The sequence below is a fragment of the Novosphingobium sp. BL-A-41-Hi4B-X5A genome, from assembly GCF_055521705.1.
Map to the genome: position 1 here is coordinate 3145701 of NZ_CM145500.1, position 54256 is coordinate 3199956.

Consider the following 54256-nt stretch of genomic DNA (forward strand, 5'->3'; position numbering starts at 1 on the left):
ACGCCGCCGCCACCATGGGCCTGGATCGCATCGTCAATGATCCGCAATGCCATGTTCGGTGCCTGGACCTTGATCATCGCAATTTCCAGCGCCGCCGACTTGTTGCCGACCTTGTCCATCATGTCCGCCGCCTTGAGGCAGAGCAGGCGGGTCATCTCGATGTCAATGCGAGCCTGCGCGATGCGCCATTCCCAGATCGATTGATCAGCCACGCGCTTGCCGAACGCCACGCGCGATTGCAGGCGCTTGGCCATCTTGGCAATCGCCTCCTCGGCCACGCCGATGGTGCGCATGCAGTGATGGATGCGGCCCGGCCCGAGGCGCCCTTGCGCAATTTCGAAGCCTCGTCCTTCGCCAAGGAGAATGTTGGACGCCGGCACACGCACGTCCTTCATCACCACCTCCATGTGGCCATGCGGCGCGTCGTCATAGCCGAAGACGGGCAGGTGACGAACGATCTCAACGCCGGGCGCATCGAGCGGCATCAAAATCATTGACTGCTGCTGGTGACGCTTGGCCTCGAAGTCGGTCTTCCCCATGACGATCGCGATCTTGCACCGCGGATCGCCTACGCCCGACGACCACCACTTGCGGCCATTGATCACATATTCGTCGCCCTCGCGGCGGATCGAGGTTTCGATATTGGTCGCATCCGACGAGGCCACTGCCGGCTCGGTCATCAGGAAGGCGGAGCGAATCTCGCCGTTCATCAGTGGGCGCAGCCACCGCTCCTTCTGCTCCAGCGTGCCGTAGCGATGGAACACTTCCATATTCCCGGTATCGGGTGCCGAGCAGTTGAACACTTCGCTGGCCCAGCCGATGCGGCCCATTTCTTCGGCGCAGAGCGCATATTCAAGGTTGGTCAAGCCCGGGCCTTCGAACTCGAAGCTTTCCTCGACGTGATGGTGACCGCCATTGCGCGGCGGCATGAACAGATTCCAGATTCCGGCAGCCCTGGCCTTGGCCTTCTCCTGCTCGACCGTCTGCAGCACCTTCCAGCGGTCACCCGTCGCCTGTTCGGCCTTGTAATCCTTGTAGCGCGGGCGGACGTTGTCCTCGATGAACTGGCGGACGCGGTCACGCCAGTACTTCTGGCGGTCGGTCGGTTCGAAATCCATGAGCCTCTCCTTGGTTGCCCGGCACTGTCCATCGGGCCATGTGCGAATTCAAGCGAAAATTAAGTGACCGATTAAGTCATGTCGTTGATCAAGGTCATTTCATCGTCAGGGGTGAAGGCCCGCCGCATCGGGGTCGGCCTTTGCCACCTGATCGAGCCGCGCCAGACGCGCCTCATGCGCTGCGCGGTCGATCGGGAAGTGCCGCACGACGAAAGCTGTGAGCCCGGCGAGAGCCGCAATGCTCGCGACATAGGCGAGGCTCAGGCGGTGGGTGACTTCCGGCAGGACGGCATCCGGCGCTGTGTTCGCCTCAAGCCCGGCATAGCTGAGCAATAGGCCGGTGATGAACACGCCCAGTCCGCCCGCACACTTCGAGGCAAGGAACGCGCCCGCCGAAAGCGTCCCTTCGGATCGTCGCCCGGTCTGCTCCTCGGATGCCTCCACCACGTCGGCGACCATCGACCACAAGGTCATCGTGCCGGTCACGGTGAAGGTGTTGGACAGCAAGGTACAGGCGAACATCATGCCAAGCGATGCGGTCGTTCCATCAGGTGCCCAAAGGCCGAGCCAGCGCAACATCAGTGGTCCGGCCCAGAACACCATGCCGATCGGGGCCATCCGCATCACCGTTCCGGCCTTGCCCCAGCGCTTCTGTGCCCGCCCGACCAGCATCGAGGCACCCACGACGCTGGCGAAAAGCAGAAATGGAAATGCCTGCAATGCAGTGGGGGTAAATTTCCAGACGTATAGGTAGAGGTAGTTTGATAGCGCAAAGGTGATGCCTTGCGCTGTAAGTGCAGCGGCAATCCCGGCCATCACGATGAGGCATGCAGGGTGGGAAAAGCTTTCCCGGATCTCCCCCAACGAGGCGAATGCGCTCTTGCCGTTGGCATCACGCTCAGGCGGCCACGCTGCTACCGCGCGATGCTGCCCGATTGCCGAGACGAGGACGCAGGTGACCATAAGTCCTGCGCCGAACAGCCCGTAATTGCGGTAGCCCTCCCGAGCCAGCATCGCATCTGGCAGGAATACCCCGTAGGCAAGCAGCAGCATCAGCAGCCCGCCGCCCCACGAGAACAGGAAGCGGAAGCGCGTTAGGCGCGTGCGCTCGTCGTAGTCCCGGCTGATCTCCGCCACCAGCGCTGCCGAAGGCACTTCGCACATGGCAACCAGCGCCCGGACCATGATTGCCGAGAGCAGCAGCATCAGGAAGCTCGGCTCGCCAATGGGTGACCACAGGAAGATCCATGCGAACCCGAGAGGGATCGGGGCGATGTAGAGAAACGGAAGGCGACGCCCCCAGGCCGTGCGCGTACGGTCGCTGAAATGCCCGACGATCGGGTCGATCAGTCCGTCGAAGACCAGCGCTATCAGCAGGGCAAGGCTGACCAGCCGCGCATCCATGCCGAGCACTTGGTTATAGAAGAGCAAGAGGAACGTGGCGAAGCCGTTGTCCTTCACGCCATAGGCGACACTGCCCAACCCGTTCGCCAAGGCGAGCCGGGTCGGCACGCGACCTTCGATCGGGATCATGCAGCCTTTCCGCTGTCGACCATCTGCTGAAGCGCGTCGAACAGGCCCGGCATATTCGGGTCCCAGCTATGACGCGGCCCGATGGTGATCCCGCCGTCGACAATCAGCGATGTGCCTGTAACAAATCCCGCCGCCTCACTGGCAAGGAACAGCACGGCCTGCGCAATGTCGTCAGGCTGCCCGCCCCGCGCCACGGGCTGCGCCTGCTGCGACATTGCGGCAATCGCGCCCTTGGCCTGCGCCTCCATTTCGGCCGGCATCTCCAGCGAAGCGGTGAAGATATTGGTGTTGATGAAGCCCGGCTGGACTGCGTTCACCCGGATCTGGTGTTTGGCGAGGTCTGCCGCGGCGACCTTGGTCAGGTGCAGGACGCCAGCCTTGGCGACTGCATAGGCGGTGGGCGAATAGCCCGGGCCGACTGCGGCCACGCTGGACGTGTTGACGAACGACGCGCCCTTGCGTCCGATCATGTGTGGTACGGCGTAGCGGATGCCGAACGCGACGGAGCGAAGCAGCAGGTCCATCGTCCGGTCCCAGCCTTCGGGCTCGATCTCGTCGATCGGTGCGCGGTCTCCGCCAGCACCGGCATTGTTGAAGACCGAGTCGATGCCGCCAGTTTCTGCGGCAGCACGGTCCATCAGGGCCTTGATGTCCTCGCAACGCGTGACGTCGCAGCGGGCGGTAACGACTTTGCCGTTGGATGCGCTCGCCGTCGCCAGGAGGCCGGCCTCGTCGATGTCCGCCGCGTAGACCGTCGCCCCCTCGGCCGCGAAGGCGATGGTGGTCGCCCGTCCGATTCCCGAAGCTGCGCCGGTCACGACGACCGTCTTGCCGTTGAATCGCATCCCTCTCTCCAGCGTTTTTATGTCGTTTTACGTTTACGTCAGCTTAGGCGCGAAAGACCGTCCGTCAATGGCGATGGGGTTTACGCTACGGCATGCACGATTTGCCCCAAAGCGCAGGAAAGGTGCCGCAAATCCGCGCTTGCCAGACCATCGCGACTCGCCTTAACCTTCCGATTAAGAGAGGAGCATAACCATGTCAGACCTTGATGCTTTCCGCGCGGAAATCCGCGCATGGCTTGAAGAGAACTGCCCTGCCGAAATGCGTGAACCCGCCCGTGACGAGGGCGACGTATGCTGGGGCGGACGCAACTTCAAGTTCAAGAACGAAGCGCAGAAGACCTGGATGGAGCGCTGCGCCGCCAAGGGCTATACCGTGCCCGACTGGCCCAAGCCCTATGGCGGCGCCGGCATGTCTCCGGCCGAAGCGAAGATCTGGCGCGAGGAATGCGCCCGCATCGGCGCGCGTCCGCCGCTGTCCAGCTTCGGCATCTGGATGCTCGGCCCCGCGCTGCTGAAGTTCGGCACGGAAGAGCAGAAGGTTCACTACCTCAACCAGATCGCCCGCGGTGAAATCCGCTGGTGCCAGGGCTACTCCGAACCCGGCTCGGGCTCGGACCTCGTCAGCTTGCAGACTTTCGGCGAGGACAAGGGCGATCACTGGGTCGTCAACGGCCAGAAGATCTGGACCTCCTACGCCGACAAGGCCGACTGGATCTTCTGCCTGGTCCGTACGGACAAGACCAACAAGTACCAGGGCATCAGCTTCCTGCTGTTCGACATGACCACCCCGGGCGTGACGACCAAGCCGATCAAGCTGATCAGCGGCAATTCGCCGTTCTGCGAAACCTTCTTCGACAATGTCGTCGTGCCCAAGAACCAGATTGTCGGCGAACTCAATCGCGGTTGGGATGTCGCAAAGTACCTGCTCGGTCACGAGCGCGAGATGATCTCGGGCGCCGGCGGCGGTGACCGTCTCAACGCCATTGGCGCAGTCGTTGCCCGCAATGGTCTCGAAGACCCGATCCTGCGCGCAGACCTCGCCATGTTCGACGTCGATGCGCTGGCCTATGCCTGCATGGGCGAGAAATTCCTCGATGAAGCCAAGGTCGGCCGTGCCCATCCCGCACAGCCCAACATGATGAAGTACGCCGGCACGGAACTGAACAAGCGTCGCCACGAACTGCTGATGTCGGCAGGCGGGGCAACCGCGCTTGAATGGGAGAGCGAGCGTACCAATGGCGGTTCGCCGTCGCGCTCGTGGCTGCGCACCAAGGCCAACTCGATCGAGGGCGGCACCAGCGAAGTCATGCTCAACGTTGTCGCCAAACGCATCCTCGAACTGCCGGGAGCCTGATCTATGCCCCTTTACCACACCGAAGATCAGGCCATGCTGGCCGAGAGCGTCACCGGCTTCATGGCCGATGAAGGCGGCATCAAGAAGCAGCTGCGCCACTATCGCGACATGAACTGCCAGGATGGCTTCGGCCACGCCCTCTGGAAGCAGTTTGCCGAAATGGGCCTTACCGGCATGCTTGCCACCGAGGCGGATGGCGGCCTTGCCATGGGCCATGTCGAGGCGGGCATCGTCCTGCGCGAAATCGGTCGCAACCTTACGCCGTCGCCGTTCCTGACCACCTCGGTCATGGGCGTGACCGCGCTTTCGGGAGGCTCGGACGAACTGCGCGGCCGCTGGCTCCCCGGCGTGATCGCAGGTGACAGCGTGCTGGCGGTGGCGGTCGATGAGGGCCCCAAGCACCGTCCCGAGCGCATTGCCTGCAAGGCCGAGAAGGCCGGCAACGGTTTCCGCCTGCAGGGGCGCAAGGCGTTCGTGGTGCAGGGCGCATCGGCTGACGCAATCATCGTCGCTGCGCGCACCTCGGGCAGCGATACCGACAACGACGGCATCACGCTGTTCGCGGTGCCGAAGGATGCCGCAGGCGTGACTCACGAGAACCTGCGTCTGGTCGACAGCGCGATGGCCAGCAACGTCACCTTCGACAATGTCGAGCTCGACGGCGATTGCGTGATCGGCGAAGTCGATGGTGGGCGCGAATTGCTGAACAAGGTCATCCGCGCCGGCCGAATCGGCGCCGCCGCTGAACTGACCGGCGTAGGGCAGGGCGCATTCGACATCACCACCGCCTACCTCAAGACGCGCAAGCAGTTCGGCCAGCTGATCGGTGAGTTCCAGGCGCTGCAGCACCGCGCCGCGCACCTCTATTCCGAACTGGAGATCGCCGAAGCCGCGGTCATCAAGGCGCAGCAGCTGCTCGATGGCAATTCGGAGAAAGCAGACCTCATGGTTTCCGTCGCCAAGGCGAAGGCTGCCAAGGCCTGCAACCTCTCGGTGCGCGAAGGCGTGCAGATGCACGGCGGCGTCGGCATGACCGACGAATACGACATCGGCCTATACATGAAGCGCGACCGTTCGCTCGCCGAGTTCATGGGCGACCAGTACTACCACGCCGAACGCGTGGCCCAGCTCAGCGGCTATTGATCTGATGTAGTGCGTGATGCTTCGACAAGCTCAGCATGAGCGGAATCGGGTAGAATTCCAGATCCGCTCGTCCTGAGCCTGTCGAAGGACACAGGCAGAACGGCCCCCGAACAGGCCGGAAGGGAACAATACATGGATTTCAGCAAGCTCTTCAGCCTTGAGGGCCGCGTCGCGGTCGTCACCGGTGGTTCGCGCGGGATCGGCGAGATGATTGCCGAAGGCTTCATCGCTGCCGGGTGCGAGCGCGTCTACATCACCGCCCGCAAGGCCGCCGTGGTCGAGAAAACCGCCGCCCGCCTCGGCGAGAAGTGCATCGCGCTTCCCGGTGACATCTCGAATGTCGCCGGCATCGAGCAGCTCGCGGCCGACCTCGCCGCCCGCGAAAGCAAGCTCGACATCCTCGTAAACAACGCCGGTGCTGCGTGGGGCGCGGACTTCGAGGACTTTCCGGAAGTGGGCTGGGACAAGGTCATGGACCTCAACGTCAAGACCCCGTTCTTCCTGACGCAGAAGCTGCACGGTCTGCTCAAGGCTGCCGCCAGCAAGGAGCAGCCAGCGAAAGTCATCAATATCGCCTCAGTCGATGGCCTGCGTGTCAATCCGTGGGAGACCTACAGCTATCAGGCTTCGAAGTCGGCGCTGATCCATCTGACCCGCCGCATGGCCGCCCGCCTGATCAAGGACCAGATCGTCGCGAGCTGCATTTGCCCCGGCGCATTCCCGTCGGAAATGAACAAGGCCGCGGCCAAGAACCCCGAAGCCTCCGCCAAGGGCATTCCCTCCAAACGGATCGGCACGATCGAAGACATGGCCGGCGGCGCAATCTTCCTCGCCAGCCGCGCGGGCGACTATGTCGTTGGAACGCCGCTGCCGATCGATGGCGGCATCGTCAACGGCTGGATCCCGGACAATGCAATCGATCCGTCAGGTCACTGATCGGGCAAATTTCTTGGGTGCCCTCATACATGCGGGGGCACCATTGCCAGTTCAGCCGCGCATCAGCCCGCGCACAAAGTCGATCAGTCCGGTCTGGCGCGTCCGCTTCATGCGCTCGGCGGCCAGGATCTCGCGGACCTTGTCAAAGCAGCCTTCGACATCGTCGTTGATCACCACGTAGTCGTAACCGTCCCAGTGGCTGATCTCGGCCTGGGCCCGGTCCATCCGCGCCGCGATCACTTCGGCCGTGTCGGTACCGCGCCCGGTCAGGCGGCGGCGCAGCTCTTCAAGGCTCGGCGGCAGGATGAACACGCGCACCACATCTGCTTGCGCCTTCTGGTAAAGCTGCTGGGTGCCTTGCCAGTCGATATCGAACAGCACGTCTCCACCGGCTTTTAGCCGGTCACGAATATGTGCCTTGGGCGTGCCGTAGCAGTTGCCGAAGACCACCGCCCATTCGTAGAACTCGTTGGCCTCGACCATGCGGTCGAACTCGACCTTGTCGACGAAGTAGTAGTCCTTGCCCTCGACTTCCCCGGGACGCATCGGGCGCGTAGTGACCGAGACCGACGCAGCGATCTCGTTGTCCTCGGCCAGAAGCTTGCGCGCGATCGTCGTCTTGCCAGCGCCGGAGGGCGAGGACAGGATGAGCATGAGGCCCCGGCGGTGCAGGGCGTCGTCGTCTTGGGACTCGTGAACCATGTGCGCTAGTGGCGCATCGCTTCCCGCATGGTCAAGTGGGGATGGTTCCGCTCAGCTCTTCTTGCCGCGCTCGGCCTGTTCCTCGATTGCAGCTTCGCCCTCTGCCTCGGCGGTTCTGCTGCGACGGCGGTCATAGAGGGTCTTGGCCAGCAGGCCGCCACCGACAACGATCGCGCCGGGCACAGAGCGTGTGGCGACGCGGGCAATGGCAGTGCCAACCAGGGTTTGCATCATCGTGCGTCCCTGGATAACGCGGCCCGCTTTTTTCGAACCCATCTTCGTCCCGATCAGGCCTTTCTCGACGCCACGGCGCAGCAGCGAACCACCGGCACGCAGGGCGATATCCGCCAGAATCAGGTTGGTCATCGGGTTGGGGCTGGGAGCAGGCACCTTGTCAGCGGCGTCCTTTGCCGCATCGGCCAGTTTCTTGCCCTTCTTCGCCATGCCCTTGCCCTCTGTCAGCGGGGCAGAGCCCCTTACTTCTTCTTGCCGAAATCCACCGTGACGACGTTCGACCCGTCCTCGGTCCGCTCAACGGCAGGCGTGTCGGCTTGTTCCGGCGAATCATTCTCGGCCGGCTCAACCGGTTCGGCCTCGTCATCGACAACAGCCTGGAATTGCAGGCCGAAATCGACTGCCGGATCAACGAATGCGGTGATGGCCGAGAACGGAATCACCAGGGTCGAAGGAATCTGGTTGAACGAAAGGCCAACGCTGAACTGATCTGCCTCGACCTTGAGGTCCCAGAACTTGTTCTGCAGCACGATCGTCATCTCGTCGGGGAAACGCTCGCGCAGACGCTGCGGAATGTCCACGCCGGGAGCGCCGGTCTTGAAGGTGATATAAAAGTGGTGGGTGCCCGGCAGCATCCCGCCGCCGGCAGCAACTTCGCCCAGCACCCTGCCGACCACGGCGCGCAGCGCCTCCTGCACGATTTCGTCGTAGGGGATCAGGCTGTCAGGTGCATCGCTCATGCCGCCACAACTGACCTCCCCGGCCGTTCGGGTCAAGTGGGGACGGACATTGATTCTAAACCGGAGCGGCGTATAGGCGCTTTCCCATGCGCACTGGATCGATCACGCGAAAGACCGAGGAAACCGACATTGCCGTGTCGGTGAACCTCGATGGCACCGGCACCTACAAGGTGGAAACGGGCATCGGCTTCCTCGATCACATGATCGAGCAGTTCAGCCGCCACTCGCTGATCGACATCGAATGCCGGGTGAAGGGCGATCTCCACGTCGACCAGCACCACACCACCGAGGACAGCGCCATTGCGCTGGGCCAGGCCATCTCCCAGGCACTGGGCGACAAGAAGGGCATCACCCGCTACGGCCACACCTATTCGCCGATGGACGAGGCACTGAGCCGCGTCGCGCTCGACATTTCGGGCCGTCCGGTGCTGATCTGGAAGGCTGCCTTCACGCAGCCTCGCTTGGGCGAGATGGACACCGAGCTGTTCGAGCACTGGTTCCAGTCGATCAGCCAGGCGGCCGGCATCACGCTGCACATCGAAAGCCTCTACGGCTCGAACAACCACCACATCATCGAAGGCATCTACAAGGGCTTTGCCCGCGCCATGCGTCAGGCGATCACCATCGATCCGCGCAAGGCCGATGCCGTGCCTTCGACCAAGGGCATCCTCGGTGGCTGATACCCTCGCGCTGGTCGATTACGGCGCGGGCAATCTCCGCTCGGTTGCCAATGCGCTGAAGGCTGCGGGTGCCGAAGGCGTTGTCGTCACGGCTGACCCCAACGTCGTCCGCGCCGCAGATCGCATCGTCCTCCCCGGCGTCGGGGCTTTCCGCGCCTGCATCGAAGCGTTATCCGCCGTGCCCGGCCTCGTCGAGGCGATGGAAGAACGCGTCCTCGTCGGCGGCGCCCCCTTCCTCGGCATCTGCGTCGGCATGCAGCTTCTCGCCGATCGCGGCATCGAGTTCGGCACGACCGACGGCCTTGGCTGGATCGGCGGGGAGGTTCGCGTGATCGAACCGGCCGATCCGTCGATCAAGGTGCCGCACATGGGCTGGAACGATGTAGCCCCGATGCCGCACAACAGCGGTGCGGAACTGATCGAACCGGGCGAGGCCTATTTCCTCCACTCCTACCACTTCGTTCCCGAAGAGGGCGCGCACATCGCCGCGATGAGCGATCACGGCGGCGGCATCGTCGCGGCGGTCGGGCGTGACAACATTCTCGGCGTGCAGTTCCACCCGGAAAAGAGCCAGTCCTACGGCCTCTCGCTGCTCGCCCGCTTCCTTGAATGGAAGCCTTGACTGGTTAGCCTGAGGGAACTGTAACGCGCACCCGGGCCTTTTCTTCCTTTGAAGGAGGCTCTTGCCGCATGACCACGTTTCCGTTCGACCGTCTGGTGTTCACGCCCTTCATGGTGGACCTCGCGCAATCCCCCTTGCGCGGTCACTTCGATGCCGAGACATACGTGCTAGGGGCCTTCAACCCCGGGATGACGGTGCTGCCGAACGGCAACCTGCTGTTCATGGTCCGCGTTGCCGAAGCGCTGCGCCAGCCAATCCGTGACGGCAAGGTCCACGCGATCCGCTGGCACGAAGGCGGCTATGTCCTCGATGGCTGGCCGCTGGAGCTCGCCGACACTTCGGACCCGCGCAAGTTCCTGCTCCACGGCGGCGGCTGGAAGATCATGGCGCTGACCTCACTGTCGTGGCTTCTCCCGGTCGAAATGTCGCCCGACGGTCTGAACGTGGTCGCAATACACTACGACAAGGCGATTGCGCCCCAAGGCTCGTTCCAGTGCTACGGCACCGAGGACGCCCGCATCTCACGCATGGGGGAGGGGGCCTACCTGATGACCACCTGTTCGGTCAGCCCGGAGCGCCATTCGACCACGCTCTATTCGTCCGAGAACGGCCTCGATTGGCACTTCGAAGGTATCGTGCTCGATCACCAGAATAAGGACATGCTGATCTTCGAGGGGCTAGTCCATGGCGAGTACTGGGCGCAGACCCGGCCATTGGGCGATCTGTATTTCGCCTATCCACCGGGCAGCGAGTGGCGCTCCGGTCCCTCGATCAACCTCGCCACATCTCCTGACGCTCTGCACTGGAGGCCACGGGTCGAGCCGGGCATTCGCCCTCACGCCGGCACCGCGGCCACCGCTCGCATGGGTGGCGGCACGCCTCCCATCCTGACCGAGGTCGACGGCAAGCGTGGCTGGCTTACCCTCTGGCATGGCGTCGAACCGAAGGAGATCGTCGGCATCTACCGCACCTATTGGACCCTGCTCGATGCGGACGAGCCGTGGCAGACGATCGGCGGGAGTCATACCCCACTTCTCGAACCCAATGCCGAATTGACTCACCCCATGGAAGACCTGCTTTATCTGCGCGACGTCGTGTTCACCACAGGCATCGCCGAGCTTGAGGATCGCTACATTGTCGCCTCGGGCGAGGCCGATCTTGCCTGCCGCATCACGCATGTGCCGAAGGAAGCCTTCCGTTCCGCGTGATCGCCTGCTAGGCGCGCGCTCCATGATCGTCTTTCCCGCCATTGACCTGAAAGCTGGCCAGGTCGTTCGCCTCGCCGAAGGAGACATGGACCGCGCCACGGTCTACGGCGATAACCCCGCCCATCAGGCGAGCCTCTTCGCCGAGGCCGGATCACAGTACCTCCACGTGGTCGACCTCGACGGCTCGTTCGCCGGCCGTGCAGAGAACCGGGAGGCCGTGGAAGGCATCCTCAAGTCGTTCCCCGGCCACGTCCAATTGGGCGGCGGCATCCGCACGCGTGAGGCGGTCTCGGGCTGGTTCGACTTGGGCGTCAGCCGCGTCGTCATGGGCACCGCTGCGCTCAAGGACCCGCAGTTCGTCAAGGACATGGCAAAAGAGTTCCCCGGCGGCATCGTCGTCGCGGTTGACGCGCGCGACGGTATGGTTGCCACCGAGGGCTGGGCCGACGTGTCGGACGTCTCGGTCGTCGATCTCGCCCGCCGCTTCGAGGACGCAGGCGTCGCCAGCCTGCTCTTCACCGACATTGGCCGCGATGGCCTGCTAAAGGGCGTGAACCTCGACGCTACCGTCGAACTCGCCCGCCGCGTCGACATCCCGGTTATCGCCAGCGGCGGCGTCAAGGGCATCGACGACATCCGCATGCTCAAGATTCACGAGGTCGACGGCATCGAAGGCGTCATCACCGGCCGCGCGCTGTTTGAAGGCAAGCTTGATCTTGCCGCTGCGATCGCGATGGCCGAGGCTTAAGGTCTTGCTCTCTCCCCTTCAGGGGAGAGATACGAAGGCTTGTCAGCTTGCTGACTAGCCGAAGTTGAGAGGGGCATGTTGCGCCAGCCCCTCTCCCAACCCTCTCCCCTGAAGGTGAGAGGGCTTACGAAGGATTGAGCCATGACCGTCCGCGTCCGCGTCATCCCCTGCCTCGATGTCCGCGATGGCCGCGTGGTCAAGGGCGTCAACTTCGTCGACTTGCGCGATGCCGGCGATCCGGTCGAGCAGGCCCGTGCGTACGACAAGGCTGGCGCGGACGAGCTGTGTTTTCTCGATATCTCTGCCAGCCACGAAGGCCGCGGCACGCTGCTGGATGTCGTCGCGCGCACGGCCGAAGTCTGCTTCATGCCGCTCACCGTCGGTGGCGGGGTCAGGGCAGTCGAGGACGCGCGCGCGCTTCTGCTCGCCGGGGCGGACAAGGTCGCGGTCAATTCCGCCGCAGTCGCCCGGCCCGAATTGGTGCGCGACATTGCCGAGAAGTTCGGCGCGCAATGCGTGGTCGGCTCGGTTGATGCGCGGCGGGTGTCTCCCGGCAAGTGGGAGATCTTCACACACGGCGGGCGCAAGGCCACCGGCATCGACGCGCTGGCCCACGCGGTCAACCTCGCCACGCTTGGCGCGGGCGAATTGCTCGTCACCTCGATGGACGGTGACGGCACGCAAAAGGGCTACGACCTCGAACTTACCCGCGCCATCGCCGATGCCGTACCGGTCCCGGTCATCGCCAGCGGCGGCGTCGGCAGCCTCGATCACCTTGTCGAAGGCGTGACCAAGGGCCATGCCAGTGCCGTGCTGGCAGCCTCGATCTTCCACTTCGGCACGCACTCGATTGCCGAGGCGCATGCCGCGCTTCGGGCCGCAGGACTGCCTGCAAGGTCCTGAGTCCCAAGATGGGGCATTAACCATCTGAACTAAGGGATTTTACGCAAACCTCCGATCTGGCAAGAGCTTGGCGTTAACAATCAAGGTCGCTTGCTCGTGCTTCGTATCGGAACGTCCCTCCTTGCAGTCCTGCTGTCGGTCGCGCCAGCCATGGCGCAGTCGAGTGGCATCTCGATCCCCGAACCCACTGATGGCGCCCTGTTTGGCATGGGCCTCGTCGGCCTGATCGTCGGCCGCCACATCGCCAAGCGCCGGGGTTGACCGGCACGCCTGTTCCGCGCCATTGCGGGGCTCATGGAACACGGTGAAATCCTTGGGCGGCTCGAAGCCACGATAGCCCAGCGTCGCGCGGGCGACCCTTCCGCCAGCTATGTTGCCAAACTCAACGCCAAAGGTCTGGCCAAGATCGCCCAGAAGGTGGGTGAGGAAGGCACCGAGACCGTAATCGCCGCGCTCGCCGGAGACCGCAAGGAACTCATCGGCGAAGCGGCGGACCTGATCTTCCACCTGATGGTGCTGCTCTCTGCCAAGGACGTGCCGATCGCTGAAGTTCTGGCCGAGCTCGAGCGGCGCGAAGGCACCTCGGGGATCGCCGAAAAAGCCAGCCGGAGCAACTGAGATGGCCGTTGACGCAACGCTCCCCTACGATGACCAGAACATCTTCGCCAAGATTCTGCGCGGGGAAATCCCCAATCGCACGGTCTACGAAGATGACTATGCGCTGGCGTTTCACGACATCAATCCGCAGGCACCGACCCACGTCCTCGTGATCCCCAAGGGGGCCTACGTGTGCTGGGACGATTTCTCCGAAAAGGCGTCCGAAGCGGAAATTGCTGGCTTTGTCCGCGCCGTGGGCAAGGTCGCGCGTGATCTCGGCTTGGTGGCTCCGGGCTATCGGCTGCTGGCCAACACCGGCACCAACAGCCATCAGGAAGTGCCGCATCTTCACGTTCACCTCTTCGCCGGGCAGCCGCTTGGCCCGATGCTGGTGCGCTGAACGGGGTGAACACGGGGGTAAGGCGTTAACCACCCCTTGCCCTTCGACTCGTCGCAAGGGTAGGGTTGCCAACGAATGTCCCTGCCGCTTGCCCCCTCTGGCCAGTTCGATGGCTCCCAGCACCTTTACCCGGTCCGCGTCTACTTCGAGGACACGGACCTTTCGGCTGTCGTCTATCACGCCAACTACCTGCGCTGGTTCGAACGCGCCCGGTCAGACATGCTGCGTTTGCTCGGCATAGACCAGCGTGCCGCCCACGAAGCGGGCGAGGGCGCCTACGCCGTCAGCGAAATGAACCTGCGCTACCTGCGGCCTGCCAAGCTCGATGACGAAGTGCTCATCCGCAGCCACGTGGACGAACTTTCTCCTGCCACCTGCTGGATCGTGCAGCGTGCGTTCAGGAACGAGACGCTTCTGTGCGAAGCGAGGGTGCGCGTCGCCTTCGTCGCGCCGAATGGCCGCCCCCGTCGCCAACCGCGCGAATGGATGGCCGCTTTCCAGACAATTGCAACTGCCCCCGAAGGACAGGAAACCGCATGATTCTCCCGATGCTCGCCAATGGCGTTGCCTTCGCGCCGACTTCGCTCAACCCCGTGCAGCTATTCCTCGATGCGGACTATGTCGTCCAGGGTGTCATGGTCGGGCTCGTGCTCGCCAGCATCTGGACGTGGACCATCATTATCGGGTTCTCGCTGAAGATGGGCAGTGTCCAGCGTGGTTGCGACAAGTACGAGAAAGAGTTCTGGGAAGCGCGCGATATCGATCAGTTTCAGAAGGACAACAAAGGCCGCGATCTGCCGTCTGCCCGCGTCGTCAATGCCGCGCTTGTCGAATGGCGCCGCTCCACCTCTGGCAAGGCCATCGATCGCGAAGGCACGCGCCAGCGCCTGAACACGGCACTTGATGGCGCAGTCGTTACAGAGACGGACGCGCTCGCCAGCCGCCTCAACTTCCTGGCGACCGTCGGCTCGGTGGCGCCATTCGTTGGCCTGTTCGGCACGGTGTGGGGCATCATGGACAGCTTCTTCAACATCGGCGCACAGCAGAACTCCTCGCTGGCCGTGGTCGCACCTGGCATTTCCGAAGCGCTGTTCGCCACCGCCATTGGTCTGTTCGCGGCCATTCCGGCGGTCATCGCCTACAACCGCTTTTCACACCGCGTGAACCGCTTCGAAACCCGGCTCTATCGCTTCGCCGACCGCTTCCACGCCTCGCTCAGCCGCGAACTGGAGGCCTGAGGCATGGCGATGTCCATGGGTTCGGGCGGCGGAGGCGGTCGCGGTCGCAGAGGCCGTGGCGGGCGCGCCGCGATGAGCGAGATTAACGTCACCCCGCTTGTCGACGTCATGCTCGTGCTGCTGATCATCTTCATGGTCACCGCACCAATGCTGGCGGCGGGCGTGCCGGTCGACCTGCCCGACAGCAAGGCCGATCCGCTCGACCAGCAGCAGGACCAGATCACCGTCACCATTGACGCGCAGGGCGCAGTTTTCCTTGACGACCAGCAGCTTGCTCCCGGCGAACTGACTGACCGCCTTGCCGGCCTGCAGAAAGGCCCGAAGCCCCCGCTCGTCACCTTGCGCGCCGATCGCGTGCTCGATTGGGGCCGCGTCGCCGCCGTGATGGGCGAGTTGAACGCCGCGGGCTTCAAATCGATCTCGCTGGTCACCAACAGTTCATCCGCACCGCAATAGGCCTGAAGCGATGCGCGATCCCACCGCAGGAGGACTTTCGAAGCAGGAAGGGGCAGGGCTGGCCATTGCCGCTTTGGCTCACGCCGGCCTGCTCGGCTTCCTGATGCTCTCCCCGCCGGGCAAGACGGTGAAGCCACCGCCGCAGCGGATGGAAGTGACCTTCTCCGAGGAGATTGCCGATCAGTCGACCTCGCCCGATCCCATGGCCGAGGCCGCGCCCGACGTTGCGCCCGAATTGGGTGAGCCTGCACCCGAACCCGCCGCGCAACCGCAACCCTTGCCCGAGCCGCCCAAGCCGGCGCCTGCGCCCCCGCAGCCCAAGCCGGTGCCTGTACCGCCCAAGCCCGCGCCCAGGCCGCAGCCGCAACCGAAGCCGGCCCCGCCTAAACCGGCCCCTCCCAAACCTGTGCCGCCAAGGCCCGTTCCTCCGAAGCCTGCTCCTGCAAGGGCGACACCGGCCAAGCCCGCGCCTGCGAAACCTGCGGCGAAGCCCGCACCAGCGGCAACCACGCCAAAGTCCGGTTCGGGCGATACCAGCCCGCGCCGCAGGCCTGACGCTCCCACGGGCGGGTCACGCATTGGCTCCGACTTCCTGAAGGGCATTCCTGGCTCGACCAAGCCGGGAACGGCAAAGGCGGCCCCCGCAGCAACGATAGGACCTGAGGTCCGGTCGTCTCTCGCGGGCGCGATTTCGCGCCAGATCAAGCCGCATTGGGCCGCACCGCAAGGTGTCGACGCCGACAAGCTGGTGACGATCCTGGCCTGGGATCTCAACCCGGACGGTAGCCTCGCCGGTCGCCCTCGCGTCGTCGATCAACAGGGCATCACCCCTGCCAACGAAGCGCAGGCCAAACGACATGCCGAGCAGGCGATTCGCGCTGTGCAATTGGCCGCACCGTTTGATCTGCCCGATACCTACTATTCCGGTTGGAAGCGCGTCACCGCCTTCCGCTTTGACAGGAAGTTGTCCCAATGAAGATGCGTTTCCTCGTTCTTGCCGCAGGGCTTGTCTCGATGCCTGCGCTTGTCGCCGCCCAGCAGGCCACGCTCCCTTCATCGACCGCGGCGCAGACCCCAGCAGATGAAGGGCTGACCGGTTCCGTGTCCGACGAGAACGAGTGGCAGGACCTCGGCATCGCCATCCCGTCCTTCCCCACCAACGCCTCGGTTGCGACCGCAGCCGAGGGCGGCAATACCGAAGCGCTCGGCCGCAATGTTGCGCGCGTCGTTTACAACGACCTGCGCAACAACGGTCTGTTCAAGCCGGTCGGCCCCGACCAGCTCCCCGAAGTCGCCTTCCCGCAAGTCGCAGCCCCCACCTTCGATACCTGGCGCGGACGTTCTGCTGAAATGCTGGTGCAGGGCTTCGTCAAGGCCAACGACGATGGCCGCCTGACTGTCGGCTGCTATCTCTATGACGTCGCGCTGGGCAGCGAGCTTGCGCGTCAGGGGTACGTCGTGAAGCCCGAGGAATGGCGCCGCGCCGCGCACAAGTGCGCCGACATGGTCTATTCGCGCCTCTCCGGCGAAAGCCCGTTCTTCGACAGCAAGATCGCCTACATTGCCGAGACCGGCCCCAAGGATCGCCGCCGCAAGCAGCTGGCGATCATGGATTCCGATGGCGCCAATCACCGCTTCATCACCAATGGCCAGGCCACCGCGCTGACCCCACGCTATTCGCCGGACTACAGCCGGATCGTCTACCTGAGCTACCTCAACGGTGCGCCGCGCATCTACGTCTACAATGTCGGCACCGGCCAGCAGACGCTGGTAACGTCCAGCACCAATCCCACCTTCGCCCCGCGCTGGTCGCCCGATGGCAAGTGGATCCTCTATTCGATGGCCATTGCCGGCAACACCGACATCTATCGCGTCCCCGCCACCGGCGGGCAGTCCACCCGCCTGACCGACAGCCCCGGCATCGACGTCGGCGGCTCCTACTCGCCCGATGGCAGCAAGATCGTCTTCGAAAGCGACCGTTCCGGCAGCCAGCAGCTCTACGTGATGGACGCCGACGGTTCGAACCAGAAGCGCATCAGCTTTTTCGGCGGTCGCGCCGCCACGCCCGAATGGTCACCGCGCGGAGACCAGATCGCCTTCACCCACATCGGAGGCAACTTCCGCATTGCCGTGACCGATCCTTACGGCAAGGGCATGCGCTTCCTCACCGATTCCTGGCAGGACGAAGCTCCGACCTGGTCGCCCAACGGCCGTATCGTGCAGTTCTTCCGCACCGAACGCGGCAGCGGAAAGACCGGAATCTGGCAGGTTGACCTGACCGGGCGCAACGAGCGGAAACTCAATACGCCGGTCGATGGTTCAGACCCTGCATGGGGCCCTGTCCTGCCCTGAACAAGGAAGGATCAGCGCCCTTGTCAATGCATCGCCGAAATTGCACCTTGCGTCGCCATCTCTCCCCTCTCTCCAAAGGAGAATGCCCATGAACCGCTCGATCCTGATTGCCGGCGTTGCCGCTGTCACCCTTGGCCTCGGTGCCTGTGCGTCGAAGCCCAAGCAGCTTCCGCCTGAGCCGGGTACCACCACTACCACGCAGAACACCCCTCAGACGACCCAGCCGACCGGACCCGTGCCCGGCAGTCAGGCCGATTTCGTGGCGTCGGTCATCTCAGACACCGTGAACTTCGACACCGACCGCTACAACATCGACGCATCGGATCAGGGTATCCTGCAAAGCCAGGCCTCGTGGCTGGCGCGCTATCCGGCCAAGTCGATCACCATCGAAGGCCACTGCGACGAGCGCGGCACGCGTGATTACAACATCGCGCTGGGCGAACGCCGCGCCAATGCGGCCAAGAACTACCTGGTCAGCCTCGGCGTCGATCCCTCGCGCGTCACCGTCGTCAGCTATGGCAAGGAGCGCCCGCTGGCGCTTGGTTCGGATGAAGATTCGTGGGCACGCAACCGCCGCGCGGTCACCGTCACGGTCAACTGATCCCCTTACAATGCAGGCAAGGCCCGGACCCGAAAGGTTCGGGCCTTTCGCATTCCCGGCACCACACCCATCTTGACCTTTCCTGCGGGTTTGGCTTGGGATTGAGGCAATGGCACGCAACACACGATCGTCTGACTGGGGCTTTCCCCGCTGGCGCGGCTACGGCAGCGCCTTCGAGGCTGCGCCCGTGCGCCTGTGCGATCGTGCCGGATGCGACCAGAAGGGTGATTGCCCGGCCCCCAAATCACCCAACAATCCTGATCGCTGGTATTTCTGCCAGCAGCACGCCGCAGAATACAACCAGGGCTGGAACTACTTCGAAGGGCTCGACAAGGAAGAAGCCGAGCGTCGCGAAGCCGAAGAGCGCGGCGAGGCCTCGGGCTTCAAGCAGGCCGCATGGGCCGAATGGGGCGGTTCCGGCGATGGCACCCGCAGCCGGGACGAACTGCGCGCCCTCGAAACGCTCGGCCTTGAACCGGACGCCGATTTCGATGCGGTGAAGAAGGCCTGGCGTTCCAAGGCGAAGGAAGTCCACCCCGATGTCCGGCCGGGCGACAAGGCCGCGGCGGAGCAGTTCCAGAAGCTGCAGGTCTCCTACGAGGTGCTCCGTGCTGCCGAAGAGCGTCGCGAGTGGAAGGGGTAGCAGTGGATCAGATCGGCCGCTTCGGCCCGCATCAGGCCAGCGAAGCCGCAATCCGCCTTGCCCGCGATGGTGTCATCGTGTTCGAGCGTCTGTTCGATCCGGCAGTCGTCCTGTCAATTGCTGACCATGTTCGCCGCCGCGTTCCCGGCGCCTATGATCCAGACGCACCCCGGCCCGAAGACTATCTCAGCGTCGGCACAAAGCGCATGAACGGTCTGGTTCCGATTGATCGCAGCATGGCCCCAGCCATTGATATGCTGCTCAATCCGGCGCTGGATATCCTGTTCAGCGCAGCGCTGGGCAGTGACTGGGTCTATGAATCGTTCGGCGTGATCAGTTCCTTTCCCGGAGCAACCACGCAAGGGTATCACGCCGACGACGCGCATCTGTTTCCGGGCAGCGCCTTTGCCGGCAGTCTTCCCGCCTATGCGCTGACCATTTCGATCCCCCTGATCGAAGTGAATGGAATCAACGGTGGCACCGAGTTTCTTCTCGGCACTCATCTCTCGAGCACTGGCGAAGGCGCGAATGACACGCCTGTAACCAGCCCGCTGCTCCCCGGCGACTGCATGATCTGGGACTACATGGTCCGCCATCGCGGTCAGGCCAATAACAGCGATAAGGCACGGCCAATGCTCTATCTCACCGCGTGCCGTTCCTTCTGGTCGGATTCCAAGAACTTCCGTCCGGATGCGCGCAAGCTTGTGATCGAGCGAGACCTCGTTTGGTCCTTGCCCGCTGCGGGTCGCAAGCGGCTCAAGCGGTTCAAGCCGCTTCCCGGCTTAGGCACGGGCTTGCGCAGCATCAGTCGCGTTATTGGCTGGTACGCGCCAAGGCTTCATCAAGGATTGCTGAAACTCTTGCGTCGTCCGGGAAGCCTTCGCTGATCCACCGATCCTCAACCGCGCGCAGCAGCCTCGCAACTTCAGGGCCCGCCGTAATACCACGAGCCACGATCGCGCCCCCTTTCAGCGGGAAGATCGGGACTGTCCAGCCCTCCAGCGCGGCAACGGACGAGCCGCCGATGAGCAGCCGGTCGCGCGCTTCCTCGATGCCGATGCGATAGGCCAGCGCCCGGCCGTCCGCTTCCCCAGCGTTGCGCGCCGCGGCACTGGCGAGCCGCTTGCGCTGCGCCACCGAAAGCCGCAGCCGCGCGGCGACCTGTTCGGCCAGCGGCGGGTCGGGCGGCAGGAGCGCGGCCAAGCGCCGCAACGCCACGGCCTGCACCCCAGCCGCGCGCTCGTTCTCAATGAGAGCGGCAAGAACATTCAACTCCTCGCTTCCGGCCTCGGGAAGCACTTGCTCCAGCACGCCAAGCTCAGCCATCCAGCGCACTGTCGGGGCCGGATCGGGAAGGCCCAACAGGTTCATCAGCTCCCAGCCCACCCGCTCACGCGAAAGGCCTTTCATCCCGGCGGCGAGTTCTGCCACCGCCTGTTCGGCAGCGGCGTCGGCAGGAAGCGAACCGAACCGTGCCTGAAACCGGAAATAGCGCAGGATGCGCAGGTAATCCTCGCGGATGCGCTCGCGGGCATCGCCGATGAATCGCACGCGCCGGGCGGCGAGGTCGGCCAGCCCGCCATGGTAATCGAACACCTCCAGCGTGCGAGGATCGGCGTAGAGCGCGTTGATCGTGAAATCGCGCCGCGCCGCATCGTCGCGCCAGTCGGTCGAGTACGCGACCGTCGCATGGCGGCCATCGGTAGACACGTCGCGGCGCAGCGTCGTGATCTCGACCGTGCCCCCTGCAAGAACCGCAGTCACCGTCCCGTGGGCAATGCCGGTCGGCACCGCCTTGATCCCCGCCTGGCCCAGCCGAGCCACGGTTTCCTCCGGCAGAAGCGTCGTCGCCATGTCCACGTCTTTCGGCGAAAGCCCAAGGATCGTGTCTCGCACAACTCCGCCAACCCAGCGGCAATTGCCCTCACCCTGCGGATCGAGCGCAGTGACCAGCGCCGCAAGGTCCTCGCGCCCGGTCCATGCTGCTGGGGGCAGGCGTTCAGTCATGCCAGCTCATCCGCTTTGCCAGATTGGAGATGATCGCCGCCGTCACGCCCCATATGCGATGCTCGTTCCACAGGATCTCGATGAAGCGCCCCTTGCGCCCATTCCATTCTGCCGATTGCCAGACATGCTGCATCGGGTCGAGCAGGAAGCCCAACGGCGGCTCGAACCAGTCCGCCACTTCGGCAGGGTTGGGTTGCAGCGGCAGGTCAGGCGGGACCATCGCCAGCACCGGCGTGATGTCATACCCCGTGCCCGTGCGGAACCGGTCGGTTTCGCCGATCACAGACACGTCCTCTGGCCGGATGCCCAGTTCCTCGTTCGCTTCGCGCAGGGCGGCTTCGATCGGGGTCTCACCGGGGTCGAGCTTGCCTCCAGGGAATGCCGCTTGCCCCGGATGCGCGCGCATGTGCGAGGGCCGATGAATCAGGAGCACTCCGGGGCCATCCGGATGGTTCTGTCGCTCGGTCACGGCAATCAGCACAGCCGCGGGCCGCAAACCGTGCTCGGGCAGGGGGCGCCAGTCTTCGTAAAGCTCCTTGGCAGGCTCCCGGTGTCCCTCGGCATAGAGCTGCGCAAGCCTTGTCAGCAGGCTCATGTGCCGGGCACCAGCGCGAAGCGCTGGCCAAGACTTTCCACGGCAAGGTCACCGCTGCCCCGCGACAGGGCATGCTCGATCAGCTGTCCGTAGGTGCTGCGGTTGAGCCGGGCCTCCGTGCCGTTTCGGACGGCGAGGTAAAACGCCGGGATCTCGGCCGTGCCTGCGATCCGCAGCGGATGGTCCGGCCCGCAGATCACAAGGTCGTCGCTGTTGAGCCGGAAGGCCAAAGCAGGGCGTCCCTCCGGATCCAGCTTCACCTGCATATCGGTCGCCAGGAAAGCGGCGTCCTCCACAGCGATGGCCAGCTTCTGAAACGGCGTCACCAGCCAGTGTTGGCCCTGCTCGTCCCGCGTCAGCAACGATGAAAACGCTCGCACCATTGCCGGACGCCGAATCTCGCCACCCTGATGAAACCATCGCCCATCTGCGGCAATGCGCATCTCGCTGTCGCCCAGTTCCTGTGGGCTCCATTGGTCGATTGGCGGCAGTTTGCGCGCGGCAACCTGCGCGGCCAGTTCGGCGAGGCTCAGGGATGCGAGTTCGGGCGGTGGAGTGTAGGGCACCGGTTGCCGATGCCAGATCGGATCAGCGTCGCCAAGGCCCCAACATGCCCTCTTGCGGCAGGACGGCAGGATTGGCGGTGCGGCACAGCAGGCGATGCTGCTCGTACGGTCCCGGCAGGCGCCATCCGCCTGTCTGGGCGTTGCTGAAGCCAAAGAAGCGTTCGTAGTACTCGGGATCGCCGATCAGCACCTGTGGCAGCGGCGCGCGCGGGTCGATGGCGGTAAGCGCCGCCGTCATCAGCGCCTTGCCAAAGCCTTCGCCCTGCAGATGCGGCATCACCGCCACCGGGCCGACCATGATCATCGGATGCATGCGGCCGCTTTCGTCGGTCAGCGCCACCGGCCAGCACTGGATCGTGCCCGCCAGCATGTCCTCGTCGTCAAGCGCCGCGAACGACAGGTTGCCGAGTGGCTCCATGCCCTCGCGCACCTTGTAGGCAGTTCGCTGGTGTCGCGTCGGCTCGAACGCTGCATCGAGCAACTGCTCGACCAGCGCGGGATCGACATCGGCAAGCGGGATGATCTTGGACAACGGCGGTGCTTTCTTCGGCCCTGCGAACTCGGGCGGGAAGCGCGCCGATAGCCCCCAAGGCCACATGCTGCAAGTTTGGAGGAACGTCGCTTCCGCACAGCGGTTCTCTGGATGCAGAAACTGCAAGCGTTGCATCGGTAATATCACTTTAGCTTATGCTCATATACGGCTAGGAAGTCATTGAGGCGCCACAAGAAGACGCCCGATCCCGTGCAGGGGAGATAAACGTGTTCGCAGGTATGGACAGCCAAATGGCGGCGCTGGTTCTGGCGCGTATGCAGTTCGCCTTCACGGTGAGCTTCCACTTCATTTTCCCGGCCTTTTCGATCGGCCTCGCCAGCTATCTCGCCGTGCTTGAAGCGCTCTGGCTGAAAACCGGCAAGCAACTCTACCTCGACCTGTTCCGCTACTGGCTGAAGATCTTCTCGGTCGCATTCGCGATGGGCGTGGTCTCGGGCCTGGTCATGTCCTACCAGTTCGGCACCAACTGGTCGGTGTTTTCCGACAAGGTCGGCGGCGTGATCGGCCCGCTCATGGCCTATGAGGTGCTGACTGCCTTCTTCCTCGAGGCTGGCTTCCTCGGCGTGATGCTGTTCGGCATGAACCGGGTGGGCAGGGGGCTGCACTTCGCCGCCACGCTGATGGTGGCCATCGGCACGTTCATCTCGGCCTTCTGGATTCTGTCGGTCAATTCCTGGATGCAGACGCCTACCGGCTTCGAGATTGGCGCAAACGGCGAATTTCTCCCAGGTCCAAGCTGGGCCGCGATCATCTTCAATCCCAGCTTCCCCTATCGCCTCGTCCACACCGTCATCGCAGCATATCTTACCACCGCATTCGTTGTCGGCGCAGTCGGCGCATGGCATCTGCTCAAGGACCGGGCCAACCTCCACGCCCGCAAGATGTTCTCGATGGCCATGTGGATGGCCGCTGTTGTCGCGCCGATCCAGATATTCGTGGGCGACATGCACGGCCTCAACACGCTCGAGCACCAGCCCGCCAAGGTCATGGCCATGGAGGGGCACTTCCAGTCCCACCCGCAAGGCGCGCCGCTCTATCTGTTCGGCATTCCCGACGACAAGAACCAGAGGCTCGATTACGCCATCGCCATCCCCAAGGCTTCGAGCCTGATCCTCAAGCACGATCCGAACGCCCCGCTCGCCGGCCTCGACACGGTTGCGCCGGACAAGCGCCCGCCGGTGTGGATCGTGTTCTGGTCGTTCCGCGTCATGGTCGGCCTCGGCTTCCTCATGCTCGGCCTTGGCCTGTGGAGTCTCGTCGCTCGGATGCGCAAAAGGCTCTACGACTGGCCGATGCTGCACCGCCTCGCCGTGCTGATGGGGCCATCTGGCTTCATCGCGGTGATCGCCGGTTGGGTGACGACCGAAGTCGGCCGCCAGCCCTATACCGTCTATGGCCTGCTCACCACGGCAGACTCGGTCAGTCCCATCGCCGCGCCCGCCGTCGCCACCTCGCTGGCCGCCTTCGTCGTGGTGTACTTCGCGGTCTTCGGCATCGGTACCTGGTACATCCTCCACCTGATGAAGGATGCCCCGCATCCGCACGAACCTGCGCTGGAAGAGGAAGAGCGCGCCCCCATCCGCTCGGCCGGCATCACGCCTGCCCAGCACATGGATGCTCAAGCCGACGGAGCCGCATCATGATCGACCTGACCACGATCTGGGCCCTGATCATCGCTTTCGCCGTGCTGATGTACGTGGTGATGGATGGCTTTGACCTCGGTATCGGCATCCTCTTCCCGTGGTTTGAAGAAGGGGCCGAGCGCGATCAGGCGATGAACGCCATCGCGCCGGTCTGGGACGGCAACGAGACCTGGCTGGTGCTCGGAGGGGGCGGATTGCTTGCGGCCTTCCCGCTGGCCTATGCGATCATCCTGCCAGCGACCTATCCGCTGATCATCGCCATGCTGCTCGGCCTCGTCTTCCGCGGCGTCGCCTTCGAATTCCGCTGGCGTGATCCCCGCCACCGCGCTTTCTGGGACCGTGCCTTCTTTGCCGGGTCGCTCGTCGCCGCGTTGGCGCAAGGCATCACTCTCGGCGCATTGCTGCAGGGCATCCACGTCGAGGGGAGGGCCTATGCCGGAGGCTGGCTCGACTGGCTGTCACCCTATTCGCTGCTGACCGGCGCGGGCGTCGTTGCCGGGTACGCGCTGCTCGGCGCCTGCTGGCTGCAGATCAAGGTCGAAGGCAGCGCCGAGGACAAGGCCTTCCGCTTCGCCAAGCTCGCCGCCTTTGCCACGCTCGCCCTGATGGCCGCCGTCAGCCTCGCCACCCCATTCCTCGCCCACCAGTACTTCCAGCGCTGGTTCACCGAACCGATGGTGTTCTGGCTCACCCCAGTCCCTTTGGCGACGGCGGCGCTCGCCATCTCCCTGCTGCGCTCGCTGCAGCAACGCCAGCCAGTCCGCCCGTTCCTCTACGCGCTCGGCCTGTTCCTGCTCGGCATGATCGGCCTTGGCGTTTCGATGTGGCCATGGGTCGTGCCGCAGAGCATCTCCATCTGGGACGCCGCCGCGCCCGAACGCAGCCAGGTGTTCATGCTGATCGGCGTCGGCCTGATCATGCCGCTGATCCTTGCTTACACCGGTTGGGCCTACTGGGTGTTCCGGGGGAAGGTGGGCGAACATGGCTATCATTGATCCCCGCCTCGACGGCGCGGAGCGGGCCGAGGCAAGGCCCCTGTGGCAACGCCTTGGCTGGATGGCTGCGATCTGGCTCGGCAGCGTCCTCGCGCTAGGTGCTGTGGCGATGATAATCCGCTTCTGGCTCAACTCTCCGCAAAGCTGAACGGCTCGGCCCCGCGACGGTAGTCGTCGGGCAGGATCTCGCGCCCGATCGGCGGCTCGGCCCGCGCCGTGCACTGCGCGCGGTGGCACAGGCGGCAGGTCACGCCGATCGGCGTTGCCTCCACCGCCCTGGGATCGGCCCCTGCCGCATAGACCAGCCGCGGCGCATGTTCCGCCGCGCAGGCCAGCGCAATCGCCCGCGTCCAGCGTGGCCGCCTGAATCCGCCGCCGCCCGAAGTCACCGTCCGCGCCAGCGAGAAGAAGCGCTGGCCGTCGGGCAGTTCCAACCATTGCGTCACGATCTCGCCCGGCGTGCGGAAGCATTCGTGCACAGACCAAAGCGGGCACCCCCCGCCATGCGCCGCAAAGGGAAAGCCCGCCCCGTCCAGCCGCTTCGAGACATTGCCCGCCGTATCGACACGGATGAAGAAAAAGGGCACCCGCTCCTGCCCCGGCCGGTTGAGCGTGGTCAGCCGGTGCGCCACCTGCTCGAAACTCGCACCAAACTGCCCGGAAAGCGCTTCGAGATCATATCGCCGCGCATCTACCGCACGGGCAAAGCGGTCATAAGGCATCACCAGCGCCGCCGCCGCATATCCCGCCAGCGCACGCCGCACCAGTTGCGCCGCCGTTTCGCTGGCGAAGCTCTCGCCCCGGATCACACCAGCGATTTCACCCCGCAGCGCCGTATAGGCAATGTGCTGCATCAGTTGCCACGCGCGGCCCGATGGCGAGAGCGTATCGTCGATCAGCAGCTGTTCGTTGTGCCGGTCATAACGCCGCACCGCGTCCATCATCACGTCGGGCGGCAGGAAGCGCACGCGCACGCCGCGCAGCCGCAGCCATTCCGCAGCGCCACCCGCCTTGGCAATCTCGTCGGTGAGTTCCTCCGCCTTCGAATCGATTCCCGGAAAGTAGTTGCGCCGCGCCGCCACGAACCGCCGTGCCTCGCCCACCGGATCGCTCGCCCCAGTCCCCGGCACCGCACTGCGCTGCTCGGCAAGCGCCTGTTGCTCGCGCTGCCATGCCCCGTAAAGCCGCAGCAGCGCCTCGGTTACCCCCGGAAAGCTTGCTGCCACGTCCGACACTTCCAGCGCGGGCAGGTCGATATCGTTGAAGATCGGATCGCGCAGCGCGTCCGCCATCCTGCGCGCATAATCGTCGCGCTCGTCGCTGGCGAGGTCCGCCATGTCGAGCTTGTAGGCCCGCGCCAGTCGCAGCAGGAGGTCCGCTGTCAGCGGTCGCTGGTTCCGCTCAATCAGCGCAATGTAGCTTGGCGAAATGCCCAGCTCGTCCGCCATCGCCTGCTGTGTCAGCCCCAGTTCTCGGCGAATGCGCTTCAGGCGAGGTCCCAGATAAAGCGGCCTTGTCGACATCTTACAGGTCTCTTGTAGCGACTGCACAACTTTACAAGCATATCCTGTAAAGTTTGACAACATCACTTCGCGCGCCGTTCCGCGAATGCGATTCGCGCGTTACCCCGATCTCACACAGACGCACACCACGTGAGGGAACACGGGAAATGACCTACCACAGCAAGATCGTCGAAGCAGGCAAGGCCATCGCGCCTTTCGCCCAGACCTGGGATGGCATCGAGCCCGAGAGCGTGGCCCGCATGCGCCTGCAGAACCGCTTCCACACCGGCCTCGATATCGCCCGCTACACCGCGAAGATCATGCGCCGCGACATGGAGGCTTATGACGCTGATCCGGCGAACTACACGCAGTCGCTCGGCTGCTGGCACGGGTTCATCGGCCAGCAGAAGATGATCTCCATCAAGAAGCACTTCGGTACCACCAAGGGCCGCTACCTTTACCTGTCGGGCTGGATGGTCGCCGCGCTGCGCAGCGAATTCGGCCCGCTGCCCGACCAATCGATGCACGAAAAGACCAGCGTTTCGGACCTGATCGAGGAACTCTACACCTTCCTCAAGCAGGCTGATGCCCGCGAACTCGGCATGCTGTTCCGCGATCTTGATGCGGCCAAAAAGGCTGGTGATGCGGTCAACACCCACCGCCTGCTGCACAAGATCGACGAGTTTGAAACGCACATCGTTCCGATCATCGCCGACATCGACGCGGGCTTCGGCAATGCCGAGGCGACCTACCTGCTCGCCAAGAAGTTCATCGAAGCCGGTGCCTGCTGCATCCAGATCGAGAACCAGGTCTCGGATGAAAAGCAGTGCGGCCACCAGGACGGCAAGGTCACCGTTCCGCACGAGGACTTCCTCGCGAAGATCCGCGCGGTCCGCTACGCCTTCATGGAACTCGGCGTCGATGACGGCGTGATCGTTGCCCGCACCGACAGCCTTGGCGCCGGCCTCACCAAGCAGATCGCTTACACCCGTGAAGCGGGCGACCTGGGTGACCAGTACAACAGCTTCCTCGATTGCGATGAAGTCGATGCCTCGAACCTAGGCCACGGCGACGTGTTGATTGCCCGCGATGGCAAGCTGATGCGCCCGAAGCGCCTGCCTTCGAACCTCTACCAGTTCCGCACCGGAACCGGCGAGGACCGCTGCGTGCTCGATTGCATCACCTCGCTGCAGAACGGCGCGGACCTGCTGTGGATCGAAACCGAAAAGCCGCACATCGGCCAGATCGGTGGCATGGTCAGCCGCATTCGCGAGGTGATCCCGAACGCCAAGCTGGTCTACAACAACAGCCCGTCGTTCAACTGGACGCTGAATTTCCGCCAGCAGGTCTATGATGCGATGGTCGAAGCAGGCAAGGACGTCTCGGCCTACGATCGTTCGAAGCTGATGAGCGTGGACTATGATAGCACCGAGCTTGGCATCGAAGCTGACGAGCGCATCCGCACGTTCCAGCGCGATGCTGCGGCCCAGGCGGGCATCTTCCATCACCTGATCACGCTGCCGACCTACCACACCGCTGCGCTCAGCACCGACAACCTCGCCAAGCGCTACTTCGGCGAAGAGGGCATGCTCGGCTACGTCAAGCAGGTGCAGCGCGAGGAAATCCGCCAGGGCATCGCCTGCGTGAAGCATCAGAACATGTCCGGCTCGGACATCGGCGACGATCACAAGGAATACTTCTCGGGCGAAGCCGCTCTCAAGGCCGGCGGCGTCCATAACACGATGAACCAGTTCGCCGCCTGAAATCCGGCAGCACAGCAAATCCTCGCGGCAATCACGCCTCGAAGATCCAAGAAGGAGACCCACCATGGCTGAACCTGCACGTGCCCGCGCGGTCCTCTCGACCGAGGACTTCAAGCTGATCCGCGAAGCCGTACTGCACTACCTGAAGGCAATCGAGGACCAGCCGGAGTCGGTGAAGTTCTCGAACCTCTACCATCGGCTTGGCAGCGCCTTGGGACGTTAACTTCCCGGCACTGCCCCACTGGACCTTTCCTGGGGAGGAAAGTCCGGCCCGTCGCGCCTCATGCCAGGCGCGGCGGGCTTTTTTCGCGCTCGGCAGCGCCGCAAAGTTTCGGGATGCTTACGATTGGATAATGAATTCCTTGTAATTCAACCATCGTGACGAACCCCAATGCGCCCGAACCCGACGCTTTACCGGTGAAACTGCCGATCCTTGCCGTGGTCGGATTGTGTGATCCGGCCGAGGGCGATTGGGGCCGGTTGCGCGGCTTGCAGTACTCAAGCCTTGCGAAGCTCACGTTCGCCCGGCTTGTCGCCCATGCGATGGCGGCACTGCTGGTTCTGCAGACTTACGCTGGCGACGTCCATGTCGCGTTTCTGGTCGGTTGGATGGCGCTGCTGGTCGGCGTGCTTATTTCCGGCGCAAGGTTCGACCGCACACTGATCGATGCCGACCGGCGTCGGGTGAGCCGTCAGGAGATGCACCGGCAAACGATCAGTTCGCTGTTCGTGGCATTGATCTGGGCCATCCCCATGCTGGTCTTTTCGCCATTCGGAGATCAGTCGCAGCGCATGACGCTGTGGACGGTCCTCGCCATGCTGATGACCGGCATGGCCGTGACATTTGCCGCCATGCCAATGGCTACGGTGATGTTCGGAGGGATTGTCGGCCTGTCGGGCGTCGCTGCCTTCCTGTTCTGGGGGGAATACATCACGGCCGCTGTTGCGGTCGCTTTCGTGCTGATCGTCAGCATCGGCGGCATTGAGGCTGCGCGCACTTTCCTCGGCGCGCGGGTCGCCGAAGCAGGCATGGCGGAAAAGGCCGAAGTCGTTTCGCTGCTGTTGCGCGAATTCGAGGAAGGCGATGCAGATTGGCTGTGGCAGGTCGATGCCACCCGCCGCGTCCGCTCGGTCAGCCCGCGCTTTGCCTTTGCGCTCGGCCAGGACCCCGAGGATGTCGATGGCAAGCCTCTGATCCAGCTGATTGCCGGACCTGCCTGGGATAGCGGCCATTTCCACTCCAGCCTGCATGACCTGGCCGAGCGGCTCAAGCGTCGCGAAAGCTTCTCGAACCTGCTGGTGCGCGTTTCTCTGCATGGCGGCCACCGCTGGTGGGAGCTTTCGGCTTCTCCCAAGTTTGATGAGAACGGCACTTTCGTCGGCTTCCGCGGTGTCGGCTCGGATGTCACCGAACAGCGTGAAAGCGCCGAGAAGATCGCCTACCTCGCCCGCTACGATACGCTTACCGGGCTTCCCAACCGCCTGATGCTTACCGAGTCATTGGGTGCGGCCATGGGCTATGCCGAAAAGTGGCGCACGCGCTGCGCCCTGATGATGATCGATCTCGACCGCTTCAAGGCGATCAACGATACACTCGGCCACCTCGTCGGTGACCAGTTGCTCGCGCTCGTTTCTGAGCGGCTCAAGCTGATCATGCGCGAAGGTGAGGTGTGCGGCCGCTTGGGTGGAGACGAATTTGCGATCGTGATCCGCGATGCGGCTGATGTTGAGCGGGTCACCGAACTCGCCGCTGGCATCATCAGCACACTTTCGCAGCCCTACGAGATCGACCACCACATGCTCTACGTTGGGGCCAGCGTCGGTTCCGCCATCGGCCCACGCGATGGCTCGACGGTCGAGACCTTGCTGCGCAATGCCGACCTTGCGCTCTACCGTGCCAAGGATGAGGGCGGCGGGCGGCACTGCGTGTACGAGCCCTCGCTCCATGCCCATGCCGAGGAGCGCCGAAAACTGGAGTTCTCGCTGCGCCACGCGCTTGAGCGCAACGAGTTCTCGCTGATGTACCAGCCGGTGGTAAACGCCACCAGCGAGGAGGTGTTGAGCTTCGAGGCGCTGATCCGCTGGAACAGCACCGAGCATGGCTTCGTCAGCCCGGCAAAGTTCATCCCGTTGGCCGAGGACACGCGCCTGATCGTGCCAATTGGCGAATGGGTCCTGCGCACCGCATGCCTCGAGGCGATGAACTGGCCCGAACACGTCAAGATCGCGGTCAATGTCTCGGGCGAACAGCTGCTCGATCCCTACTTCGCCGAGACCGTGGTCGGCGCACTTGCATCAACCGGTCTGGCGCCGAACCGGCTCGAGATCGAGGTGACCGAGAGCATCTTCGTGCGCGATGGCACGACTGCGCAGATGACCCTCGAGAACCTGATGGGCATTGGCTGCGGCGTTGCGCTTGACGATTTCGGCACCGGCTATTCCTCGCTGGGCTACCTCAGGAAGATGCGCTTCTCGACGATCAAGGTCGATCGCAGCTTCGTGCAGGGTGCGGCCAAGGATAACCCGGAAAGCCTTGCCATCATTCGCGCAGTGGTCGCCATGGCCGACGCGCTGGAGATGTCGACGACGGCAGAGGGCGTGGAGACCGAGGCCGAGTTGGAGTGCATCCGCCGCCTGGGCTGCAAGAAGATCCAGGGGTACTACTTCGGCCGTCCGATGAACCGGACCGATGCGCTCGCGCTGTTCGGCCAGACCCGCTTCCGCGAGCGGGCCGCCGGTTAGGCGGCGACCAGCCCGCGCATGACGCTTTCGAACAGCGCGCGGCCGTCCGAACCACCCTGCGCCGCCTCGATCATGCGCTCCGGGTGCGGCATCATGCCCAGTACGTTGCCGCGATCGTTGAGCACGCCCGCGATGTTGCGTGCCGAGCCGTTGACGCCTTCTGCGTAGCGGAACGCCACGCGGCCTTCGCCTTCGAGCCGGTCAAGCGTGGCATCGTCGGCAAAGAAGTTGCCGTCGTGGTGCGCGACGGGGATCGTGATCTGCTGGCCAGCGTCATAGCCCGCCGTGAACAGCGACTGGTTGTTCTCGACGGTGAGCTTCACGTCGCGGCAGACGAAGCGGATGCCGGCGTTGCGCATCAGCGCCCCGGGCAGCAGGCCCGCCTCGGTCAGCACCTGGAAGCCGTTGCACACGCCGAGCACCGTCACCCCGCGCTCTGCCGCGCGCACCACCGCCTGCATCACCGGCGAGCGTGCCGCCATCGCGCCGGAGCGCAAGTAGTCGCCATAGGAGAAGCCGCCGGGCAGGGCGATGAAATCGAGGTTGTCTGGCAGGTCGGCATCGCCGTGCCAGACGCGATGGACCGTGCCGCCGCAGACCTGCTCGATCGCCACCGCCATGTCGCGATCGCAATTCGAGCCGGGGAAGGTGATGACGGCGGAGGTGAAAGCCATGGCGCGGGTTCCTAAACTCAGGCTGCCTTTTCGATGCGGTAGTTCTCGATCACCATGTTGGCGAGGAGCTTGCTGCACATCTCGTCGAGCGCTGCGTCCGAAGTGGTGTCGGCCACGTCGAGTTCAATGACCCGACCCGCGCGCACATCGTTCACGCCTGCAAAACCAAGGCCTTCCAGAGCGTGGTGGATGGCGCGGCCTTGCGGATCGAGAACGCCGTTCTTGAGGGTGACAATGACGCGGACCTTCATCGGCGGGCCTTTCGGAACCTGAATGCTGGAGAATCTTGCGGGCGCCTATGCATCGGGAGAGCCGAAAGAGCAAGGCGGCGGGTTTACGCGGTTTACACTGTTCAGAGAAACTTCGGCAAAGGCGCGGGGGCGCAGTGCGGCTGGTGGGCGGGAATCCGAGGTAAAGCGCCAGTTTTCGGGACTTAGCACAAAACGCTTAAGTAGGAAAACGTCGAGACGAAACCGCACGAAGATGGCATCAAGACCTTACTCCGCAAGGAGAAAACTCCTATCGGTGGCAGGGCTGCCTGGACATCATAACTGCACCCCACGCAACGCTTCCGGGTGCCCTGCCACCGGACTTTTCCCGCTTTACATGACTGACGCGTCAGTTATTGAACGGTCATGCCACGAGTTACGCCAGCAGACCGGCGCGAGCGCATTCTGGACGCCGCGCGCGAGGAATTTGCCGAACGGGGCTTTGCCGCCGCCCGCATGGAGGACGTCGCCAAGCGCGTGGGCATCAGCCGCGCCGCCCTATATCTTGCGTTTGACAGCAAGGAGGCCCTGTTCCGCGCGCTGGTTTCCGAAGTCATCACCGAGATGATGCCGGCGCTGCTGCCGAGCGACTACGGCAGCCTTCCAGCGCCGGCATTGCTGCGCGCCTTCGTGAAGAACGCCATCAAGCGCATTGCCAGCCCGGAAATGGCTTTTCTGCCGCGCCTGATCGTGGGCGAGGGCCGCAATTTCCCCGAGCTTGCCCGGTTCTACCACGAGACCGCGATGATCTGCATTCTCGGCGCGATCGAGCGACTTATTGCCCATGGCATTGCCCGGGGCGAATTTGCCTGCCCCGATCCGAAGACCGCGGCGCAATGCGTGGCGGGCGGAATCATCTTTGCCGCGCTGTGGCGCAACGTGTTCGAACCAGTGGGAGCAGAGCCGCTCAACGTTGACTGGATGGCGGAAAACCAGGCGGCGATGGTGCTTTACGGGCTTACGACGGGGTAGGCGGGGGCGGTCGGGCGGGGCTTTCGCCGCTTGCCCACCCCCGGCCCCTCCCGCTTGCGGGAGGGGGGAAGAGCCCCACCACCGACCCCTCCCGCCTGCCGCGAAAAATGGGGCCTGAGCCTAAAAGCTGTCGAGATCGTTGGCGATCGTCACAGGGCCCGGGTATTCGGCGCGGACGCCTGCCTTGACGCCTTCGACTTGCGCGGCGCTTGCACTGCCGCCTGCGAAATGCGTGACGACGACAGCCTTGACCCCGGCATGCCGAGCCATCTTGCCCACGTCTGGCGGGGCGAGATGGTGCGTGGTCAGGTGCCGAACCAGATCCGCCTTCGCCTTTTCCGGCATGTTCGGCGAGTTGCGGGCGACCGTTGCCATCGTGGAATCAATGTCGATCATTTCGCTCACGAGGATGTCTGCCCCTGCTGCCAGCTTTTCGACGGCATCTGACGGTCCGGTATCGCCGGTATAGGCGATCGTGCGCCCGGCCAGTTCGAAGCGGAATGACAGGGACTTGAAGGCCTTGTCCTCCTCGCTGCCCGGAGCGAAATCGTAGTGGGTGTTCTGTGCCGCACGGACGACCATGTTGCCCACGCTGGCCGTGAAGCCATCGCCCACTTCGACCACGGATACGATGCCTGCAGGATCGGGCCAGGGCTTGCCCGGTATTCCGTATCCGGCACGGGCCGCCGGTCGCATCGAGGATATCATGCCTTCGACCATTTCCCGTGTTCCGGGCGGGCCGTAGACCGTCAGCTTCTGCGCCACCATGGTCTGGTTGCGCAGGGCCAGGACCGCCGAGAGGCCGCCGGTATGATCGGCATGGAGATGGCTGAGGAAGACCGCCGTGACGTTCGGAAGCGCAAGGCCCGCCTTCGCCAGCTGTTGCACGACCCCGTCACCTGCGTCGACGAGATAGAGATCCTTCCCGTCGACCAAGGCATTGGCCGGTTGAGAACGGCGGCCATCACCAACCGGCCCACCCATTGTGCCCAGCGTGATGAAGCGCGAACCATTGTTGGCTGGCTCATTTGCCGCAAGCCGGGCGAACTCCCCGGGCGCGCCCAGAGCCAGGGCGAGGCTGGCGATGATGGCCAGGCGCATCAGAAGTTGTATCCCATGCGGACACCGTAGGTTCTGGGCGGAGCGAGAGTCGCGACCGAGAAGTCGAGAATCGGCCGCGAGCCGGACCGCACGATCACTTCTTCATCCTCGATGTTGTTGATGAAGCCGGTGATTGTCCAGCGGCCACCATCTCCTTCAAACGTGACATAGGCGTCGGACATCATGAACCCGCCTTGCCGCTCTTCCGGGCGATAGTTTGGATTGAGGAAGCGACCGGATTCGATCGAGGTCCGACCACCGAGCAGCAGGCGCAGGGAATCGGTGAGATCGAAGCCGCGTTCGTAGCCAAGCCCCAGTGACCACTTTGGCGCGTTTACAGCCGGTTTGCCCGAACAGTCGATATCATAGAAGCGCGCATTGTTGCCCGGGACGCCCGGGTTGGCGAGGCGGCTGCCCAAGGTGGTGCAGCCCGTGGCAACCGGCGCACCCGTGGGCGAGAAGTTGGCCGTCCGGAGGCTGTTGTACTTGCCATTCAGGTACTGCAGGTTGAGATCGAACTTGTCGTTCCGGCTGGGCTGGAAGCGCACTTCGGCTTCAAAGCCATAGATGCGGGATTTGCCGGCGTTCTCGGTGCGGGAGCCTTGGGCGAATATGTTGTTCGCCGTGCGCACGCCCCCCACGAAGGTGATCTGCTGGTTGGTGTAATCCCAGTAGAACGCCTCGACATTCAGCTGCAGCTTGTTGCCGAAGAAGCGGTTCTTGCTGCCGACGGTATAAGCCGTGAGAGTTTCCGGGGCGAAGGTATTTTCCGGCGGCGCGGCAACGAAGAAACCGCCGGATTTGAAGCCGGTAGACACATCGGCGTAGACGAGCGAGGACGGTCCTGCATCGAACTCGATGCCGGCTTTCCACGTGAACTTCTCGAAATCGAGGGCGCCGGTGAATGGCGCTCCAAGCGGCGGATTGACCGGTCCGGGCCGCCCGCCAGACACCGTGGCGGTCAACTGGTCCTTCGTTTCCTTGGTATAGCGTCCGCCGGCAACCAGCCGCAGCGCATCGGTGACCTTGTAGGTGAACTGGCCAAAGGCAGCGAGGCTTTCCGTATTCACGTTCGGCGTGAAGCGGGTGGTGGAAATATCACCCTGGCGGAAAAAGTTCAGCGCGTTTTGGTCTTCCTTGAAATAGAAACCGCCGAGCACGTAGTTGAGCGGACCATCGTGATCCGACGCAAAGCGAGCCTCGAACGAGAACTGTTCGGCCTTTTCGGTGATTTCCCCGCGGAAGCCCGGGAGATAGGTGACGAAGTTGATGTCGGTCTTGCGCCAGGCGGGCTGGAGCGTGAGCTTGCCGAAGCCAAGGTCGCCCTCGATCGTTGCGCTGAGGCCATAGAACTTGTTGTCGAGGAAGCCGGTATCTGCCGGCAGGTCGATGCAGCCGCTGGTGACGAACCCGCCAAAGCCGCCGCAGAACGGGGGCGCGAACACACCTGCGGCGAGGTTGCGGATCGCTGTCAGCGCGGCCGGGCTGGAAATGCCGACATGATCGTTCAGGTCAGGCGCGTTCAGCGTGGCGCTGGGCAGAAGCACGCTGCCCCAGCCCTTGCCATGCTGGTTGAAGTAATCGCCGACCAGCAGCACCGACCAGTCGGCCGAAGGTTCGACCAGGAACGAGGCACGCACGCCTTCGCCCTTCTCGTCGTTGTAGCCGTCCGTGAGGAAGCCATCACGATCCACGACTTGTCCGGCGACACGCAATGCCGCGGAATTGCCAATCGGGAGATTGAGCGCCGCCGATGCTTTCTTGCTGTCGTAGTTTCCGTATTCCGCGCGCACTTCACCGCCGAACTTGCCGAGATCGGGCTTGCGCGGGATGACGTTGATCGCGCCGCCGGTGGCGTTTCGGCCGTAGAGCGTGCCTTGCGGTCCCTTGACCACTTCGACGCGGGCGAGATCGTAGAACGCACCGGCAGGAGCCGAAGGCCGCGCCACGTAGACACCGTTGAAGTTGAAGGCGACGGCATTCTCGGAGAACGAGTTCTGCGAATTCGTGCCGACGCCGCGCAGGAAGAAGCTGGTGGTGCCGCCGGTTGGGGCAACGGCCAGAGCGGGCACGAGCTTCTGGAGATCGACAAGCTCGGTGATGCCGGCATCGGCAATGTCTGCCCCGGTCACGGCGGTTACCGCCACGGCCGCCCGCTGCAGGCTTTCCTCGCGGCGCTGCGCGGTGACGACGATGTCGGTGATGCCTTCATCTGCCTGGGTGACCTGCGCTTCCTGGGCAAAAAGCGGGCTGGCGGCGCACAGAGCGGCCAGTGACACGGTCCAGCGGATGACTGATTTATTGCTCACTTATGTCTCCCTTTTGTCGACTGCTTTTGATTTGCGCAGTCGTATGCATAAGGAGACGGAATTTGAAAAATAGATTATATTTGCGGTTCTACATGCCTGGGATTTATGGATTCCAAGTGGGGATCGCCGCACTCATTCGCTCACGGAACTGCCGCTCCTTCCGGCAGAACGAGCACCTGCACCGCCTTTTCGGGTGAGAGATACCGGCGGGCCACGGCTTGCAGGTCTGCCGCGGTGAGCTTTTCCAGCCGGGCGCGGGCGGATTTGGCGCGGGTGAGGCGGTCTGGCTGGGTCTGTGCCCGCTCGGCCAGAGCGCTCCAGCCGCCGTTGGTCTTGAGCGCGTTGTCGATGCGTTCGAGCATTGGGGCGCGGGCGCGTTGGAGGACGTCGTCGTCTACGGGCGAGGCGATCAGGCTGCGGGTGGTTTCCTGAAGCGCGGCGCGGGTTGCGGCAACGTCGGACAGATCGACCGAGGCGCTCATCGTGAAGGTGCCGTAGCCGGTCCAGACGCGGCTGAGGGCGCTGGACGAACCGGGGCTGTAGGCCTTGCCGAGCTTTTCGCGCACGCTGTCGAGCACCTCGATCCCGGCGACTTCGGCGAGCAGGGAGAGCGCCATCGCCTCGTCCGGATCGCGATCGTCGCGGGTGGGCCAGGTGGTGCGGACCACGGCCTGATTGGCCTCGCCGGTGTGGCGGACGATCTGGAGGCCGCGCTTGGCGGTGAAGCTGCGCTGGCGTTCGGCGGTGTAGGGGCGGAAATCGGCCTCGCGCGGGGGGAGGGCGCCGAACGTGCGGGCGACGGCGTCGATGGCGGCGGCCTCGTCGATATCGCCGACAATCGAGATCTCGATGGCGCCGTGGGTGAGCCGGTGGGTTATGTCGCGCCGGAGCTTGTCGTAGCTCAGCGCGGTGTAGGCGGATTGCGGTTGCAGGGTAAAGCGCGGGTCGTTGTCCGACAGGATGCCGCCGATGGCGTTGGACAGGGCTGCTTGCGGGCTGGAGCGCAGGCGGGCGAAGAAATTGGCGATGTTCTGGCGGTAGAGCACTTCGCCTTCCGCGCGGTAGCCGGGGTCGGTCAGCAGTGCGGCGAAGAGCTGGAGCTGCAGCGTCAGGTCGCGCGGGGTGGTGGTGGCGTCGGCGGAGAAGGTGTCTCCCGATGCGCCGAGGCCGAATGCGACCGAGCGGCCGGCGAGCAGCGTCTGGAGGTCGTCCTCGCTATGTTTGCCCAAACCGCCGCGCGCCAGCACGCCGGTCATTTCGGTGGCAAGGGGGTCGGCCCGGGTATCGAGCATCTCGCCGCCATCGAGATTGAGGCGAACGTCGATGCGGTCCTTGGCAAGATCGGTGCGCTTGAGGTTGAGGCGGACGTTGTTGGCAAAGCGGATCTGGCGGATGCCGTAGAGCGGTTCGGTGGTGTCGCTGGCGATCGTGCCGACTGGGCCGAAGTCGGTGTAGGCGAACGGGATGGGCGCGGGGACTTCGCCCGCCGGAGCCTTGGCACGGGTGGCCTTGGCCCATGTGTTCCGCAGCGCGTCTTCGCCGCCCTTGGGTGCGGTTCGGCCCTGGAAGCGGAGCAGCGGGTCCTTCAGCGGGACGGCTTCCTCTTTCAGCGCGGCGAGCACGGTCCTGGGCGTGATCGTCGGGGCGAACTGGTTGAAGCGGGCAAGGCCGGACTCGGGCGTGGTCGGCACCTGGTCGTCGCGGATCAGGGCGAGGGCGGCGCCGACGAGAGTGCCGTGGCTGCGGGTGTCGGCCCCGGCGGCGGCGTTCTCGAGGCCGGTGCGGATGCTGGCGAGCTGTTCGTCCACTTCGGCTCGGGTGAAGCCGGAGGCGAGGGCGCGCGCGTAGACCCCGGCTGCGGCGGCAAGACCGCGCTGCCAGCCGCCGTCCACCGTATCGACGATGACGTTGGTGGTGCGGCCGATGCGGAACACCTCGCTGGTGCCGAAGCCCGCGCCGCGGAACGGCGGGTCGATCGTACGGCTGAGGCGGGCGAGGCGGCGGTTGACGACGCCGTAGCCGATCTGGCGCAGCAGGTTGCGGCGGCGGTTGGCGATGGTGTCGGGCTCTAGCAGCCATGGTCCGTGGCGCGAGGCGGTGACGCGCTCGGACAGCGAGGGATCGAGGTGGATATCGACCCCGGCCTTTTGCTTCGGATCGACCTTGCCCTGATCGGGGCGCGGGGTTTCTTGCCTCTCCTGCCAGTCGGCAAAGCGGGTGCGGATGGCTTGCTCGACCACATCGGGATCGAAATCGCCGACGACGATCAGCGTGGTCTTCGATGGCACGTATTCGCGCGCCCAGAAGGCCTTGAGCGCATCGGCGGTGGCAGCGTTCAGCGTCTCGACCGTGCCGATGGGCAGGCGCTTGGGGTACGTCGCGTCGGGGTAGAAGAAGGCGAGCTGGTCTTCGAGGTTGGTGCGGCTCCAGCCCTGCCCGTCGCGCAGTTCGGACAGGACAACGCCGCGTTCGCGCGCCACGGCGTCAGGGTCGAAGGTCAGTTCGCTTGCCGTCTCGCGCATCAGCATCAGTGTTGTGTCGAGCAGCTTGGCATCGTTGCGCGGCAGGTCGAGCATGTAGAGCGTCTGCTCGAACGAGGTCTGGGCGTTGGTGTCCGCGCCGAAGGACAGGCCGTTGCGTTCGAGCAGCTTGACCATTTCGCCTTCGGGCACGCGGGTCGAGCCGTTGAACGCCATGTGCTCGACGAAGTGGGCAAACCCGCGCTCGCCCTCGCGCTCGTCAAGCGAGCCGGTGGCAATGTCCATGCGGACCTGCGCAGTGCCGGCGGGCGTGGCGTTGCGGCGGATGATGAAGCGCATGCCGTTGGGCAGCTGACCGTAGCGGTAGGCGGGATCGGGGGGAAGGTCGCTCTGCTGGAAAGCCCACGTTGGCTTAGGAGCGCTGGCGATCTGCGCAGGCTGCGCGGCGCAGGCGGCGAGGGACAGGGCAGCGGCGAGGGGAAGCAGGCGGCGCAGGATCATTGCGCAGCGGTGTGCCCGGTTGAGGGCGGGGGTGCAATGGGGTGTTGGGGCAAACAAAAACCCCCTCCGTTGCCGAAGGGGGGCTTAGGGCAAGCACTGCCCCTCCGTCAGCCGCTTTGCGGCTGACACCTCCCCATTTGCCCTGCGGGAAAACGGGGAGGATTTGTGGGTTACTTCTTGCCGCGCAGCTTGCGGTGGGCGCCGAGGTCGAAGACTTCGCTGGGGCCGCCGTCGTTTTCGAGCAGGCCGAGGCGGCGGGCGACTTCCTGGTAGGCTTCCTCCTCGCCGCCGAGGTCGCGGCGGAAGCGGTCCTTGTCGAGCTTTTCGCCGGTGGTCATGTCCCACAGGCGGCAGCCGTCGGGGCTGATTTCGTCAGCCAGGATCACGCGGCTGTAATCGCCATCCCAGATGCGGCCGAATTCGAGCTTGAAATCGACGAGGCTGATGTTGATCGCCGCGAACATGCCGCAGAGAAAATCGTTCACGCGGATGGCCATCGAGGAGATGTCCTGCATTTCCTCGTTCGATGCCCAGCCGAAGCAGGCGATATGCTCTTCGGCGATCATCGGATCGCCCAGCGCATCGTCCTTGTAGTAGTATTCGATCAGGGTGTGCGGCAGCGGCTCACCCTCTTCGATGCCGAGGCGCTTGGAGATGGAACCTGCGGCGATATTGCGCACGACCACTTCGATCGGGATGATCTCTGCCTGGCGCACCAGCTGTTCGCGCATGTTCAGGCGGCGGATGAAGTGGGTGGGAATGCCGATGTGGGCGAGGCGCGTGAACACGTACTCGCTGATGCGGTTGTTGATCACGCCCTTGCCGTTGATCGTACCGCGCTTCTGCGCGTTGAAGGCGGTGGCGTCATCCTTGAAGTACTGGATGATCGTGCCCGGTTCGGGGCCTTCGTAAAGGATCTTGGCCTTGCCTTCGTAGATCTGGCGGCGACGGGACATGATAACGTCTTCCTGCACGGCGCCGGGCAGCGGCCCGGCCAGAATACAAAACCCCGGCATCGCGTTGGAGGCGAATCCATCGCAAGCGCCGGGGCGTTCTTGCCGCCCATAGGCCAACATGCGCCAAAGTGCAATTGGATGCGCCTGTGCAATGGAGCCTTGCAGGGCGGGGCGCTGGAATGGTGCGGCGGGGGGCGCTAGGCTGCGGGCAAAGGAGACCGACGCATGACCAGTCCTGCTGCCCGAACTGACGCGATTGCCCTGCTCGCCCGCTATTACGCCGCGTTCAATGCGGGGCACTGGGAGGGCATGCTGGAATGCCTGAGTGATGATGTGGCGCATGACATCAATCAGGGGGAGCGGGTTGTCGGCAAGGCGGCATTTGCGCAATTCCTGGGCCATATGGAGCGGTGCTACAAGGAGCGTCTGGAAGACATCGTGCTGATGGCCAGCGAGGACGGCACGCGGGCCGCGGCGGAGTTCGTGGTGCATGGGCAATACCTCGCGACCGACGAGGGCCTGCCAGAGGCAAACGGGCAGACTTACGTGCTGCCGGCGGGGGCATTTCTGGCGATCGAAGGCGGGAAGATCACTCGGCTGACGATGTACTACAACCTTGCCGACTGGACGAAGCAGGTGGTGGGAAGTTGAGCATCGCGGTCCGCCCTCTGACCGGAGCGGAGATTGCGGCGGCGCTGGATGATCTGGCGCAGCTGCGGATCACCGTCTTTGCGGCCTATCCTTACCTTTATGATGGCGATGCGACGTATGAGGCGGAATATCTGGCCGAATATGCGGCGGCGCCAGATGCCGTGCTGGTGGCGGCGTTCGACGGGGCGCGGATTGTCGGCGCGGCGACGGCCGCTCCGATGATGCACCAGAAGGCGGAGTTTCGGGCGCCGTTCGAGGCGCGCGGCATTGACACTTCGCGGCTATTTTATTTCGGCGAGAGCGTGCTGCTGCCGGACTATCGCGGGCACGGAATTGGCCACGCCTTCTTCGACCACCGCGAGGCGCAGGCGGTGCGCTGCGGTGCCAATGCGGCGTGCTTTGCGGCAGTGGTGCGGGCTGACGACCATCCGGCCAAGCCGCAAGACTATTCGCCCCTCGATGCCTTCTGGGCGCGGCGCGGCTATGCCGTGGTTCCGGACCTGACCGCCGAGCTTGCGTGGAAGGAGCATGGCGACGAGGCCGAGAAGGTGAACGTGATGCAGTACTGGATGCGGACGTGGTGAGGGGCTCTGGTTCGCCTTTAGGCGAATGCCCACCCCCAACCCCTCCCGCCTGCGGGAGGGGGGAAGGAAGAAGCGCCCCTCCCGCCTGCGGGAGGGGGGAATGACGCGGTTTGTTGTTGCTGCCGCGCAGTATCCGATTGACCGGCTGGAGAGCTGGGATGCCTATGCGGCCAAGCTGACGCGGTGGGTGGAAGAGGCTGCGGCGGCGGGGGCAAAGCTGGCGGTGTTTCCCGAATATGGGGCGATGGAGCTGGCGAGCCTTGATCCTGCGACGATGGGCGATCTGGCGGGGTCCATCGAGACGGTTTCGGCGCTGCTGCCGCGTGTCGATGCGCTTCATGGTGAGCTGGCGGCGCAGACGGGGATGCATGTTCTGGCTGCATCAGCGCCGCGCGAGGATGCGGACGGGCGCTTTCGCAATGCCGCGCGGCTGTTTGCGCCCAATGGCAAGGCCTCGGTTCAGGACAAGCTGGTGATGACCCGGTTCGAGCGGGAGCAGTGGGACATTGCGCCCGGAGCCGCGCTGCGGGTGTTCGATACGGCGCTCGGACGGCTGGCGGTTTCAATCTGCTATGACAGCGAGTTTCCGCTGCTGGCGCGGGCCTGCGTCGAGGCGGGGGCCGAGGTGCTGCTGGTGCCTTCGTGCACGGACAGCCTGCACGGTTACTGGCGCGTGCGGATCGGGGCGCAAGGCCGCGCGCTGGAGGGGCAGTGCTTTGTGGTGCAATCGCCGACGGTGGGCGAGGCGGCGTGGTCTCCGGCGGTGGATGTGAACCGGGGGGCGGCTGCGGTCTACGGGCCGCCGGATCGCGGGATGCCGGAGGATGGCGTGCTGGCGATCGGGGTTGAAGGTGCGCCGCAGTGGGTTTTTGCCGAGGTGGATACGGCGCTGGTGTCTGAACTGCGTGCCGATGGCGGGGTGCTCAATGTGCGGCATTGGGGCGAGCAGCCGGGGGCGGTGGCCTTGCCGCGGGTGGAGGTCGTGGATTTGAGGTAGATTGGTTCACGCAGAGACGCGGAGGAGAAGGGAGGCGCGGAGTTTTGCAGATTTGACTCACGCAAAGGCGCAAAGACGCGAAGATGTCGTGAGCGCCGCAGGCCTTGCTCCTCAACTGAAACCAAAGATCGGTGACTGAAGCGGCTTAGCGTGAGAAAAATCCTTGTTCTTTTCTCCGCGTCTCCCTCTCTTCTCCGCGTCTCTGCGTGAAACAGAATAAGACGGGGTTCCCATCCGGCACACGCTCCGGCTATGACCGGGTTTCGTTACGAGGGAAACCATCCGCAATGTCGCTTGATGCCGCCGAGCAGGTCCACCGGCAGTTCCTTGATGCGCTGGAGAGCGGCACGGCGCGCAGGCGCTCGAACCTTGGGCTCAAGGATGTGGGGCTGGCGCCGGAGCGGGCGGCGGCGCTGTTCCGCTCGCAGGCATTGTCGCGCCAGCTCGACCGGATGAGCCGCAAGCTGCAGGCGCGGGGCGAGGGGTTCTATACCATCGGCTCGTCGGGCCACGAGGGCAATGCAGTGCTGGCCGAAGTGCTGCGCACAGATGACATGGCGTTCCTGCACTATCGCGATGCCGCGTTCCAGATCCACCGCGCGCACCGCGTGCCCGGCGAGAACCCGGCGTGGGACATGCTGCTGAGCTTTGCTGCGAGCGCCGAGGACCCGATTTCGGGCGGGCGGCACAAGGTGCTGGGATCGAAGCGGCTGTTCATCCCGCCACAGACTTCGACCATCGCCAGTCATCTGCCCAAGGCGGTGGGGGCGGCGTTCTCCATCGGCATCGCGCGGCGTATGGGCTGGAGCGAGACGGTGCTGGCCAAGGACGGCGTGGTGCTGTGCAGCTTTGGCGATGCCAGTGCCAACCATTCGACGGCGCTGGGCGCGATCAACACGGCTTGCTGGGCGGCGTTTCAGGGCACACCGATGCCGATCGTGTTCCTGTGCGAGGACAACGGCATCGGCATTTCCACGCGCACGCCGCCGGGGTGGATCGAGGCGAATTTCTCTGGGCGCGCGGGATTGCACTACATCGCCTGCGATGGCTCCGATCTTGTCGACACGATGCGGGCGGCGCGGGAAGCGGAAGCGATGGCGCGGCGGCAGCGGAAGCCCGTGTTCCTGCACATGAAGACGGTGCGGCTCTACGGCCATGCCGGGAACGACGTGCAGCTGGCCTATCGCACCAAGGAGGAAGTGCGCGCCGAGGAGGAACGCGACCCGCTGCTGGCGAGCGCTGCGCTGCTGATCGAGGAAGGGGTGATGTCTGCCGCCGAGGTCCGCGCCGTCTATGACGAGATCGAGGCGACGCTCGAACGGCAGGTGGAACTCGCGATCCGGCGGCCCAAGCTGCCCGATGCCAAGGCGGTGATGGCGAGCATCGTGCCGCCGAGGCGTGAGGGTGTGGCGCGGCCATTGGCCTCGGCGGAGGACCGCGGCGCGTTGTTTGCCGATGATGCGGCCGCAATGGACAAGCCACAGCACATGGCCAAGCTGATCAGCTGGGCGATGGCCGATTTGCTGCTGCAGTATCCCAACGCCATCGTCTGCGGCGAGGACGTGGGGCCGAAGGGCGGGGTCTATGCCGCGACGCAGAAGCTGCATGCGCGGTTCGGGTCGGCGCGGGTGATCAATACCCTGCTGGACGAGCAGGCGATCCTGGGCCTGGCGATCGGGGCGGCGCACAACGGCTTGCTGCCGATGCCGGAGATCCAGTTCCTCGCCTATGTCCACAATGCCGAGGACCAGATCCGGGGCGAGGCGGCGACGCTGTCGTTCTTTTCGAACGGGCAGTTTACCAACCCGATGGTCGTTCGCATCGCCGGGCTGCCCTACCAGAAGGGGTTCGGCGGGCACTTCCATAACGACAATTCGCTGGCCGTCTTCCGCGACATTCCGGGCGTTGTCCTGGCGGTGCCGTCCTCTGGCCGCGATGCCGTGGCAATGCTGCGCGAATGCGTGCGGCTGGCGCATGAGGAGAGCCGCGTGGTCGTGTTTGTCGAGCCGATTGCGCTCTACATGACGCGCGACTTGCATGAGCCAGGTGATGGGCTGTGGGCCAGCCTTTACCAGCCGCCCGGTGAGGGCGAGATTGCGTTTGGCGAGATCGGCGTTGCGGGCGAAGGCAGCGACCTTGCGATCGTGACGTATGGCAACGGGTTCTACCTTTCGCTGCAGGCGCAGAAGCTGCTGGCCGAGCAGGGCGTTGCGGTGCGGGGCATCGACTTGCGCTGGCTGGGGCCGGTGAATGACGATGCGGTGATCGAAGCGGTCGCGCCGTGCTCGCGGGTTCTGGTGGTGGACGAGTGCCGCATTACCGGTGGGCAGAACGAGGCGCTGATGGCGCTGCTGGCCGAACGTGCGCCGGGCAAGGCGATTGCGCGCATGGCGGCGACCGACAGCTTCATCCCGCTCGCCCGGGCTGCGACGCACACACTGCCGAGCCGCGACGGGATCGTGGCCAAGGTGCTGGAGATGGTGCGTGGCTAAGGAGACGGTCCTTGTCGTCTGCCCGGGGCGCGGGACATACAACGCGCCGGAACTGGGGTATCTGCGGCAGCAGCACGCCGAATCCGACTGGCTGGCGCGGTTCGATGCCATGCGGGCCGAGGCGGGGAAGGAGACCTTGTCGGCGCTGGATGGGGCGGCGAAGTTTACCGCAGCGCACCTGCGGGGTGACAATGCCGCACCCTTGATCCATGCCTGCGCTTACCTCGATTTCCTCAGGATCGACCGCGAGCAGTTCGAGATTGTCGCGGTGACCGGCAATTCGATGGGTTGGTACACCGCGCTCGCTTGCGCCGGGGTGGTCTCGCCAAGCCATGGCTTTGCCATTGCCGATGGCATGGGGATCAATTCGCAGCGCCATGAGCCGGGCGGGCAGGCGGTGCTGGTACTGGCCGGGGAGGACTGGACGGTCGATCCCGCGCTGCTGGCCGAGGTGGAAGCGGCGATGGCGCGCAACGGGGTGCTGCCCTCGATCCGGCTGGGCGGGATGCTGGTTGTTGCGGGGCCGGTGGCGGCGCTCGATGCGTTCGAGAAGGACTTGCCGACGCTATCGCGCCCGCCAATGCGGCTTCCCGGGCATGGGCCGTTCCATACCCCACTAATGCAGCCGAGCAGCGCTTCGGCGCGGGCGCAGTTCCCGGTAGACTGGTTCGGCCAGCCGCAGGTTCCGCTGATCGATGGGCGCGGCAAGGTGTGGCGGCGGTTCGAGAGCAACCGTGATGAGCTGTGGGACTATACCTTCGGCCACCAGATCCTGCAGCCCTATGACTTTACCGCCGCGATGACCGTGGGCATCCGCGAATTCGCGCCTGACCGCGTGGTGCTGCTCGGACCCGGCGAGACGCTCGGCGGGGCGATCGGGCAGGTGCTGATTGCTCGAAAATGGATGGACATTGCGTCCCGAAGCATGTTCACTGCGCGGCAGGGAGAGGATCCGTTTCTGATTGGCCTGGGGCGACCCAGCCAGCGGAGTATCGTGATCCCGTGAGCCAACCTTCAATTTTGTTCGTCTGCCTTGGAAACATCTGCCGCTCGCCTCTCGCCGAGGCGGCCCTGCGCGCGCAATCCGTGGCGGCAGGCGTGGCGATGACCATAGACTCTGCCGGCATCGGGGACTGGCATGTCGGCCGCCCGCCCGATCCGCGTGCGCAGGAAACCGCGCGCCGGCACGGTCTCGATATCTCGAGCTATCGCGCCCGGCAGGTCACCACGGAAGACTTCACACGCTTCGGACACATCTTCGCGCTCGACCAGCAGAATTTGAAGGACCTGCGCCGGATCGAGCCATCGCGCCACATCGCCGAAGTCGCGCTTTTGATGGACCTCGTGCCGGGTCGCAAGGGCACCGCGGTGATCGATCCCTACTATGGCGACGAGGAAGATTTCGAGCAGGCCTGGGCCGACGTCAGCGCGGCGGCCGAGCGGCTGGTCAGGCGCTACCTGCGCTGAGATTCAAGTGCCGAGTGCAGCGGTGATGCGCGCTTCGGCAGCGGAAGCTTCTTCAATCAGCGCGCGCAGGGCCGACGCGGTGTCCTGCATCAGGCGCGGAGAAACGGGCTTCTCACCGTTGACGAAGCGCCGAATCGCGCGTTCATCAATGCCCAGTCGCCGGCTGGCCGTTGTCGTCCCGCCGAGCACCTGGATGCAGTGGGCAAAATGCTCGCCCAGCTCGGTCTGCGTGAATGCTCCGCTCATTCTTTCTCCTTTGCCCGATTGAATTGGCGGGCGCCGCTGCTCTGCCCTATAGACCCTGAAATGGACATTGAAACGGGCCTTGAAGCGGAACTCGAAACGGAATCCGGAGAAGCCGAAGCATCGCTGACCAGACCGCAACGCCGATTGCTGCGGCGGATCTACAATGGCCGTACGGTGCCGATCGTCGTCGATGAAAAGCCGTTCCTGACGTTCAGGGAAGCCAGCCGATACCTTCTCACCCTTGCGCCGGAAGAGCGTGAAGCGGCCTATCTGGAGATGCGAAAACAGGCGAAGTAACCTTGCTGCCTGTTCACCGAATTTCCCAAGTCCGCTCATGCTGAGCTTGTCGAAGCATCTGGCGTGGTGCTTGCGTCCTTCGACAGGCTCAGGACGAGCGGGGCTCGCGCGTGAGTAATGGGTCCTGACCCTAGGGTCAGACGACGACCAGCTTCACGCCCGCGTCCCGCAGGGCTGCGGCTGCTGCGGGCGCGATGCCGCTGTCGGTGATTACCGTATCGATCTCGTCCAGTCCGCAGACGATCGTGCCGGACTGGCTGCGGAACTTGCTGCTGTCGACGAGCAGGATCACCTCTTCGGCGCGGTCGATGAGGCGGCGTTCGGCGGCGACCAGCACAGGATCGGCCTGCATCGCGCCTTGCGGCCCGATCGCGGCGGCGCCCATGAACAGGCGCGGGGCGTGGAAGCGGGGCATCGATTCTTCGCCGGCGGGGGCGAGGATGATGTTCTGTTCACGAAATACGGCGCCTGAAGGCAGCAGGATGCGCGTGCCCTGCTGCGGGAGCAGGGCGTTGACGATGTGCAGCGAGTTGGTCAGCACCTGAAGCCCGAGACCATCGAGATGCGGGCACATCTGCAGGGTGGTGGTGCCACCATCGATCATCACCCCTTCGCCCGGCTGGCACAGCGCCGCCGCTGCCTTGCCGATGGCCTGCTTTGGCCCCAGGTTCTGGGTGATGTTCTGGTCGAACGAGGTGCCGAGCAGGCGCGGGCCGCTCGCATCGTCGCCCTCTGGCAGCTTGGCGCCACCGTGGACTCGGATGATCTGCCCAGTCTCTTCCAGCCGTGTCAGGTCACGCCGGATCGTGGCGGGCGAGGCATCGAGCAGGACCTCGAGATCGCGGTAGCTGACAAAGCCCGTCGGCCGCAGCGCCTCGAAGATGCGTCTTTCCCGTTCTGCCGCGTGCATGCGCCTACCGTCCCCTTGGCCTGCGCTTATGCACTCGCCTGCAGCATGTTGCCAGCACCGATCACGATGGTCGAGCCGACCAGCAGGCCGATGCCGGTCCACACCAGCGCGCGGGTGCGCGGGGAGGCGCCCTTCCATTCCTTGAGCGCGAAGCCCCAGAGCGTGGAAAACAGGATGATCGAGGCCATGTGCAGCGTCCACGAGGAGAAGCCGTATTCGCCCATCTGGCTTTCGCCCATGGTGTAGAAGAAGAACTGGCCGTACCACAGCGTGCCGCCGAGCGCCGCGAGCAGCCAGTTGGCGAGCAGGTTGGGGCGCTCGCCGGGTTGCGCTTCGGGCGAGGCCGCGCCGAAGAACTGGCCGAAGCTCTTGTTTCTGGCGATCAGATACGCGCACCACAGGGCATTCGTGGTGAGGCCGCCGGCAAGGACGACGCACAGCACGGGAAGGCCCTGGCTCAGCGGGTCGGTCCCGGCTGCCAGCGTGAGGTCGCGGATCGGCTGTCCGGCGGCAAGACCCCAGGCAAAGCAGCCGGACATCACGCCCGAGAAGGTCGCAATCAACAGCCCTTTGCGCAAGTTGAACTCGGCCACGCCTTCCGATGCCGCGCCGCCAAGATCGGCTTCCTTTGCGTTGCCCGCGCGGGCAACGACGATAATGCCCGCCAGCGTGATCACGATGCCGAGCAGGGTGAGCTTGCCGCTGGTGGTGGCTGCGATTGCGCCAAGGGTGCCGTCAAAGATCGGCGGTCCCATCGTGCCGATCACGGTCGTGAGCCCAAGCGCCACGGCCATGCCGAGCGAGAGGCCGAGGTAGCGCATGGTCAGGCCGAAGGTCAGCCCGCCGAAGCCCCACATCGCGCCCCAGAACCAGCACCACATGAGGGTTTCGCGTGGCGTGGCGGAGAGCACGCCGAGCAGGTCCTCCGTCTGGATCGAGGCGAACAGCCATGGCGCGATCAACCACGAGAATATGCCGCCCGCGAGCCAGAACACTTCCCACGACCACAGCTTGATGCGCTTGTAGGGAACATAGAAGCTGGCCGAGGAGAAGCCCCCGATCCAGTGAAAGATTACGCCCAATAGCGGGTTCGCGCCCATCGGTTCCTGTCCCTTGTTCTTATGATTTGACGAGTATCGAGCGATCAATCTCGGTGATGTTCTTCACGCCGGTCAGCGTCATGGCGACGCGCATTTCGGCCTCGATCAGGCGGAGCATGTGCTCCACGCCCTGTTGCCCCTGCGCTGCCAGCGCGAAGACCCAGGCCCGGCCGAGCAGCACGCCCTTGGCGCCGAGCGCAAGCAGGCGCACGACATCGAGGCCCGAGCGCACGCCGCCATCGGCCAGCACGGTGATCCGGTCACCCACGGCATCGGCTATGGCGGGCAGGGCGCGCGCGGTGGAGGGCACGCCATCGAGCTGGCGGCCGCCATGGTTGGACACGACGATGCCGTCCGCGCCAAGGTTGGCCGCTTCCACCGCGTCCTCGGCATCGAGCAGGCCCTTGATCACCAGCGGTCCGTTCCATTCTGAGCGGATGAAATCGAGATCCTTCCACGAGATCGAGCTATCGAAGTTCTCGCGCATCCAGGCGAAGAAGTCCTCGATCCCGGTCTTGCCCTGAAGCTTGCGGATCACGTTGCCAAGACCGTGCGGGCGGCCCATCACGCCGACGTCCCACGCCCATGACGGCTTCATCGCGCCTTGCAGCGTGCGGCGGAGCGCGCCTTTCATGCCCGAGGCTCCGGCCAGCCCTGAGTGGTAATCGCGGTAGCGGCTGCCCGGCACCGGCATGTCGACGGTGAACACCAGCGTCGAGCAGTTCAATTCGACCGCTTCCTGCAGCAGTTCGCGCATGAAACCGCGGTCGCGGGTCATGTAGAGCTGGAACCAGAACGGCTTGCTCGCGGCCTTGGCGACTTCTGAGAGCGAGCAGGCAGAGACGGTCGAGAGCGTGAAGGGAACTCCCGCCGTCTCAGCCGCGCGCACGGCCTGGCATTCGCCGCGCCGCGCGTTCATCCCGGCAAGGCCGATCGGGGCGAGGGCGACGGGCAGCTTGAGCTTCTGGCCAAACAGTTCGGTCGAGAGGTCCAGCCCCGAAACGTCACGCAGCACGCGCTGGCGCAGGGCAATGTCGCGCAAGTCCTCGACATTCCGCCTGAGCGTCGTCTCGCTATAGGACCCGCCGTCGATGTATTCGAACAGGAAGTGCGGCAGGCGGCGGCGCGCCAGTTCGCGGAAGTCCGGTATGGAGGCGGCGATCATGCGGCGGTTCTCTTCGAAACGGCGTCGATTTCGGCGTGCCAGCGGTTGCGATAGGTGTCGAGGTCACCGTCCAGCGGCTCGACACGAACGAGTTCGCCGCGGGGCTTGAGCGAAGGATCGATCAGGCGGAGCGCGCCGAACGACACGTCGTTGTGCGCGTTTGCGGTATAGACGGCGGTGTCGGGGCGCAGTGCGGCCAGTGCGCGGACAAAGACTTCGGCCTCGGCAAAGCGCCCTTCGACCAGAAGTCGTTCCGTGGATCCGATCAGGTCCAGCGCGGTGTCCGTGACCAGCGCGGCATAGAGGCAGGCCGCCGCGCGGCGCTCGTACCAGTCATCGGGGCGGTTGACCCAGTCGAACGTGCCGCGAGGATAGGGTCCGAAGCCGCGCATCAGTGTTGGCAGGACCATGCGCGGTGCGCGCAACACCTCTGGCACAGCGGCAAGCAACGCGGGCTGGTCGGGCTTGATATCGACACGGCGGGTGTCGATCTCGATCAGCGTCTCGATCTCGCGCCCGCCCATGAAACGGGCCGAGGGCACTGCGCGGCCATGGACGTCGACATTGACGAGGCAGTCGCGCGCTTCGGGAAGGTCGGCGGTGTTCACGGGTGTTGCCGGAAGCCGCATGCCGATGAACCAGGTGCCGGTGGACAGGACGGTCGCCTCGTTGTCGGCAATCTCGGCAAAGCCCCGAGCGGCGAGCAGGGCGGCGTTGGAATCGTGCAGGCCTGCCAGCACGCGCACGTTCTGAGAAAGGCCGGTCTGCGCGGCGATCTCCGGGCGCAAGTTGCCAACGGTATCCCCGGCGCGGACCAGCGGCGCGAATCGCTCTGCCCAGCCGAGGCGCTTTGCCATGGGCGAGAAATCGGCCTCCTGCGGGCACCACAAGTCCGAATGGCAACCAAGGCTGGTCACCTCGCTGGCAGCATTGCCGGTGAGGAACCAGGCCCAGTATTGTGCCCAAGGCAGGAGCGTGGCGCGGGCCATGGCTTCAGGGGCAAGACGCTCCATCCACCACAGCTGGCTGCCGAAATTGAGCCCGTCGGGCAGGGCGGGGGAGCCAGTCACGGCAAAGGGGTCGCGCTGCGCGCGGTACTCGGCCAGCATTGTCGCCGGGATCGGCTGCTCGTAATCGAACGGCGGGAATGCCATTGCCTCGTCGACCAGCGCCACCACGCCTGCGCCGTGGCCGACCGGCACGATCGTCTCCACCGGCGCATGGGCATAGCTGGCCAGCGTCTCGATCAGCCACTTGCCCGTTGCGGGGGCATCGAGGCGGCGGATACCGTCGACTTCCAGCGGCACGTTGGGGCGCACCTGACGGTCGAGCATCGTCCCGCCTGCGTCCCACAGGCTGACCTTGCTCAGCGTCTTGCCGAGATCGATGACGATGGTTGCGCCTGACGGCACTGCGCTCTCCCGCAGAATTTTCAATAAACGATCAATAGCAATCAAATATGATCGTTTCCAGCGGAAACTCAAAAGACCGCGTGATCGCCGCGATCGACGCTGGCGCGGCCGTCCAGCACGGCGCGGTAATGGTCAAACAGGGTATCGCTGCCGGTCGAAGGTGTCGCCTCGGCATCGTATCGGCCAGTTGCCGGATCGAGCACAAGCATCGATTCGCTGGCATAGTATCGCCCGATCCGGGCCAGTTCCGCTTTGGCGGCTAGGCCCGGGATCACCTTGCCAGCCAGCCCGAGCATCCCGGCAATCGCGCCCAGAAACCCCAGCGGCACCGACCGGAAGCGGGGCTCCTGACCCAGCATTGCGAACAATGCTTCCCCCTGCGCGCGCGGGGTGAGAGCAGGGCCGGGGCCGCCGATCGGCAGCACGCGGTTCCAGCGGTCCTCATGATCGAGGCAGTCGGCAATGTAGGCGGCAAGATCGCCATCGCTGATCGGCTTGCACGCGGTCAATTCGCCATTCCCGAAGACGAGGAACGGCTTGCCGGCCCTGACCCTCTCGATCTGTCCGGACAGTGATTTGAAGAACGCGGTCGGGCGGACGATCGAATAGCGCAGACCGGATGATGCAAGCGCAGCTTCGAACGCCAGCTTGGCATGCTGGAACGCCAGCAGCGGCCTTTGCACGCAGATCGCCGAAAGCAGCACGAATTGCCCGACGCCTGCTTCCCTGGCGGCGCCGAGCAGATTGAGGTTGGCCCGGTGGTCGATCGCCCAGGCATCGTCGGGCACCCCAGTGCGCGAAGCCACACACGAGATGACCGCATCAAACCGGCCCTCGGCGAAAATTCGCCCCAACGCTTTCGTATCGGCAAGGTCGGCGAGAGCGACTTGCGCAATTGCCGCCAGACCATCGTCCGGCCGCCGCGACAGGCAAGTGACCACATGCCCGCGCTTAACCATTTCGCGAACCACCGCGCGCCCGATCGTCCCCGTCCCCCCGGCCACGCAGACCCGCATCGCTTCCTCCCCCCGCCTGTCAACAAGCAGACGTCAGGCGGGAACAGTCAAGCAGATCGCAAGGGCGATCAAGTGATGATGTGGAGACCAGTGAAAATGGTGCCCGGGGACGGATTCGAACCGCCGACACGCGGATTTTCAATCCGCTGCTCTACCAACTGAGCTACCCGGGCATCGTCGTTTGCCGCGTCCTTCGGAAGGACCTGCAGGCGATGGGAAGCGCGCCTATGGCGAAGCGGCGCGGGCTTGGCAAGCCCCATCGCGCGAAAATTTTGGAGTGGGCTAGTCTTCCGGATCCTCGTCGGCCGGTCGGCCCGGGATAGCGTATCCGCCATCCAGCCACTGCACCAGATCGCGGTCCTTGCAGCGCGTGGAGCAGAACGGACTATGGGCTTCGCTGCGGGGCTTGCCACAGATCGGACAGCGCTTCTGGGTGGGCCGGGCGGCGGAGGTATTCATAACGGCACGCCTTGGGCAAAACCGCCGGAAAGGGCAAGCGCCGGGTCGGCCTTGCGGAGGATCGTGCGACCGGTGCGTCGGGCCAGTTCGGCCTCCCACTCTGGCAGGATTGCTTCGATCACGCGCGGGTGCGCGCACAGGAGCAGGGCGCCGGGTTCGCTCACCCGCTCGGCCTGTCGTAGCAGCGCCCGTGCTGAGGCGCCCGCCGGAAAACGAGCGTAGCGCGCCACCAGCGAAGGGCGCTCCAGCCGGGAGACCAGGTGCACGAAGCCGAAGCCGTTCATCGCGGTACGCTCGCCCTGCCATTCGATCAGCGCATCGCCAAGGACCTTGTCGACGTGCTGCCGGTCCTTCTTCTCGTGCAGGGTCGGGAAATCGATGCCGACCGAACCGCCGATGTCGAGCCGGTGCAGGGCATCGGCAATCGCATCGACGGCGCCGAGGGCGAGCTTGAGCGGTGGCAAGGCGCCATCGACGTCGACAAGGGTCATGGCCGGCGTCGGGCTGACGATGATGGCGCCGCCGGCGAATGCGACTTCGCCCGTTGCGGCCTGTTCGAGCAGTTCGTCCCAGCCGTTGTCGGCAAAGGCCCGGCCGGAGATCGCGACGGTCTTGACCGATGCCCCCGTGGCCTCGAGTTCCTCTCGCAAGCCTGGCGTAGGACAAGGGTCTTCGCCGGGGGCGGGGCGGACGACAGGGAGTTTGGTCCGGCCGCGTTCGGCGATGGCGGCGCGGGTTACGCGCACGGTCAGGCTCACGCCTTCGGTAGCCTCGCGGGG

Annotated in this window: 58 protein-coding genes and 1 tRNA gene (2 of these 59 only partly in view); 33 read left to right on the top strand and 26 right to left on the bottom strand. The window is 64.6% G+C overall.

Going from position 1 to position 54256, the window contains the following annotated elements; genetic code table 11:
• From ACZ1JY_RS15440 to ACZ1JY_RS15450, 3 genes are all read right to left on the bottom strand, one after another.
• Nucleotides 1–1118 carry the 5' portion of an acyl-CoA dehydrogenase family protein gene (locus ACZ1JY_RS15440; protein WP_465129882.1) on the bottom strand. 175 nt of this gene lie to the left of the window's left edge, so only the first 1118 of its 1293 coding nucleotides appear in the window; the start codon lies at nucleotides 1116–1118; its stop codon lies off the left edge, out of view.
• A gap of 105 nt (nucleotides 1119–1223) precedes the next feature.
• Complete coding sequence (locus ACZ1JY_RS15445) at nucleotides 1224–2651, bottom strand: MFS transporter (protein WP_465129883.1); 1428 nt, start codon at nucleotides 2649–2651, stop codon at nucleotides 1224–1226.
• A complete protein-coding gene (locus tag ACZ1JY_RS15450; RefSeq protein ID WP_168902761.1) occupies nucleotides 2648–3496 on the bottom strand; it encodes an SDR family NAD(P)-dependent oxidoreductase in 849 nt (282 codons plus the stop codon). The genes ACZ1JY_RS15445 and ACZ1JY_RS15450 overlap by 4 nt, the downstream gene beginning before the upstream one ends.
• 193 nt (nucleotides 3497–3689) lie before the next feature.
• On the opposite strand from ACZ1JY_RS15450, the gene ACZ1JY_RS15455 reads away from it, so the two are divergent.
• The 3 genes from ACZ1JY_RS15455 to ACZ1JY_RS15465 all read left to right on the top strand — a co-directional run bounded on the left by ACZ1JY_RS15455 (nucleotide 3690) and on the right by ACZ1JY_RS15465 (nucleotide 6929).
• Nucleotides 3690–4850: an acyl-CoA dehydrogenase family protein gene (locus ACZ1JY_RS15455; RefSeq protein ID WP_168902760.1), complete on the top strand. Its 1161-nt coding sequence runs from the start codon at nucleotides 3690–3692 to the stop codon at nucleotides 4848–4850.
• Between the two features lie 3 nt (nucleotides 4851–4853).
• Complete coding sequence (locus ACZ1JY_RS15460) at nucleotides 4854–5993, top strand: acyl-CoA dehydrogenase family protein (RefSeq protein WP_465129884.1); 1140 nt, start codon at nucleotides 4854–4856, stop codon at nucleotides 5991–5993.
• A 132-nt stretch (nucleotides 5994–6125) separates the two neighbouring features.
• A complete protein-coding gene (locus ACZ1JY_RS15465; RefSeq protein WP_465129885.1) occupies nucleotides 6126–6929 on the top strand; it encodes an SDR family oxidoreductase in 804 nt (267 codons plus the stop codon).
• 51 nt (nucleotides 6930–6980) lie between these two features.
• Here the strand turns inward: ACZ1JY_RS15465 and gmk are convergent, their stop codons facing one another.
• The 3 genes from gmk to ACZ1JY_RS15480 are packed head-to-tail and all read right to left on the bottom strand — an operon-like array spanning nucleotide 6981 to nucleotide 8605.
• Complete coding sequence (gene gmk / locus ACZ1JY_RS15470) at nucleotides 6981–7631, bottom strand: guanylate kinase (protein WP_465129886.1); 651 nt, start codon at nucleotides 7629–7631, stop codon at nucleotides 6981–6983.
• Nucleotides 7632–7682: 51 nt separating this feature from the next.
• On the bottom strand, nucleotides 7683–8075 hold the full coding sequence (locus tag ACZ1JY_RS15475; RefSeq protein WP_118072185.1) for a hypothetical protein: 393 nt from the start codon (nucleotides 8073–8075) through the stop codon (nucleotides 7683–7685).
• A 32-nt stretch (nucleotides 8076–8107) separates the two neighbouring features.
• Entirely contained in the window at nucleotides 8108–8605 is a 498-nt protein-coding gene (locus tag ACZ1JY_RS15480) for an SspB family protein (RefSeq protein WP_062342268.1), read from the bottom strand.
• Nucleotides 8606–8691: 86 nt separating this feature from the next.
• Here ACZ1JY_RS15480 and hisB point away from each other — a divergent pair, with 86 nt between their 5' ends.
• From hisB to ACZ1JY_RS15560, 16 genes are all read left to right on the top strand, one after another.
• A complete protein-coding gene (gene hisB / locus ACZ1JY_RS15485; RefSeq protein ID WP_118072183.1) occupies nucleotides 8692–9285 on the top strand; it encodes an imidazoleglycerol-phosphate dehydratase HisB in 594 nt (197 codons plus the stop codon).
• Nucleotides 9278–9907, top strand: a complete 630-nt coding sequence (gene hisH, locus ACZ1JY_RS15490) for an imidazole glycerol phosphate synthase subunit HisH (protein ID WP_465129887.1) — start codon at nucleotides 9278–9280, stop codon at nucleotides 9905–9907. Before hisB ends, hisH begins: the two co-directional genes overlap by 8 nt.
• A gap of 68 nt (nucleotides 9908–9975) precedes the next feature.
• Nucleotides 9976–11115 (top strand): glycoside hydrolase family 130 protein, encoded by a 1140-nt coding sequence (locus ACZ1JY_RS15495; protein WP_465129888.1) that lies wholly within the window; start codon nucleotides 9976–9978, stop codon nucleotides 11113–11115.
• Between the two features lie 22 nt (nucleotides 11116–11137).
• Complete coding sequence (gene hisA / locus ACZ1JY_RS15500) at nucleotides 11138–11863, top strand: 1-(5-phosphoribosyl)-5-[(5-phosphoribosylamino)methylideneamino]imidazole-4-carboxamide isomerase (protein WP_465129889.1); 726 nt, start codon at nucleotides 11138–11140, stop codon at nucleotides 11861–11863.
• A 141-nt stretch (nucleotides 11864–12004) separates the two neighbouring features.
• Nucleotides 12005–12766, top strand: coding sequence for an imidazole glycerol phosphate synthase subunit HisF (gene hisF / locus ACZ1JY_RS15505; protein ID WP_118072180.1), 762 nt, complete (start codon nucleotides 12005–12007; stop codon nucleotides 12764–12766).
• Nucleotides 12767–12862: 96 nt separating this feature from the next.
• Nucleotides 12863–13027, top strand: coding sequence for a hypothetical protein (locus ACZ1JY_RS15510; RefSeq protein ID WP_162895848.1), 165 nt, complete (start codon nucleotides 12863–12865; stop codon nucleotides 13025–13027).
• A 33-nt stretch (nucleotides 13028–13060) separates the two neighbouring features.
• Nucleotides 13061–13384, top strand: coding sequence for a phosphoribosyl-ATP diphosphatase (locus ACZ1JY_RS15515; protein ID WP_118072179.1), 324 nt, complete (start codon nucleotides 13061–13063; stop codon nucleotides 13382–13384).
• Between the two features lies 1 nt (nucleotide 13385).
• A complete protein-coding gene (locus tag ACZ1JY_RS15520) occupies nucleotides 13386–13763 on the top strand; it encodes a histidine triad nucleotide-binding protein (RefSeq protein ID WP_118072178.1) in 378 nt (125 codons plus the stop codon).
• A gap of 75 nt (nucleotides 13764–13838) precedes the next feature.
• A complete protein-coding gene (locus tag ACZ1JY_RS15525; protein WP_118072177.1) occupies nucleotides 13839–14303 on the top strand; it encodes a YbgC/FadM family acyl-CoA thioesterase in 465 nt (154 codons plus the stop codon).
• A complete protein-coding gene (tolQ, locus tag ACZ1JY_RS15530; RefSeq protein WP_465129890.1) occupies nucleotides 14300–15001 on the top strand; it encodes a protein TolQ in 702 nt (233 codons plus the stop codon). Before ACZ1JY_RS15525 ends, tolQ begins: the two co-directional genes overlap by 4 nt.
• A 3-nt stretch (nucleotides 15002–15004) precedes the next feature.
• Complete coding sequence (locus ACZ1JY_RS15535; RefSeq protein ID WP_465129891.1) at nucleotides 15005–15457, top strand: ExbD/TolR family protein; 453 nt, start codon at nucleotides 15005–15007, stop codon at nucleotides 15455–15457.
• A 10-nt stretch (nucleotides 15458–15467) separates the two neighbouring features.
• Nucleotides 15468–16433 (top strand): hypothetical protein, encoded by a 966-nt coding sequence (locus tag ACZ1JY_RS15540; RefSeq protein WP_465129892.1) that lies wholly within the window; start codon nucleotides 15468–15470, stop codon nucleotides 16431–16433.
• The gene (gene tolB, locus ACZ1JY_RS15545) at nucleotides 16430–17809 is read left to right on the top strand and encodes a Tol-Pal system beta propeller repeat protein TolB (protein WP_465129893.1); all 1380 of its coding nucleotides are present in this window, start codon (nucleotides 16430–16432) and stop codon (nucleotides 17807–17809) included. The genes ACZ1JY_RS15540 and tolB overlap by 4 nt, the downstream gene beginning before the upstream one ends.
• An 88-nt stretch (nucleotides 17810–17897) precedes the next feature.
• Nucleotides 17898–18410: a peptidoglycan-associated lipoprotein Pal gene (pal, locus tag ACZ1JY_RS15550; protein WP_465129894.1), complete on the top strand. Its 513-nt coding sequence runs from the start codon at nucleotides 17898–17900 to the stop codon at nucleotides 18408–18410.
• A gap of 109 nt (nucleotides 18411–18519) precedes the next feature.
• Nucleotides 18520–19053, top strand: coding sequence for a J domain-containing protein (locus tag ACZ1JY_RS15555; RefSeq protein WP_118072174.1), 534 nt, complete (start codon nucleotides 18520–18522; stop codon nucleotides 19051–19053).
• Nucleotides 19041–19940, top strand: a complete 900-nt coding sequence (locus ACZ1JY_RS15560; RefSeq protein ID WP_465129895.1) for a phytanoyl-CoA dioxygenase family protein — start codon at nucleotides 19041–19043, stop codon at nucleotides 19938–19940. Before ACZ1JY_RS15555 ends, ACZ1JY_RS15560 begins: the two co-directional genes overlap by 13 nt.
• Here ACZ1JY_RS15560 and ACZ1JY_RS15565 read toward each other — a convergent pair.
• The 4 genes from ACZ1JY_RS15565 to ACZ1JY_RS15580 are packed head-to-tail and all read right to left on the bottom strand — an operon-like array spanning nucleotide 19867 to nucleotide 22753.
• A complete protein-coding gene (locus ACZ1JY_RS15565; protein ID WP_465129896.1) occupies nucleotides 19867–21060 on the bottom strand; it encodes a CCA tRNA nucleotidyltransferase in 1194 nt (397 codons plus the stop codon). The two genes, ACZ1JY_RS15560 and ACZ1JY_RS15565, sit on opposite strands and share 74 nt — an antisense overlap.
• A complete protein-coding gene (locus tag ACZ1JY_RS15570; RefSeq protein WP_168902743.1) occupies nucleotides 21053–21655 on the bottom strand; it encodes an NUDIX hydrolase in 603 nt (200 codons plus the stop codon). The genes ACZ1JY_RS15565 and ACZ1JY_RS15570 overlap by 8 nt, the downstream gene beginning before the upstream one ends.
• A complete protein-coding gene (locus ACZ1JY_RS15575) occupies nucleotides 21652–22221 on the bottom strand; it encodes a DUF1285 domain-containing protein (protein WP_465129897.1) in 570 nt (189 codons plus the stop codon). Before ACZ1JY_RS15575 ends, ACZ1JY_RS15570 begins: the two co-directional genes overlap by 4 nt.
• 22 nt (nucleotides 22222–22243) lie before the next feature.
• On the bottom strand, nucleotides 22244–22753 hold the full coding sequence (locus tag ACZ1JY_RS15580) for a GNAT family N-acetyltransferase (protein ID WP_118074493.1): 510 nt from the start codon (nucleotides 22751–22753) through the stop codon (nucleotides 22244–22246).
• 251 nt (nucleotides 22754–23004) lie between these two features.
• Between ACZ1JY_RS15580 and ACZ1JY_RS15585 the strand changes: the two genes are divergently transcribed.
• From ACZ1JY_RS15585 to ACZ1JY_RS15595, 3 genes are read left to right on the top strand one after another with little or no spacing between them, the layout of a single operon-like run.
• Nucleotides 23005–24417 (top strand): cytochrome ubiquinol oxidase subunit I, encoded by a 1413-nt coding sequence (locus ACZ1JY_RS15585; protein ID WP_465129898.1) that lies wholly within the window; start codon nucleotides 23005–23007, stop codon nucleotides 24415–24417.
• Complete coding sequence (gene cydB / locus ACZ1JY_RS15590) at nucleotides 24414–25412, top strand: cytochrome d ubiquinol oxidase subunit II (protein ID WP_465129899.1); 999 nt, start codon at nucleotides 24414–24416, stop codon at nucleotides 25410–25412. The genes ACZ1JY_RS15585 and cydB overlap by 4 nt, the downstream gene beginning before the upstream one ends.
• Nucleotides 25399–25560: a DUF2474 domain-containing protein gene (locus tag ACZ1JY_RS15595; protein WP_465129900.1), complete on the top strand. Its 162-nt coding sequence runs from the start codon at nucleotides 25399–25401 to the stop codon at nucleotides 25558–25560. The genes cydB and ACZ1JY_RS15595 overlap by 14 nt, the downstream gene beginning before the upstream one ends.
• Here ACZ1JY_RS15595 and ACZ1JY_RS15600 read toward each other — a convergent pair.
• Nucleotides 25541–26935 carry a helix-turn-helix domain-containing protein gene (locus tag ACZ1JY_RS15600; protein ID WP_465129901.1) on the bottom strand — a complete coding sequence of 465 codons (1395 nt, stop codon included), beginning with the start codon at nucleotides 26933–26935 and terminating at the stop codon, nucleotides 25541–25543. The two genes, ACZ1JY_RS15595 and ACZ1JY_RS15600, sit on opposite strands and share 20 nt — an antisense overlap.
• A gap of 146 nt (nucleotides 26936–27081) precedes the next feature.
• On the opposite strand from ACZ1JY_RS15600, the gene ACZ1JY_RS15605 reads away from it, so the two are divergent.
• The 3 genes from ACZ1JY_RS15605 to ACZ1JY_RS15615 all read left to right on the top strand — a co-directional run bounded on the left by ACZ1JY_RS15605 (nucleotide 27082) and on the right by ACZ1JY_RS15615 (nucleotide 31419).
• Entirely contained in the window at nucleotides 27082–28677 is a 1596-nt protein-coding gene (locus tag ACZ1JY_RS15605) for an isocitrate lyase (RefSeq protein WP_118072169.1), read from the top strand.
• Nucleotides 28678–28741: 64 nt separating this feature from the next.
• Nucleotides 28742–28900: a hypothetical protein gene (locus tag ACZ1JY_RS15610; protein WP_011444689.1), complete on the top strand. Its 159-nt coding sequence runs from the start codon at nucleotides 28742–28744 to the stop codon at nucleotides 28898–28900.
• Nucleotides 28901–29055: 155 nt separating this feature from the next.
• Nucleotides 29056–31419, top strand: coding sequence for a putative bifunctional diguanylate cyclase/phosphodiesterase (locus ACZ1JY_RS15615; protein ID WP_465129902.1), 2364 nt, complete (start codon nucleotides 29056–29058; stop codon nucleotides 31417–31419).
• On the opposite strand, the gene purQ is transcribed toward ACZ1JY_RS15615, so the two are convergent.
• Together purQ and purS are read right to left on the bottom strand one after the other, a co-directional pair.
• Nucleotides 31416–32093: a phosphoribosylformylglycinamidine synthase subunit PurQ gene (gene purQ, locus ACZ1JY_RS15620; RefSeq protein ID WP_465129903.1), complete on the bottom strand. Its 678-nt coding sequence runs from the start codon at nucleotides 32091–32093 to the stop codon at nucleotides 31416–31418. The two genes, ACZ1JY_RS15615 and purQ, sit on opposite strands and share 4 nt — an antisense overlap.
• A gap of 17 nt (nucleotides 32094–32110) precedes the next feature.
• Nucleotides 32111–32344, bottom strand: a complete 234-nt coding sequence (gene purS / locus ACZ1JY_RS15625) for a phosphoribosylformylglycinamidine synthase subunit PurS (protein WP_118072168.1) — start codon at nucleotides 32342–32344, stop codon at nucleotides 32111–32113.
• Nucleotides 32345–32728: 384 nt separating this feature from the next.
• Here purS and ACZ1JY_RS15630 point away from each other — a divergent pair, with 384 nt between their 5' ends.
• Nucleotides 32729–33334, top strand: a complete 606-nt coding sequence (locus ACZ1JY_RS15630; RefSeq protein WP_465129904.1) for a TetR/AcrR family transcriptional regulator — start codon at nucleotides 32729–32731, stop codon at nucleotides 33332–33334.
• A 120-nt stretch (nucleotides 33335–33454) separates the two neighbouring features.
• On the opposite strand, the gene ACZ1JY_RS15635 is transcribed toward ACZ1JY_RS15630, so the two are convergent.
• The 4 genes from ACZ1JY_RS15635 to purC form a co-directional block, all read right to left on the bottom strand.
• Nucleotides 33455–34435, bottom strand: coding sequence for an MBL fold metallo-hydrolase (locus ACZ1JY_RS15635; protein ID WP_465129905.1), 981 nt, complete (start codon nucleotides 34433–34435; stop codon nucleotides 33455–33457).
• Nucleotides 34435–36744 (bottom strand): TonB-dependent receptor, encoded by a 2310-nt coding sequence (locus tag ACZ1JY_RS15640; protein ID WP_465129906.1) that lies wholly within the window; start codon nucleotides 36742–36744, stop codon nucleotides 34435–34437. Before ACZ1JY_RS15640 ends, ACZ1JY_RS15635 begins: the two co-directional genes overlap by 1 nt.
• A gap of 140 nt (nucleotides 36745–36884) precedes the next feature.
• The gene (locus ACZ1JY_RS15645; protein WP_465129907.1) at nucleotides 36885–39725 is read right to left on the bottom strand and encodes a M16 family metallopeptidase; all 2841 of its coding nucleotides are present in this window, start codon (nucleotides 39723–39725) and stop codon (nucleotides 36885–36887) included.
• Nucleotides 39726–39895: 170 nt separating this feature from the next.
• Nucleotides 39896–40681 (bottom strand): phosphoribosylaminoimidazolesuccinocarboxamide synthase, encoded by a 786-nt coding sequence (gene purC, locus ACZ1JY_RS15650; protein ID WP_039332937.1) that lies wholly within the window; start codon nucleotides 40679–40681, stop codon nucleotides 39896–39898.
• Nucleotides 40682–40906: 225 nt separating this feature from the next.
• On the opposite strand from purC, the gene ACZ1JY_RS15655 reads away from it, so the two are divergent.
• The 6 genes from ACZ1JY_RS15655 (at nucleotide 40907) to ACZ1JY_RS15680 (ending at nucleotide 46872) form a co-directional block, all read left to right on the top strand.
• Nucleotides 40907–41332, top strand: a complete 426-nt coding sequence (locus ACZ1JY_RS15655) for a ketosteroid isomerase-related protein (protein WP_118072164.1) — start codon at nucleotides 40907–40909, stop codon at nucleotides 41330–41332.
• Nucleotides 41329–41916, top strand: coding sequence for a GNAT family N-acetyltransferase (locus tag ACZ1JY_RS15660; protein WP_465129908.1), 588 nt, complete (start codon nucleotides 41329–41331; stop codon nucleotides 41914–41916). The genes ACZ1JY_RS15655 and ACZ1JY_RS15660 overlap by 4 nt, the downstream gene beginning before the upstream one ends.
• 100 nt (nucleotides 41917–42016) lie before the next feature.
• Entirely contained in the window at nucleotides 42017–42913 is an 897-nt protein-coding gene (locus ACZ1JY_RS15665) for a carbon-nitrogen hydrolase family protein (RefSeq protein WP_465129909.1), read from the top strand.
• A gap of 287 nt (nucleotides 42914–43200) precedes the next feature.
• Nucleotides 43201–45405 (top strand): dehydrogenase E1 component subunit alpha/beta, encoded by a 2205-nt coding sequence (locus tag ACZ1JY_RS15670; protein WP_465129910.1) that lies wholly within the window; start codon nucleotides 43201–43203, stop codon nucleotides 45403–45405.
• A complete protein-coding gene (locus tag ACZ1JY_RS15675) occupies nucleotides 45398–46411 on the top strand; it encodes an ACP S-malonyltransferase (RefSeq protein ID WP_465129911.1) in 1014 nt (337 codons plus the stop codon). The genes ACZ1JY_RS15670 and ACZ1JY_RS15675 overlap by 8 nt, the downstream gene beginning before the upstream one ends.
• The gene (locus ACZ1JY_RS15680) at nucleotides 46408–46872 is read left to right on the top strand and encodes a low molecular weight protein-tyrosine-phosphatase (RefSeq protein ID WP_118072160.1); all 465 of its coding nucleotides are present in this window, start codon (nucleotides 46408–46410) and stop codon (nucleotides 46870–46872) included. The genes ACZ1JY_RS15675 and ACZ1JY_RS15680 overlap by 4 nt, the downstream gene beginning before the upstream one ends.
• Before the next feature lie 3 nt (nucleotides 46873–46875).
• Here ACZ1JY_RS15680 and ACZ1JY_RS15685 read toward each other — a convergent pair whose 3' ends face one another.
• Nucleotides 46876–47118 carry a helix-turn-helix domain-containing protein gene (locus tag ACZ1JY_RS15685; protein WP_118072159.1) on the bottom strand — a complete coding sequence of 81 codons (243 nt, stop codon included), beginning with the start codon at nucleotides 47116–47118 and terminating at the stop codon, nucleotides 46876–46878.
• A 60-nt stretch (nucleotides 47119–47178) separates the two neighbouring features.
• Here ACZ1JY_RS15685 and ACZ1JY_RS15690 point away from each other — a divergent pair, with 60 nt between their 5' ends.
• Nucleotides 47179–47415: a hypothetical protein gene (locus ACZ1JY_RS15690; RefSeq protein ID WP_118072158.1), complete on the top strand. Its 237-nt coding sequence runs from the start codon at nucleotides 47179–47181 to the stop codon at nucleotides 47413–47415.
• A 136-nt stretch (nucleotides 47416–47551) separates the two neighbouring features.
• Here ACZ1JY_RS15690 and ACZ1JY_RS15695 read toward each other — a convergent pair whose 3' ends face one another.
• The 8 genes from ACZ1JY_RS15695 to ACZ1JY_RS15730 all read right to left on the bottom strand — a co-directional run.
• Nucleotides 47552–48325, bottom strand: a complete 774-nt coding sequence (locus tag ACZ1JY_RS15695) for a DeoR/GlpR family DNA-binding transcription regulator (RefSeq protein WP_465129912.1) — start codon at nucleotides 48323–48325, stop codon at nucleotides 47552–47554.
• 26 nt (nucleotides 48326–48351) lie between these two features.
• Nucleotides 48352–49425: an L-rhamnose/proton symporter RhaT gene (gene rhaT, locus ACZ1JY_RS15700; RefSeq protein ID WP_465129913.1), complete on the bottom strand. Its 1074-nt coding sequence runs from the start codon at nucleotides 49423–49425 to the stop codon at nucleotides 48352–48354.
• A 19-nt stretch (nucleotides 49426–49444) separates the two neighbouring features.
• Nucleotides 49445–50590 (bottom strand): FMN-dependent L-lactate dehydrogenase LldD, encoded by a 1146-nt coding sequence (lldD, locus tag ACZ1JY_RS15705; protein WP_465129914.1) that lies wholly within the window; start codon nucleotides 50588–50590, stop codon nucleotides 49445–49447.
• Nucleotides 50587–52026 carry an FGGY-family carbohydrate kinase gene (locus ACZ1JY_RS15710; RefSeq protein ID WP_465129915.1) on the bottom strand — a complete coding sequence of 480 codons (1440 nt, stop codon included), beginning with the start codon at nucleotides 52024–52026 and terminating at the stop codon, nucleotides 50587–50589. Before ACZ1JY_RS15710 ends, lldD begins: the two co-directional genes overlap by 4 nt.
• A gap of 44 nt (nucleotides 52027–52070) precedes the next feature.
• A complete protein-coding gene (locus tag ACZ1JY_RS15715; RefSeq protein WP_465129916.1) occupies nucleotides 52071–53006 on the bottom strand; it encodes an NAD(P)H-binding protein in 936 nt (311 codons plus the stop codon).
• Between the two features lie 109 nt (nucleotides 53007–53115).
• A tRNA-Phe gene (locus ACZ1JY_RS15720) sits at nucleotides 53116–53191 on the bottom strand.
• Nucleotides 53192–53300: 109 nt separating this feature from the next.
• On the bottom strand, nucleotides 53301–53477 hold the full coding sequence (yacG, locus tag ACZ1JY_RS15725) for a DNA gyrase inhibitor YacG (protein WP_465129917.1): 177 nt from the start codon (nucleotides 53475–53477) through the stop codon (nucleotides 53301–53303).
• Nucleotides 53474–54256 carry the 3' portion of a ribonuclease E/G gene (locus ACZ1JY_RS15730; protein WP_465129918.1) on the bottom strand. The gene runs 210 nt beyond the window's last position, so the window shows 783 of its 993 coding nt (coding positions 211–993); its start codon lies beyond the right edge, outside the window; its stop codon occupies nucleotides 53474–53476. Before ACZ1JY_RS15730 ends, yacG begins: the two co-directional genes overlap by 4 nt.

Excerpts from the sequence above, each read along its gene's own strand:
- ACZ1JY_RS15445 (WP_465129883.1), bottom strand. The coding sequence starts at position 2,651 with ATGATCCCGATCGAAGGTCGCGTGCCGACCCGGCTCGCCTTGGCGAAC.
- ACZ1JY_RS15450 (WP_168902761.1), bottom strand. The coding sequence starts at position 3,496 with ATGCGATTCAACGGCAAGACGGTCGTCGTGACCGGCGCAGCTTCGGGA.
- ACZ1JY_RS15455 (WP_168902760.1), top strand. The coding sequence starts at position 3,690 with ATGTCAGACCTTGATGCTTTCCGCGCGGAAATCCGCGCATGGCTTGAA.
- ACZ1JY_RS15460 (WP_465129884.1), top strand. The coding sequence starts at position 4,854 with ATGCCCCTTTACCACACCGAAGATCAGGCCATGCTGGCCGAGAGCGTC.
- ACZ1JY_RS15465 (WP_465129885.1), top strand. The coding sequence starts at position 6,126 with ATGGATTTCAGCAAGCTCTTCAGCCTTGAGGGCCGCGTCGCGGTCGTC.
- gmk (WP_465129886.1), bottom strand. The coding sequence starts at position 7,631 with ATGGTTCACGAGTCCCAAGACGACGACGCCCTGCACCGCCGGGGCCTC.
- ACZ1JY_RS15475 (WP_118072185.1), bottom strand. The coding sequence starts at position 8,075 with ATGGCGAAGAAGGGCAAGAAACTGGCCGATGCGGCAAAGGACGCCGCT.
- ACZ1JY_RS15480 (WP_062342268.1), bottom strand. The coding sequence starts at position 8,605 with ATGAGCGATGCACCTGACAGCCTGATCCCCTACGACGAAATCGTGCAG.
- hisB (WP_118072183.1), top strand. The coding sequence starts at position 8,692 with ATGCGCACTGGATCGATCACGCGAAAGACCGAGGAAACCGACATTGCC.
- ACZ1JY_RS15495 (WP_465129888.1), top strand. The coding sequence starts at position 9,976 with ATGACCACGTTTCCGTTCGACCGTCTGGTGTTCACGCCCTTCATGGTG.
- hisA (WP_465129889.1), top strand. The coding sequence starts at position 11,138 with ATGATCGTCTTTCCCGCCATTGACCTGAAAGCTGGCCAGGTCGTTCGC.
- hisF (WP_118072180.1), top strand. The coding sequence starts at position 12,005 with ATGACCGTCCGCGTCCGCGTCATCCCCTGCCTCGATGTCCGCGATGGC.
- ACZ1JY_RS15515 (WP_118072179.1), top strand. The coding sequence starts at position 13,061 with ATGGAACACGGTGAAATCCTTGGGCGGCTCGAAGCCACGATAGCCCAG.
- ACZ1JY_RS15520 (WP_118072178.1), top strand. The coding sequence starts at position 13,386 with ATGGCCGTTGACGCAACGCTCCCCTACGATGACCAGAACATCTTCGCC.
- ACZ1JY_RS15525 (WP_118072177.1), top strand. The coding sequence starts at position 13,839 with ATGTCCCTGCCGCTTGCCCCCTCTGGCCAGTTCGATGGCTCCCAGCAC.
- tolQ (WP_465129890.1), top strand. The coding sequence starts at position 14,300 with ATGATTCTCCCGATGCTCGCCAATGGCGTTGCCTTCGCGCCGACTTCG.
- ACZ1JY_RS15535 (WP_465129891.1), top strand. The coding sequence starts at position 15,005 with ATGGCGATGTCCATGGGTTCGGGCGGCGGAGGCGGTCGCGGTCGCAGA.
- ACZ1JY_RS15540 (WP_465129892.1), top strand. The coding sequence starts at position 15,468 with ATGCGCGATCCCACCGCAGGAGGACTTTCGAAGCAGGAAGGGGCAGGG.
- tolB (WP_465129893.1), top strand. The coding sequence starts at position 16,430 with ATGAAGATGCGTTTCCTCGTTCTTGCCGCAGGGCTTGTCTCGATGCCT.
- pal (WP_465129894.1), top strand. The coding sequence starts at position 17,898 with ATGAACCGCTCGATCCTGATTGCCGGCGTTGCCGCTGTCACCCTTGGC.
- ACZ1JY_RS15555 (WP_118072174.1), top strand. The coding sequence starts at position 18,520 with ATGGCACGCAACACACGATCGTCTGACTGGGGCTTTCCCCGCTGGCGC.
- ACZ1JY_RS15565 (WP_465129896.1), bottom strand. The coding sequence starts at position 21,060 with ATGACTGAACGCCTGCCCCCAGCAGCATGGACCGGGCGCGAGGACCTT.
- ACZ1JY_RS15570 (WP_168902743.1), bottom strand. The coding sequence starts at position 21,655 with ATGAGCCTGCTGACAAGGCTTGCGCAGCTCTATGCCGAGGGACACCGG.
- ACZ1JY_RS15585 (WP_465129898.1), top strand. The coding sequence starts at position 23,005 with ATGGCGGCGCTGGTTCTGGCGCGTATGCAGTTCGCCTTCACGGTGAGC.
- cydB (WP_465129899.1), top strand. The coding sequence starts at position 24,414 with ATGATCGACCTGACCACGATCTGGGCCCTGATCATCGCTTTCGCCGTG.
- ACZ1JY_RS15595 (WP_465129900.1), top strand. The coding sequence starts at position 25,399 with ATGGCTATCATTGATCCCCGCCTCGACGGCGCGGAGCGGGCCGAGGCA.
- ACZ1JY_RS15600 (WP_465129901.1), bottom strand. The coding sequence starts at position 26,935 with ATGTCGACAAGGCCGCTTTATCTGGGACCTCGCCTGAAGCGCATTCGC.
- ACZ1JY_RS15605 (WP_118072169.1), top strand. The coding sequence starts at position 27,082 with ATGACCTACCACAGCAAGATCGTCGAAGCAGGCAAGGCCATCGCGCCT.
- ACZ1JY_RS15610 (WP_011444689.1), top strand. The coding sequence starts at position 28,742 with ATGGCTGAACCTGCACGTGCCCGCGCGGTCCTCTCGACCGAGGACTTC.
- purQ (WP_465129903.1), bottom strand. The coding sequence starts at position 32,093 with ATGGCTTTCACCTCCGCCGTCATCACCTTCCCCGGCTCGAATTGCGAT.
- purS (WP_118072168.1), bottom strand. The coding sequence starts at position 32,344 with ATGAAGGTCCGCGTCATTGTCACCCTCAAGAACGGCGTTCTCGATCCG.
- ACZ1JY_RS15630 (WP_465129904.1), top strand. The coding sequence starts at position 32,729 with ATGCCACGAGTTACGCCAGCAGACCGGCGCGAGCGCATTCTGGACGCC.
- ACZ1JY_RS15635 (WP_465129905.1), bottom strand. The coding sequence starts at position 34,435 with ATGCGCCTGGCCATCATCGCCAGCCTCGCCCTGGCTCTGGGCGCGCCC.
- ACZ1JY_RS15645 (WP_465129907.1), bottom strand. The coding sequence starts at position 39,725 with ATGATCCTGCGCCGCCTGCTTCCCCTCGCCGCTGCCCTGTCCCTCGCC.
- purC (WP_039332937.1), bottom strand. The coding sequence starts at position 40,681 with ATGTCCCGTCGCCGCCAGATCTACGAAGGCAAGGCCAAGATCCTTTAC.
- ACZ1JY_RS15655 (WP_118072164.1), top strand. The coding sequence starts at position 40,907 with ATGACCAGTCCTGCTGCCCGAACTGACGCGATTGCCCTGCTCGCCCGC.
- ACZ1JY_RS15665 (WP_465129909.1), top strand. The coding sequence starts at position 42,017 with ATGACGCGGTTTGTTGTTGCTGCCGCGCAGTATCCGATTGACCGGCTG.
- ACZ1JY_RS15670 (WP_465129910.1), top strand. The coding sequence starts at position 43,201 with ATGTCGCTTGATGCCGCCGAGCAGGTCCACCGGCAGTTCCTTGATGCG.
- ACZ1JY_RS15685 (WP_118072159.1), bottom strand. The coding sequence starts at position 47,118 with ATGAGCGGAGCATTCACGCAGACCGAGCTGGGCGAGCATTTTGCCCAC.
- ACZ1JY_RS15690 (WP_118072158.1), top strand. The coding sequence starts at position 47,179 with ATGGACATTGAAACGGGCCTTGAAGCGGAACTCGAAACGGAATCCGGA.
- ACZ1JY_RS15695 (WP_465129912.1), bottom strand. The coding sequence starts at position 48,325 with ATGCACGCGGCAGAACGGGAAAGACGCATCTTCGAGGCGCTGCGGCCG.
- rhaT (WP_465129913.1), bottom strand. The coding sequence starts at position 49,425 with ATGGGCGCGAACCCGCTATTGGGCGTAATCTTTCACTGGATCGGGGGC.
- lldD (WP_465129914.1), bottom strand. The coding sequence starts at position 50,590 with ATGATCGCCGCCTCCATACCGGACTTCCGCGAACTGGCGCGCCGCCGC.
- yacG (WP_465129917.1), bottom strand. The coding sequence starts at position 53,477 with ATGAATACCTCCGCCGCCCGGCCCACCCAGAAGCGCTGTCCGATCTGT.